At 64.0% G+C, this 55639-nt stretch carries 52 protein-coding genes, 1 tRNA gene, 1 other RNA gene and 2 pseudogenes (2 of these 56 only partly in view); 30 read left to right on the top strand and 26 right to left on the bottom strand.

The window, feature by feature from the left end; translation table 11 throughout:
• On the bottom strand, positions 1-743 hold the 5' portion of the coding sequence (locus FJ867_RS14005; protein WP_140817664.1) for an imelysin family protein. 547 nt of this gene lie to the left of the window's left edge; the window shows 743 of its 1290 coding nt (coding positions 1-743); it begins with the start codon at positions 741-743; its stop codon lies beyond the left edge, outside the window.
• 438 nt (positions 744-1181) lie between these two features.
• Here FJ867_RS14005 and FJ867_RS14000 point away from each other — a divergent pair, with 438 nt between their 5' ends.
• The 3 genes from FJ867_RS14000 to FJ867_RS13990 are packed head-to-tail and all read left to right on the top strand — an operon-like array spanning position 1182 to position 3034.
• Positions 1182-2435 carry an FAD-dependent oxidoreductase gene (locus FJ867_RS14000; RefSeq protein ID WP_140817662.1) on the top strand — a complete coding sequence of 418 codons (1254 nt, stop codon included), beginning with the start codon at positions 1182-1184 and terminating at the stop codon, positions 2433-2435.
• A 36-nt stretch (positions 2436-2471) separates the two neighbouring features.
• Positions 2472-2702: a type II toxin-antitoxin system ParD family antitoxin gene (locus tag FJ867_RS13995; RefSeq protein ID WP_140496834.1), complete on the top strand. Its 231-nt coding sequence runs from the start codon at positions 2472-2474 to the stop codon at positions 2700-2702.
• Between the two features lie 11 nt (positions 2703-2713).
• Entirely contained in the window at positions 2714-3034 is a 321-nt protein-coding gene (locus FJ867_RS13990) for a type II toxin-antitoxin system RelE/ParE family toxin (protein WP_181168364.1), read from the top strand.
• Positions 3035-3088: 54 nt separating this feature from the next.
• Here FJ867_RS13990 and FJ867_RS13985 read toward each other — a convergent pair whose 3' ends face one another.
• On the bottom strand, positions 3089-4366 hold the full coding sequence (locus FJ867_RS13985) for a 4-aminobutyrate--2-oxoglutarate transaminase (protein WP_140817659.1): 1278 nt from the start codon (positions 4364-4366) through the stop codon (positions 3089-3091).
• Positions 4367-4833: 467 nt separating this feature from the next.
• Here FJ867_RS13985 and FJ867_RS13980 point away from each other — a divergent pair, with 467 nt between their 5' ends.
• Genes FJ867_RS13980 through FJ867_RS13970 form a run of 3 tightly spaced genes read left to right on the top strand, consistent with a single transcriptional unit; the run spans position 4834 to position 10147 of the window.
• A complete protein-coding gene (locus tag FJ867_RS13980; protein WP_140817657.1) occupies positions 4834-5973 on the top strand; it encodes an efflux RND transporter periplasmic adaptor subunit in 1140 nt (379 codons plus the stop codon).
• Positions 5970-7049, top strand: coding sequence for an efflux RND transporter periplasmic adaptor subunit (locus FJ867_RS13975; RefSeq protein WP_140817655.1), 1080 nt, complete (start codon positions 5970-5972; stop codon positions 7047-7049). Before FJ867_RS13980 ends, FJ867_RS13975 begins: the two co-directional genes overlap by 4 nt.
• Positions 7046-10147, top strand: coding sequence for an efflux RND transporter permease subunit (locus tag FJ867_RS13970; RefSeq protein WP_140817653.1), 3102 nt, complete (start codon positions 7046-7048; stop codon positions 10145-10147). The genes FJ867_RS13975 and FJ867_RS13970 overlap by 4 nt, the downstream gene beginning before the upstream one ends.
• 36 nt (positions 10148-10183) lie before the next feature.
• Here FJ867_RS13970 and FJ867_RS13965 read toward each other — a convergent pair whose 3' ends face one another.
• From FJ867_RS13965 to ffs, 12 genes are all read right to left on the bottom strand, one after another.
• A complete protein-coding gene (locus FJ867_RS13965; RefSeq protein WP_140738435.1) occupies positions 10184-10930 on the bottom strand; it encodes an ABC transporter ATP-binding protein in 747 nt (248 codons plus the stop codon).
• Entirely contained in the window at positions 10927-11772 is an 846-nt protein-coding gene (locus FJ867_RS13960) for an ABC transporter ATP-binding protein (protein WP_140523825.1), read from the bottom strand. Before FJ867_RS13960 ends, FJ867_RS13965 begins: the two co-directional genes overlap by 4 nt.
• A complete protein-coding gene (gene nikC, locus FJ867_RS13955) occupies positions 11769-12695 on the bottom strand; it encodes a nickel transporter permease (RefSeq protein ID WP_140664002.1) in 927 nt (308 codons plus the stop codon). The genes FJ867_RS13960 and nikC overlap by 4 nt, the downstream gene beginning before the upstream one ends.
• Before the next feature lie 139 nt (positions 12696-12834).
• A complete protein-coding gene (locus tag FJ867_RS13950; RefSeq protein ID WP_140564874.1) occupies positions 12835-13902 on the bottom strand; it encodes an ABC transporter permease in 1068 nt (355 codons plus the stop codon).
• Between the two features lie 9 nt (positions 13903-13911).
• Positions 13912-15555, bottom strand: a complete 1644-nt coding sequence (locus tag FJ867_RS13945; RefSeq protein WP_140496855.1) for an ABC transporter substrate-binding protein — start codon at positions 15553-15555, stop codon at positions 13912-13914.
• A gap of 253 nt (positions 15556-15808) precedes the next feature.
• A complete protein-coding gene (locus FJ867_RS13940; RefSeq protein WP_140817651.1) occupies positions 15809-17086 on the bottom strand; it encodes a lytic murein transglycosylase in 1278 nt (425 codons plus the stop codon).
• Positions 17087-17283: 197 nt separating this feature from the next.
• Positions 17284-17889 carry a recombination mediator RecR gene (gene recR, locus FJ867_RS13930; RefSeq protein WP_140513120.1) on the bottom strand — a complete coding sequence of 202 codons (606 nt, stop codon included), beginning with the start codon at positions 17887-17889 and terminating at the stop codon, positions 17284-17286.
• A 98-nt stretch (positions 17890-17987) separates the two neighbouring features.
• On the bottom strand, positions 17988-18947 hold the full coding sequence (locus FJ867_RS13925; protein WP_140556744.1) for a cell wall hydrolase: 960 nt from the start codon (positions 18945-18947) through the stop codon (positions 17988-17990).
• Between the two features lie 196 nt (positions 18948-19143).
• A complete protein-coding gene (locus FJ867_RS13920) occupies positions 19144-19551 on the bottom strand; it encodes a hypothetical protein (protein ID WP_140496863.1) in 408 nt (135 codons plus the stop codon).
• Between the two features lie 71 nt (positions 19552-19622).
• Positions 19623-19946, bottom strand: a complete 324-nt coding sequence (locus FJ867_RS13915) for a YbaB/EbfC family nucleoid-associated protein (protein WP_140817649.1) — start codon at positions 19944-19946, stop codon at positions 19623-19625.
• 30 nt (positions 19947-19976) lie between these two features.
• Positions 19977-21809, bottom strand: a complete 1833-nt coding sequence (locus FJ867_RS13910; RefSeq protein ID WP_140559691.1) for a DNA polymerase III subunit gamma/tau — start codon at positions 21807-21809, stop codon at positions 19977-19979.
• Between the two features lie 105 nt (positions 21810-21914).
• An RNA gene (gene ffs / locus FJ867_RS13905) (signal recognition particle sRNA small type) lies at positions 21915-22011 on the bottom strand.
• A 145-nt stretch (positions 22012-22156) separates the two neighbouring features.
• On the opposite strand from ffs, the gene FJ867_RS13900 reads away from it, so the two are divergent.
• Genes FJ867_RS13900 through FJ867_RS13890 form a run of 3 tightly spaced genes read left to right on the top strand, consistent with a single transcriptional unit; the run spans position 22157 to position 23888 of the window.
• Positions 22157-22576, top strand: a complete 420-nt coding sequence (locus FJ867_RS13900) for an HIT family protein (protein WP_140556749.1) — start codon at positions 22157-22159, stop codon at positions 22574-22576.
• Positions 22577-22627: 51 nt separating this feature from the next.
• Entirely contained in the window at positions 22628-23569 is a 942-nt protein-coding gene (gene nudC / locus FJ867_RS13895; RefSeq protein WP_140817647.1) for an NAD(+) diphosphatase, read from the top strand.
• Positions 23570-23588: 19 nt separating this feature from the next.
• Positions 23589-23888 carry a Dabb family protein gene (locus FJ867_RS13890; RefSeq protein WP_140496873.1) on the top strand — a complete coding sequence of 100 codons (300 nt, stop codon included), beginning with the start codon at positions 23589-23591 and terminating at the stop codon, positions 23886-23888.
• A 1-nt stretch (position 23889) separates the two neighbouring features.
• Here the strand turns inward: FJ867_RS13890 and FJ867_RS13885 are convergent, their stop codons facing one another.
• On the bottom strand, positions 23890-24753 hold the full coding sequence (locus FJ867_RS13885; protein WP_140817645.1) for a prephenate dehydratase: 864 nt from the start codon (positions 24751-24753) through the stop codon (positions 23890-23892).
• 35 nt (positions 24754-24788) lie between these two features.
• Positions 24789-25517, bottom strand: coding sequence for a 3-deoxy-manno-octulosonate cytidylyltransferase (locus FJ867_RS13880; protein ID WP_140556751.1), 729 nt, complete (start codon positions 25515-25517; stop codon positions 24789-24791).
• Positions 25518-25708: 191 nt separating this feature from the next.
• Here FJ867_RS13880 and FJ867_RS13875 point away from each other — a divergent pair, with 191 nt between their 5' ends.
• From FJ867_RS13875 to FJ867_RS13845, 7 genes are all read left to right on the top strand, one after another.
• Entirely contained in the window at positions 25709-26410 is a 702-nt protein-coding gene (locus FJ867_RS13875) for a cytochrome c family protein (protein WP_140496880.1), read from the top strand.
• A 165-nt stretch (positions 26411-26575) separates the two neighbouring features.
• Positions 26576-28453, top strand: a complete 1878-nt coding sequence (locus FJ867_RS13870) for an extracellular solute-binding protein (protein WP_140564885.1) — start codon at positions 26576-26578, stop codon at positions 28451-28453.
• Positions 28453-30321, top strand: coding sequence for an extracellular solute-binding protein (locus tag FJ867_RS13865; RefSeq protein ID WP_140523801.1), 1869 nt, complete (start codon positions 28453-28455; stop codon positions 30319-30321). The genes FJ867_RS13870 and FJ867_RS13865 overlap by 1 nt, the downstream gene beginning before the upstream one ends.
• Before the next feature lie 168 nt (positions 30322-30489).
• Entirely contained in the window at positions 30490-31584 is a 1095-nt protein-coding gene (locus tag FJ867_RS13860) for a microcin C ABC transporter permease YejB (protein ID WP_140496886.1), read from the top strand.
• A complete protein-coding gene (locus tag FJ867_RS13855) occupies positions 31584-32729 on the top strand; it encodes an ABC transporter permease (RefSeq protein WP_140556756.1) in 1146 nt (381 codons plus the stop codon). The genes FJ867_RS13860 and FJ867_RS13855 overlap by 1 nt, the downstream gene beginning before the upstream one ends.
• Positions 32726-34357 carry an ABC transporter ATP-binding protein gene (locus FJ867_RS13850; RefSeq protein ID WP_140685050.1) on the top strand — a complete coding sequence of 544 codons (1632 nt, stop codon included), beginning with the start codon at positions 32726-32728 and terminating at the stop codon, positions 34355-34357. The genes FJ867_RS13855 and FJ867_RS13850 overlap by 4 nt, the downstream gene beginning before the upstream one ends.
• 86 nt (positions 34358-34443) lie before the next feature.
• On the top strand, positions 34444-35385 hold the full coding sequence (locus tag FJ867_RS13845) for a glyoxylate/hydroxypyruvate reductase A (protein WP_140496893.1): 942 nt from the start codon (positions 34444-34446) through the stop codon (positions 35383-35385).
• A gap of 43 nt (positions 35386-35428) precedes the next feature.
• Here FJ867_RS13845 and FJ867_RS13840 read toward each other — a convergent pair whose 3' ends face one another.
• A complete protein-coding gene (locus FJ867_RS13840; RefSeq protein WP_140817643.1) occupies positions 35429-35788 on the bottom strand; it encodes a hypothetical protein in 360 nt (119 codons plus the stop codon).
• A 186-nt stretch (positions 35789-35974) separates the two neighbouring features.
• Here FJ867_RS13840 and FJ867_RS13835 point away from each other — a divergent pair, with 186 nt between their 5' ends.
• Entirely contained in the window at positions 35975-36985 is a 1011-nt protein-coding gene (locus tag FJ867_RS13835) for a ligase-associated DNA damage response exonuclease (RefSeq protein WP_140523790.1), read from the top strand.
• A 4-nt stretch (positions 36986-36989) separates the two neighbouring features.
• Positions 36990-38591 (top strand): cisplatin damage response ATP-dependent DNA ligase, encoded by a 1602-nt coding sequence (locus FJ867_RS13830; protein ID WP_140817641.1) that lies wholly within the window; start codon positions 36990-36992, stop codon positions 38589-38591.
• 24 nt (positions 38592-38615) lie between these two features.
• Here the strand turns inward: FJ867_RS13830 and FJ867_RS13825 are convergent, their stop codons facing one another.
• On the bottom strand, positions 38616-39767 hold the full coding sequence (locus FJ867_RS13825) for a hypothetical protein (protein ID WP_140496901.1): 1152 nt from the start codon (positions 39765-39767) through the stop codon (positions 38616-38618).
• A gap of 363 nt (positions 39768-40130) precedes the next feature.
• Here FJ867_RS13825 and FJ867_RS13820 point away from each other — a divergent pair.
• Positions 40131-40206, top strand: a tRNA-Thr gene (locus FJ867_RS13820).
• A 27-nt stretch (positions 40207-40233) separates the two neighbouring features.
• On the opposite strand, the gene FJ867_RS13815 is transcribed toward FJ867_RS13820, so the two are convergent.
• Positions 40234-40932 carry a hypothetical protein gene (locus tag FJ867_RS13815; protein WP_140523785.1) on the bottom strand — a complete coding sequence of 233 codons (699 nt, stop codon included), beginning with the start codon at positions 40930-40932 and terminating at the stop codon, positions 40234-40236.
• The gene (locus FJ867_RS13810; protein ID WP_140496937.1) at positions 40929-41675 is read right to left on the bottom strand and encodes a hypothetical protein; all 747 of its coding nucleotides are present in this window, start codon (positions 41673-41675) and stop codon (positions 40929-40931) included. Before FJ867_RS13810 ends, FJ867_RS13815 begins: the two co-directional genes overlap by 4 nt.
• A 105-nt stretch (positions 41676-41780) precedes the next feature.
• Here FJ867_RS13810 and FJ867_RS28965 point away from each other — a divergent pair.
• Positions 41781-41916: pseudogene (locus tag FJ867_RS28965) on the top strand (IS630 family transposase); the annotation flags it as partial.
• 10 nt (positions 41917-41926) lie between these two features.
• Here FJ867_RS28965 and FJ867_RS13805 read toward each other — a convergent pair.
• A complete protein-coding gene (locus FJ867_RS13805) occupies positions 41927-42748 on the bottom strand; it encodes a membrane-anchored protein (protein ID WP_246675043.1) in 822 nt (273 codons plus the stop codon).
• A 543-nt stretch (positions 42749-43291) separates the two neighbouring features.
• Between FJ867_RS13805 and FJ867_RS13800 the strand changes: the two genes are divergently transcribed.
• The 9 genes and pseudogenes from FJ867_RS13800 (at position 43292) to FJ867_RS13765 (ending at position 48483) form a co-directional block, all read left to right on the top strand.
• On the top strand, positions 43292-43480 hold the full coding sequence (locus tag FJ867_RS13800; RefSeq protein WP_140496939.1) for a DUF2158 domain-containing protein: 189 nt from the start codon (positions 43292-43294) through the stop codon (positions 43478-43480).
• A gap of 304 nt (positions 43481-43784) precedes the next feature.
• Positions 43785-44228: an EF-hand domain-containing protein gene (locus FJ867_RS13795; RefSeq protein ID WP_140670834.1), complete on the top strand. Its 444-nt coding sequence runs from the start codon at positions 43785-43787 to the stop codon at positions 44226-44228.
• A gap of 44 nt (positions 44229-44272) precedes the next feature.
• Entirely contained in the window at positions 44273-44815 is a 543-nt protein-coding gene (locus tag FJ867_RS13790) for an RNA polymerase sigma factor (protein WP_140817639.1), read from the top strand.
• Complete coding sequence (locus FJ867_RS28755) at positions 44808-44954, top strand: hypothetical protein (RefSeq protein ID WP_181165287.1); 147 nt, start codon at positions 44808-44810, stop codon at positions 44952-44954. Before FJ867_RS13790 ends, FJ867_RS28755 begins: the two co-directional genes overlap by 8 nt.
• On the top strand, positions 44947-45396 hold the full coding sequence (locus FJ867_RS13785) for a hypothetical protein (RefSeq protein ID WP_140629966.1): 450 nt from the start codon (positions 44947-44949) through the stop codon (positions 45394-45396). The genes FJ867_RS28755 and FJ867_RS13785 overlap by 8 nt, the downstream gene beginning before the upstream one ends.
• A complete protein-coding gene (locus FJ867_RS13780; protein WP_140817637.1) occupies positions 45393-45842 on the top strand; it encodes a periplasmic heavy metal sensor in 450 nt (149 codons plus the stop codon). Before FJ867_RS13785 ends, FJ867_RS13780 begins: the two co-directional genes overlap by 4 nt.
• Before the next feature lie 107 nt (positions 45843-45949).
• Positions 45950-46246 carry a hypothetical protein gene (locus tag FJ867_RS13775; protein WP_140496949.1) on the top strand — a complete coding sequence of 99 codons (297 nt, stop codon included), beginning with the start codon at positions 45950-45952 and terminating at the stop codon, positions 46244-46246.
• A gap of 169 nt (positions 46247-46415) precedes the next feature.
• Positions 46416-46649 (top strand): annotated as a pseudogene (locus FJ867_RS13770) (hypothetical protein); the annotation flags it as partial.
• A gap of 94 nt (positions 46650-46743) precedes the next feature.
• Positions 46744-48483 (top strand): sulfatase-like hydrolase/transferase, encoded by a 1740-nt coding sequence (locus tag FJ867_RS13765; protein WP_246675042.1) that lies wholly within the window; start codon positions 46744-46746, stop codon positions 48481-48483.
• A gap of 15 nt (positions 48484-48498) precedes the next feature.
• Here the strand turns inward: FJ867_RS13765 and FJ867_RS13760 are convergent, their stop codons facing one another.
• The 5 genes from FJ867_RS13760 to FJ867_RS13740 form a co-directional block, all read right to left on the bottom strand.
• Positions 48499-50082 carry an indolepyruvate oxidoreductase subunit beta family protein gene (locus FJ867_RS13760; RefSeq protein WP_140564895.1) on the bottom strand — a complete coding sequence of 528 codons (1584 nt, stop codon included), beginning with the start codon at positions 50080-50082 and terminating at the stop codon, positions 48499-48501.
• The gene (locus FJ867_RS13755; protein ID WP_140513082.1) at positions 50075-52228 is read right to left on the bottom strand and encodes an indolepyruvate ferredoxin oxidoreductase subunit alpha; all 2154 of its coding nucleotides are present in this window, start codon (positions 52226-52228) and stop codon (positions 50075-50077) included. The genes FJ867_RS13760 and FJ867_RS13755 overlap by 8 nt, the downstream gene beginning before the upstream one ends.
• 45 nt (positions 52229-52273) lie before the next feature.
• Positions 52274-52756 carry a MarR family transcriptional regulator gene (locus tag FJ867_RS13750; RefSeq protein ID WP_140550152.1) on the bottom strand — a complete coding sequence of 161 codons (483 nt, stop codon included), beginning with the start codon at positions 52754-52756 and terminating at the stop codon, positions 52274-52276.
• The gene (locus FJ867_RS13745) at positions 52756-54327 is read right to left on the bottom strand and encodes an NAD(P)/FAD-dependent oxidoreductase (RefSeq protein WP_140728849.1); all 1572 of its coding nucleotides are present in this window, start codon (positions 54325-54327) and stop codon (positions 52756-52758) included. Before FJ867_RS13745 ends, FJ867_RS13750 begins: the two co-directional genes overlap by 1 nt.
• 305 nt (positions 54328-54632) lie before the next feature.
• On the bottom strand, positions 54633-55424 hold the full coding sequence (locus tag FJ867_RS13740) for a cyclase family protein (protein WP_140496959.1): 792 nt from the start codon (positions 55422-55424) through the stop codon (positions 54633-54635).
• 118 nt (positions 55425-55542) lie between these two features.
• Between FJ867_RS13740 and FJ867_RS13735 the strand changes: the two genes are divergently transcribed.
• Positions 55543-55639, top strand: the 5' end (the start) of a protein-coding gene (locus FJ867_RS13735; RefSeq protein ID WP_140670826.1) for an NAD(P)/FAD-dependent oxidoreductase. It continues 1478 nt past the right edge of the window; only the first 97 of its 1575 coding nucleotides appear in the window; the start codon lies at positions 55543-55545; its stop codon lies off the right edge, out of view.

Genomic DNA, 55639 nt, shown 5'->3' with positions numbered 1-55639 from the left:
GCAGCGCCGCCTTCCTTCCAGTCGCCGACCATCTCCTGGAGGTCGGACACCAAAAGCGTGCTGGCTGACTTCAGATATTCCGCGCGGCGGTCGCAATTGCCGCCGGTGCAGTTCTTGAGATCATAGTCGGTGTAGGGGCGCTCGCCGGCGCCCGGTCCGGTGCCGTGCAGGTCCTGGCCCCAGAGCAGGAACTCGATGGCATGGTAGCCGGTGGCGACATTGGCCTCCACGCCGCCCGCCTCCTGCAGCGTGCCGGCGAGGAATTCCGGCGAAAGCTTCGAGGCGTCGGCCTTCTTGCCGTTGATCTCGATCTCCTTGTTGGCGATCACATTGGCCGTATAGAGCGAATTCGCGTCGGATTCTGTGCCGTAGCTCTTGGCGACATAATCGATCAGGCCTTCGTCCAGCGGCCAGGAATTCAGCTTGCCTTCCCAGTCGTCGACGATCTTGTTGCCGAAGCGGTAGACCTCGGTCTGCTGGTAGGGAACGCGCGATGCCTTCCAGGCCTCGCGGGCGGCATTGAGCGTCTCGGCCGAAGGCTTGGCCAACAAGGTATCGACCGCCTTGTCGAGCGCCTGCGCGGTGGTCAGCGAATCCTCGTATTTGGCAAGCGCGATGTCGGCATAGGTCTTGATGACCGCCTTGGGATCGCTCTCGGCCTTGGCCGGCAGCACGAACACCGCCGCCGTCAGCAGCGCCGTGGCACTGATCGCCGCAAGCCTGCTGCCATGTCGTGCCGTCATTATCACTCTCCAGTTTTTCGGGAATTTTGTGAACGGCGCGCGCGACAACCGGCGCCAGGCCATGTGCAGGCCGTCATTCGCGGGGCACGCCGCGCTGTCGCGCGGATCGAAGAAGAAAGACACCAAAATGCCTCCAATCGAAAGGGTTCAAGGCCCAGACATCAAAGGGATGCGCCGATGCGCGAGGCCCCATAAAGCTTCAGGACCGATGGAAGTCAACGAAAATCGACAGGAAAACTCAATCGAAACAACAGTTTAGAATTATTCTAAACTGCGATAGTCAACTTTAGCCGCCTGCACCGTGTGCCGACTTCATCGCCGAACTGTCCGATTGACAGCCGCCGTTCCGGGTGCGACCCGCAAATGGCCTCTTGCGGCGGCGCCAGACAATTGCCACGTGGCGAGACATCCTAAAATCAAGCTTGGGATCGGAATGCGATGAAGAACGGCGTGGTCATTGTCGGTGCGGGACATGCGGGCGTGCAGGCGGCGGCAAGCCTGCGCGAGGACGGCTACGACGGGCTGATGATCCTCGTCGGCGACGAGAACGAACTGCCCTATCACAAGCCGCCGCTGTCGAAGACCTTCATCAAGGATGCCGAGGCCAAGCCGCAACCCTTGCGTGGCGAGGCATTTTACACTGGCAACGCCGTCGACTACCGGCCGGGCGTTCGGATCGACCGCATCAATGCCGGCAGTCGCCGTTTGGAGATATCAGGCGGCGGCGAACTTGCCTTCGATCATCTGATCCTCGCCACCGGCTCGCGCCCGCGCCTGCTGCCGCTGCCCGGCGCGGATCTGTCCGGTGTAGTGTCGCTGCGCTCGCTTTCCGATGCGCGGCTGATCCGGGACTTGAGCGCACGGAGCGAAGACGTCGTCATCCTCGGCGGCGGCTTCATCGGGCTGGAGATCGCGGCGACGCTGCGCGCGGCCGGCCGCACCGTAACGGTCGTGGAAGCGGTCGACCGGCTGCTTGGCCGCGCCGTGGCGCCGATCGTGGCGAGCCATGTCCGCCAACGGCTGGAAGCGACCGGCGTGCACATTCTCACTGGCACCACGATCGCAAGGCTCGAAGGCGAAAACGGCCATGTCACGGCAGCGATCACCTCGTCTGGCGAAAGGCTGCCGGCGCGCATGGTCGTCGTCGGCATTGGCGCCTTGCCCAACGTCGAACTGGCCGGGGAAGCCGGCCTCACCATCGCCAACGGCATTCGCGTCGACCACCAGATGCGCAGCTCGGTGCCGGAAATCCTCGCCATCGGCGACGCCGCCTCCTATCGACACTGGTTCACCGGCGGCGACGTGCGGCTGGAATCGGTACAGAACGCTACCGACCAGGCGCGGCTTGCCGCGCGCACCATAACGGGCCATGCCGACGCCTATTCGGCCGTGCCCTGGTTCTGGTCCGACATCGGCGACATGAAGCTGCAGATGGTCGGTCTGACATCCGGCGGCGACAGCCATGTCGTGCTGGGCGATCTCGCCGACAACAAGTTCTCGATCTACCATTATGCCGCAGACAGGCTGCTCGGCATCGAATCGGTCAACCGCCCCGGCGACCACATGCTCGGCCGCAAGATGCTCGGCGCCGGCTTCTCGCCGAGGCGGCAGACGGTGGCAGCGGGGCCGGACGGATTGAAAGCGGCGCTGGCCGCGTTCCAGAACAAAGAGTCAGCCGAGGCTAGTGCCTAAGATTGCCAATTTTTGCCATAGGCTATAAAATGCCTGATGAGCACCATGAACATCTCCCTGCCGGAAAGCTTGAAGCATTTTGTCGATCAGCAAGTGACCGATCGCGGCTATGGCACGAGCAGCGAGTATGTGCGTGAATTGATCCGCCGCGATCAGGATCGTCAGCTTCTGCGCGGTTTGCTCCTTGAGGGCGCATCGTCCGCCCCGGGCGCTCCGGTTGACGACGACTATTTCGCCGCGCTGCGGAAACGGGCGCAGGGCCAATAGAGTAAGTGCCCATAAAGGCGATCATTCCTCGAAAACTAGCCCTGCGGGATGTCGAGGATGCTGTCGATTACTATACGCGAGAAGCTGGTTCGCGCGCGGCATTGGGCTACATCGAGGAGCTTCAAAACGCCTACAAACTGCTAGCCAGCCGTCCGGCATCGGGCTCTCTGAGATATGGCTACGAAATTGGATTGCCTGGTCTGCGTAGCGTGCAAGTCAGTGGCTATCCATACCTGATTTTTTATCTTGAACAGACCGACCATATCGATGTTTGGCGGGTGCTGCACGCCAAGATGGACATTCCAGCCTGGTTACAGAATCCGAGCTCCTGACGGCACGTTCACCGGGCTCGGTGTAAGCCGTCAGGAGAAATGGGCGCCGGTCCTTCAGGCAGCGCGAACCTCGCGGATCGAGCTTTCCAGAATGTCGAGCGCCTCGGTCATGATGCCGTCCTGGATGGTGAGCGGCGCCAGGAAGCGGATGACGTTGCCGTGGACGCCGCAGGTGAGCAGGATCAGCCCCTTGTCGAGTGCCTTCAGCCTGACCGCATTGGCCATCTCCGCCGATGGCAAGCCCTTCCTGACGTCGTTGAACTCGACCGCGTTCATGAAACCGGGGCCACGGATGTCGACGATTTCCGGGACGTCGTCGCGGATCGATCCCAGACGCTGCTTCAGCCTGGCGCCGAGCGAGTTGGCGCGGTCGCACAGCTTCTCTTCCTCGATCACGTCAAGCACCGCGTGCGCGGCGGCAACGCCGATCGGGCTGCCGCCATAGGTGCCGCCCAGCCCGCCCGGGCCAGGCGCATCCATGATCTCGGCTCGGCCGGTGACCGCCGCCAGCGGAAAGCCGCCGGCCAGGCCCTTGGCCATGGTGGTGATGTCGGCGGTCACCTCATGATGCTCCATGGCAAACATCTTGCCGGTGCGGGCAAAGCCGGTCTGCACCTCGTCGGCAATGAGCAGGATGCCGTGCTGATCGCAGATCTTGCGCAGCGCGGTCATGAAATCGCGCGGCGCCTCGTAGAAACCGCCCTCGCCCTGCACCGGCTCGACGATGATGGCCGCGACCCTGGCCGGATCGACGTCGGCCTTGAACAGGCGATCGAGCGCGGCAAGCGAATCAGCCACCGACACGCCGTGCAGCGGCACCGGGAACGGGGCGTGGAAAACGTCGGCCGGCATGGCGCCGAAGCCGACCTTGTAGGGCACGACCTTGCCGGTCAGCGCCATGCCCATGAAGGTGCGGCCATGGAAGCCGCCGGCAAAGGCGACGACGGCCTGGCGGCCGGTTGCATTGCGGGCGATCTTGATGACGTTCTCGACCGCCTCCGCGCCGGTGGTGACGAAGATCGTCTTCTTCTCGAACTTGCCCGGAAGTATGCCGTTCAGCCGCTCGGCCAGCCGTACATAGCTCTCATAGGGCACCACCTGGTGGCAGGTGTGGGTGAAGCGGTCGAGCTGCGCCTTGACCGCCTCGATGACCTTGGGGTGGCGATGGCCGGTGTTGACGACGGCGATGCCGGAGGAGAAATCGATGTAGCGGCGGCCCTCGACATCCCAGATCTCCGAGTTCTCGGCCCGGTCGGCGTAAATCTGCGTGGTCATACCGACACCGCGCGAGATCGACTGGCTCTTGCGTTCGGAAATGGCTGAGTTCTTCATGATGTCCCTCATAGGGCCGGCGCCCGTTCTGCTTGATCAGATGTCTTCTGGGCTTATTTCATGCTTTCCTCAAGTCGGCACCGCCGGCAGGCGATTGGGCCTGAGGTATCGCGCCTGACCAGCCGGCGATATCCGTACCAGGGCAACGGACTGCGTTAACGGGTTCGGAGCCTTCGCGGCGCGCTGTTGAGGATCATTGAACGGAAAAACCCGCCTGTGCGGCGGGTCCCTGGCGCAACTCAGCACCATATCCAAATATCTATCATAGTTGCCTTCACCTCGTCAAGGAAAAAATTCCTATTACGAAAAGCTGCCCGGCCGGGACCGGCCGTCGTCAGGCCTTTGCAAACCCGAGTCGGATCACTGGTACGGGTACGAGTCCGGTTTCCTTTTTCGGGAGATCGACTATCGTGCCGGGATCCGCGAGGCATCGCGATCGGCGAGCGGCCCTGCGGCTGAGGGAGCCCATGAGCAGGAACGCGACATCGTCCGTCTCGCCGCCATCGGCCAAACCTTCCAATTTTTTGACTTTTTCCATCGGCGTAGCGCTTTTCACTTGCACGGCCGCCCTGCTTTTGGCCGGCTGCCAGAAACAGGAAGCGGCGGAAAAAAAGCTGCCGATCATGGTGCGCACCGAGACCGTGGCGATGGCCGACTATGCGCCGAGAACCGCGCTGACCGGGGTGATCGCGGCGCGTACGCTGAATAATCTGTCGTTCCGGGTCGGCGGCCGCGTCGCCGAACGGCTTGCCGATGTCGGCCAGCATGTCGACAAGGGCGCGGTGCTTGCCCGCATCGACCCGCAGGAGCAGGAATCCGATTTGCGCTCGGCGCAGGCCGATCTCGACGCGGCGCAAGCGCAGTTGACCCAGTCCGCCGCCGCCTTCGAGCGGCAAAAGACGCTGCTTGCCCAGGGTTACACCACCAGGCGCGACTATGACGCCGCCGATCAGGCATTGAAGGTGGCGCAAGGCAGCCTCGACGCGGCGCAGAGCGCGCTCGCCAATGCCAAGCAGAACCTGTCCTTCACCGAACTCAAGGCTGGCGCCGCGGGCGTCATCACCGCCCGCCAAGTCGAAACCGGCCAGGTGGTGCAGGCTGCGCAGACCGTCTTCACCGTCGCCGAGGACGGCGACCGCGACGCGGTGTTCAACGTCCAGGAGACGTTGGTCGCCAGGACGCCGACCTCGCCGGCGGTGACGATTACGCTTCTGTCCGACCCGCAGATCAGGGCAACGGGCAAGGTGCGCGAAATCTCCCCGGCGGTCGATCCGGCGTCGGGCTCGATCAGGGTCAAGGTCGGCATTGCCGATACGCCCGCCGGCATGCCGCTGGGCGCGGCCGTCATCGGCTCGGTCGGCGCCAAACCGGCCAAGGCGATCCTGCTGCCCTGGCAGGCATTGACGTCCAGCGCCGGCAAGCCGGCGGTCTGGATCGTCGATCCCTCGACCGGTACGGTGACGATGGCACCGGTCGAGGTGCTGGCTTTCAATTCCGGCACCGTCGTCATCGCCAGGGGATTGGAGGAGGGCCAAAGCGTCGTCACCGCGGGCGGACAGCTGCTCAGTGCGGGTCAGAAAATCGAGATATCGGGAGCGGGCCAATGAGCCGGCTGCCGCGCCTCCTGCTTGGCGTGATAGCGCTTGGCGCGCTCGCCGCCTGCTCGAAATCGGAGGAGAAGCCGCCGGAGATCATCCGGCCGGTGCTGTCGGTGGTGGTCGAGCCGCGCATCACGCAGGTCTTCGGCTTCGCCGGATCGGTCGAGCCGCAGGTCAGCGCCGATCTCGCCTTTCGCCTGCTCGGCCGGGTCGTGTCCCGCGACGTCAATGTCGGCGACATCGTCAGCAAGGGCACGACGATCGCGGCACTGGACCCGACCGCCTTGGAGCTGTCCGTCCAGGCGGCCAAGGCCGAGCTCTCCAATGCCGAGGCACAGTTTGCCAACGCCGCCGCCAGCGAGGAGCGCCAGCGCCAATTGCTTGCCACCGCCAACACCACGCAAGCCGTGTTCGATGCCGCGCAGCAGGCGAGGAAGGCGGCCGAGGCCAGTGTCGAGCGGGCCAAGGCCTCGCTGGCCAAATCGCAGGAGCAGCTCGGCTATGCCAGGCTGTTCTCGGATTTCGACGGCGTCGTCACGGTTGTCGGCGCCGAGGTCGGCCAGACGGTCTCCCCCGGCCAGACGGTCGTCACCGTGGCGCGCTCGGACCCGCGCGAAGCGGTGGTCGATATTCCAGACCAGTTGACCGGCGATCTCACGGCCGGCACGCCGTTCCAGGTCATCCTGCAATCGCTGCCGACGATCCGGACCGAGGCCAAGCTGCGCGAGATCGCGCCGCAGGCCGAGGGCTCGACGCGCACGCGGCGCGTGCGGCTGACGCTTACCGATCCGCCGCAGGCCTTCCGGCTCGGCTCGACCGTGACCGCAACGCGCATGACCACGGTGGAGCCGACGATCGAACTGCCGCTGTCGGCGCTCTTCCAGAGGAACGGCTCCGACAGGGTGTGGATCGTCGATGCGCAGACATCGAGCGTGAGCACGCGCGAGATCAAGGTTGCCTCCAGGAACGGCGGAACCTTCACGGTGGCTCAGGGACTGGAAGCGGGAATGCGCGTCGTCACCGCCGGCGTCCACAGCCTGACCGAAGGCCAGAAGGTCAAACTGCCCGCGGGAGGGGCCTCATGAAGGGCTTCAACCTCTCCGACTGGGCGCTCAACCACCGCTCGATGGTCTGGTATTTCATGCTGGTCTTCGTTGCGGCCGGCATCTTCTCCTACCTCAACCTCGGCCGCGAGGAAGACCCCGCCTTCACCATCAAGACCATGATCATCCAGGCCAATTGGCCCGGCGCTTCGGTCAAGGAGACGGTGCAGCAGGTGACCGACCGCATCGAGAAGAAGCTCGAGGAACTCGACAGCCTCGACTACACCAAATCCGTCACCACAGCCGGCCAGACCGTCATCTTCGTCAACCTGAAGGACACTACCAAGGCGCGCGACGTCGTGCCGAACTGGATTCAGGTGCGCAACATGGTCAACGATATCAAGGCGCAGTTCCCGCAAGGCGTCCAGGGACCGTTCTTCAACGACCGTTTCGGCGACGTCTATGGCAACATCTATGCCTTCACGTCGGACGGGCTGACGCCGCGCCAGCTGCGCGACTATGTCGAGGATGTCAGGACAAAAATCCTGACCGTGCCGAATGCCGGCAAGGTGGACCTGGTCGGTGCCCAGGACGAGGCGATCTACCTTGAATTCTCGACCCGCCAGATCGCGGCCCTCGGCCTCAACCAACAGGCGATCGTGGCAAGCCTGCAAGCGCAGAACGCGATCACGCCGTCGGGCGTCATCCAGTCCGGCCCGGAACGCATCAGCGTGCGGGTCGGCGGCCAGTTCACCTCCGAAGACAGCCTTCGCGCGATCAATCTTCGCGTCAACGACCGCTTCTTCCGGCTGAGCGACGTGGCGACGATCACGCGCGGCTATGCCGATCCGCCAACGGCACTGTTCCGCTTCAACGGCCAGGACGCGATCGGGCTTGCCATCGGCATGAAGCCCAACGCCAATCTGCTCAAATTCGGCGAGGCGCTGCATGAGGCGATGAACAAGGTGCTGGCAGACCTGCCGGTCGGCGTCGGCGTGCATCTGGTCGCCGACCAGCCGGTCATCGTCGAGGAAGCGGTCTCGGGCTTCACGCGCGCCTTGTTCGAGGCGGTGGCCATCGTGCTGGCCGTGTCCTTCATCAGTCTCGGCATGCGCGCAGGCTTCGTCGTCGCGCTGTCGATCCCGCTGGTGCTGGCCATCACCTTCACGGTCATGTCCTATCTCGGCATCTCGCTCCAGCGCATCTCGCTCGGTGCGCTGATCATCGCGCTCGGGCTTCTGGTCGACGACGCGATGATCGCGGTCGAGATGATGGTGGCGCGGCTGGAGGTCGGTGATAGCCTGCGCAAGGCGGCGACCTATGTCTACACATCGACCGCCTTCCCGATGCTGACCGGCACGCTGGTGACCGTCGCGGGCTTCATTCCGATCGGCCTCAACAACAGCGCCGCCGGCGAATACACCTTCACCCTGTTCGTCGTCATCGCCGTGTCGCTGCTGGTGTCGTGGATCGTGGCGGTGCTGTTCGCGCCGCTGCTCGGCGTCACCATCCTGCCGGCGGCGATGAAGACGAAGCATCACGACCAGCCGGGCCGCTTCACCTCGCTGTTCCGGCGTGCCCTTGTCGGCTCGGTGCGCCATCACTGGCTGACCATCATCGCCACGGTGCTGTTGTTTGCCGCCTCGATCGCCGGCTTCGGCCTGGTGCAGCAGCAGTTCTTCCCGCCATCGGACCGGCCGGAGCTGATCGTCGACTGGAACCTGCCGCAGAATTCCTCGATTGCCGACACGCGCGAGCAGATGGAGCGGTTCGAGCAGCGGGCGCTGGTCGGCAATCCCGACATCGACCATTTCTCGTCCTATATCGGCCAAGGCGCGGTGCGCTTCGTGCTCGCCTATGACGTGCAACCGGCCAATCCCTATTTCGGCCAGACGGTCATCGTCACCAAGAGCATCGAGGCGCGCAACCGGGTGAAGCCGGCGCTGGAAAAGCTGCTGCGCGAGGAATTCGTCGGTACCGACGCCTTCGTCAAGCTGCTCGAACTCGGACCGCCTGTCGGCCGCCCCGTGCAGTACCGCGTCGGCGGGCCCGACATCCAGACGGTGCGCTCGCTGGCGCAGCAATTCGCCGGCGTGATTTCAGCCAATCCCAAGCTCGCCGCGCCGACCTTCGACTGGAACGAGCCGCAGCGCGTGCTCAGGGTCGACGTGCTGCAGGACAAGGCGCGGCAGCTCGGCATCACCTCCTCCGACATCGCCAGCGCGCTCAACAGCACCGTCGGCGGCGCCACCATCACGCAAGTGCGCGACGCCACCTACCTGATCAACGTCGTGGCGCGCTCGCGCGAGGCCGAACGCGGCTCGATCGAGACTTTGCAGAACATGCAGCTGCCGACCAGCACCGGCGAGGCCATCCCGCTCGCGGCGGTGGCCAACTTCCGCTACGAGCTCGAACAACCGACGGTATGGCGGCGCGACCGCATCCCGACCATCACCGTGCGGGCCGGCCTGGTCGGCGACGTTCTGCCGGCAACAGTGGTCAACGAATTGAAGCCATCGGTCGATGGCTTCATCGCCAAGCTGCCGCCGGGCTATTCCGTCGAGACCGCCGGCTCCGTCGAGGAAAGCGCCAAGAGCCAGGGGCCGATCGCCGCCGTCGTGCCGCTGATGCTGTTTGTGATGGCAACCATCCTGATGGTCCAGCTGCAGAGCTTCCAGCGCCTGTTCCTGGTCGTTGCGGTGGCGCCGCTCGGGTTGATCGGCGTGGTGGCGGCCCTGGTGCCGAGCGGCGCGCCGCTCGGCTTCGTCGCCATCCTCGGCGTGCTTGCCCTGATCGGCATCCTGATCCGCAACTCGGTCATCCTGATCGTGCAGATCGAGGACCTTGTCGCGGAGGGCAAGGACCGTTGGGCCGCCGTTATCGAGGCGACCGAACACCGGATGCGGCCGATCGCGCTGACGGCCGCCGCCGCCAGCCTGGCGCTGATCCCGATCGCGCGCGAAGTGTTCTGGGGACCGATGGCCTACGCGATGATGGGTGGCATCATCGCGGGTACTGCGATCACGCTGCTGTTCCTGCCGGCGCTTTACGTGACGTGGTTCAGGATCAAGGAGCCGAAGCGAGGGCAGGAAAGCACTGCGCCGGCCGATGATGCCATCCCGGAAAGCGGCAGGGCCTGAAGACAAGGGGCGATCAGCGTCGCGTTGAAAGTTCAGCTACACTCTCACAAACCCGTCGCTGGCCCGCAAGAGATTGCGCGTGTAATCCTTCGTCACGCGGCGTTCGACCAGGTCATCCGCCGTCAAATTTTCCACCGCCTCGCCGCTTTGCATCACCATCAGGCGCTCGCACATATGGGTGATGATGGCGAGGTCGTGGCTGACCATCAGGAAGGTGAGCTTGCGCCGCCGGCGTACTTCCTCGAGCAGGTTGAGCACCTCGGCCTGCACCGAGGCATCGAGCGCCGAGGTCGGCTCGTCGAGCAGCAGGATCGACGGTTCGAGGATCAGCGCGCGCGCGATCGCCACGCGCTGGCGCTGGCCGCCCGACAATTGATGCGAGTAGCGGAAGCGGAAGCCGTTGCCGAGGCCGACCTCGTCGAGCGCCCGCTGGATGCGCTTTTCCCCGTCGCCAAAACCATGGATGGCGAGCGGCTCCTGCAGCAGGCGGTCGATGGTTTGGCGCGGGTGCAGCGAACCGTACGGATCCTGGAACACCATCTGCACTTCGCGGTAAAAGGCCTTGTCGCGGCGCGCGCCGAGCTTCTTGCCGTTGACCGCGATGCTGCCCGAAGCGACCGGCGCAAGGCCGGCGATCGCCCTGAGCAGCGTCGATTTGCCGGAGCCGGATTCACCGACCAGGCCGAAGGATTCGCCCGGCTGCACGTCCAGGCTGACGCCCTTCAGTGCGCGAAAGCGGTCGAAGATGACCTCCAGCCCGTCGACGGCAATTGCTGACGTCATGCCGCCCACTCCGGCTTGCGGTCGAGCACCGGCAGCGGGTGACGATCGGCGCCGATCTTGGGCATGCAGTTGAGCAGGCCGCGCGTGTAGGGATGCTGGGCGCGACCGAGTTCGGAGGCCTTGAGCTGCTCCACCACCTTGCCGGCATACATGACGATGACGCGGTCGCAAAAGGACGAGACCAGGCGCAGATCGTGCGAGATGAAGATCAGCCCCATGCCGCGCTCGCCGACCAGCCGGTCGAGAATGCCGAGCACGTCGAGTTGCACGGTGACGTCGAGCGCCGAGGTCGGTTCATCGGCTATCATCATTTCCGGCCCGGCGATCAGCATCATGGCGATCATGGCGCGCTGGCCCATGCCGCCGGAGACCTCGTGCGGATGCAGGTCGAAGACACGCCGGGGATCGCGGATCTGCACCGCCTCCAGCATGGCCAGCGCGCGCTCCCGCGCCTCGGCCTTGGAGACCTTCTCATGGGTGCGCAGCGTCTCGACGATCTGGCGGCCGATGCTCATCACCGGGTCGAGCGAATATTTCGGATCCTGCAGGATCATGGCGATGCGATTGCCCCGCAGCGCGCGGCGCTCGCGCGCCGAGACGCCGAGCAGGTCGATGCCGTCGAAGGCCAATTTATTGGCTGATATCCGCGCCTGTGGCGGCGTCAGCCCCATGATGGCACGGCCGGTCTGCGACTTGCCCGAGCCGCTCTCGCCGACAATGCCCAGCCTTTCGCGGCCGAGCGAGAAAGAGACGCCGCGCACGGCCTCGATCAGCCCGGTGCGCGTCGGGAAGGTGACGCGCAGATCGTCGACTTCGAGCAGAGTCTTGCTGTCAGCGTTCATTGGTCGCCGCTCCGGGGGTCGAGCGCGTCGCGCAGGCCGTCGCCAAGCAGGTTGAAGCCGAGGCTGACGATCAGGATGGCGAAGCCAGGCGCGCCGGCCACCCACCATTGGTCGAGCACGAAACGGCGGCCCGAAGCGATCATCGTGCCCCATTCGGGCAGCGGCGGCTGCGCGCCGAGCCCGAGGAAGCCGAGGCCGGCGGCGGTGAGGATGATGCCGGCCATGTCGAGCGTCACGCGGATGATCAGCGAGGAGATGCAGAGCGGCATGATGTGGCGCAGCACGATGCGGAAGGGCGAGGCGCCCATCAGTTCCACCGCCTTGATGTAATCGGAATTGCGCACGGTCAGCGTTTCGGCACGCGCGATGCGGGCATAGGGCGGCCAGGAGGTGATGGCGATGGCGAGCACCGCGTTCTCGATGCCGGGGCCGAGGGCCGCGACGAACGCCAGCGCCAGGATCAGCTTGGGGAAAGCGAGGAATATGTCGGTGATGCGCATCAGTATGGCGTCGGTCCAGCCGCCGGCATAGCCGGCGACGGTGCCGACCACGAGGCCGATGGGGGCGGCGATGATGGCGACCAGGATAACGACATAGAGCGTCCAGCGCGAACCGTAGAGAATGCGCGAGAGTATATCGCGGCCGAGATCGTCGGTGCCGAACCAGTGCTCAGCGCTTGGCGCCAGCAGGCGCGCATTTTTCAGATCGCCGAAAGTCGGCGAATAAGGCGCCAGCACCCCGGCAAGGGCGGCAATGACCAGCAGCGCGATGATGATGAGCAGGCCGAGAAAGGCCAGCCGATTGGCGGAGAAACGCCGCCACGCGACATAGGCGCGGCCGAGCCTTGCCTGCATGCGTGAGGCCGGTCGCTCCGATAGCAACCATTGGCGGCGGGAGAGGGGGGCGGCGTCGGAGGCGGTCATGACGATGCCTCTTGGCGCTGTCGACCCCCACTCCGGTCTGCTTCGCAGACCATCTCTTCCTCGTTCAACGGGGGAGAGGAAAGGTGGCCCGAAGGGCCGGGGTGGGCCGCAGCCGAGCCTGAAAGTGGGATTCCTCTGCTCATCTTACCTTGGTCCTCGGGTCGAGCACGCGGTAAAGCAGGTCGGACAGAAGATTGATGGCTATGAACACCGAGCCGATGACGATGGTGCCGCCGAGCACCGCGTTCATGTCGGCATTCTGCAGCGAATTGGTGATGTAGAGGCCGATGCCGGGCCAGGAGAAGACCGTCTCGGTCAACACCGAACCTTCGAGCAGCCCGGCATAGGAGAGCGCGATCACTGTCACCATCGGCACGGCGGCATTGCGCAATGCATGAGCCCAGATGATGCGGGTTTCCGACAGGCCCTTGGCGCGCGCGGCGACGATGTATTCCTGGGTGAGTTCGTTGAGCATGAAGGAGCGCGTCATGCGGCTGATATAGGCGAGCGAGAAATAGCCGAGCAGCGAGGCCGGCAGGATGATGTGGCGGAAGGCGTCCCAGAAGACATCCCACTGCCCCTGCATCGCCGAGTCGAGAAGGTAGAAGCCAGTGATCGGCGTGAAGGTGTATTCGTAGACGACGTCGAGCCGTGCCGGGAAAGCAACCCATTGCAGCTTGGCGTAGAACAGGACGAGCCCGAGCAGGCCAAGCCAGAAGATCGGCACGGAATAGCCGATCAGGCCGATGACGCGGACGACCTGGTCGATGAGGCTGCCGCGCCTGACGGCAGCCAGCACACCCAGCGGCACGCCGAACAGCGCGCCGATCAGTGTCCCCAACGTCGCCAGTTCCGTCGTTGCCGGAAGGGCGCGGCGGATGTCGGTCATGACCGGATTGGTGGTCAGCACCGAGGTGCCGAAATCACCATTGAGAGCATTTTTGACGTAAATATAGAACTGCTCGATCAGCGGCAGGTCGAGACCCATCTCGCGGCGCGTGCGCTCCACGACATTGGCCGGCGCCCGGTCGCCGAGCACGGCCAATACCGGGTCGATGGGGATGACGCGGCCGATGAAAAAGGTCACCGCGAGCAGACCGAGATAGGTCGTGATCGCGATCACCAGGAAGCGGCCGATCGATGAGAAAATGGTGACGGCGCGGGCGCTGCCGCGCCCTGCCGCCGCCTGATTTTCAGCTACGCTCATCCGCCGGCGCTATTCCTTGGAAACCGGCCCAACGAAATTGGTGTCGAAGCTCGGGCCGAGCGCGAAACCCTTGAGGTTCTTGCGCAACCCGGCGACTTCCAGCTGCTGATGGATGATGACGAAGGGACTGGTGTCGAGGATCTTCTGCTGCAGATCCTTGTACATGTCGGCGCGCTTGCCCGAATCCTTCTCCAGCAAAGCGGCTTCGGTTTGCTTGGTCAGGTCCGGAATATCCCAGGCGTTGCGCCAGGCCAGCGTCTTGGACTTGCCCTCATCCGAATTGTCCGGGTTCGAGGCAAAGGTCTGGGCATTGGAGTTCGGATCGAAATAGTCCTGGCCCCACTGACCGATATAGATGTCGTGGTTGCGGGCGCGGTACTTGGTCAACGTCTGCTTGCCGTCGCCGGGAATGATCTCAAGCTTGATACCGGCCTGGCCGAGCGTCTGCTGGATCGATTCCGCCATGCCGGTTGTCGGCTGGCCGGTGCGCACATCCATGGTCACGCTGAAGCCGTCGGGCAGGCCTGCCTTGGCCAGCAGTTCCTTGGCCTTGGCGACGTCGAGCTTGAACGGGTTCTTGTCCAGTTCTCCGAGCACGCCCTTGGGCAGGAAAGTCTGGTGGATTTCACCGATGCCCTTGAGGATGGTCGAGCTCAGCGCGTCATAGTCGACCAGATATTTGAAGGCCTGGCGGACTTCGGGCTTGGCGAGGTTCTGGTTCTTTTGGTTGAGGCTGATGTAGTAGACAGTGCCCTTCGGCGCACTGGTTGTGGTGAGGTCGGCGTTCTTGGCAATGGCGTCGAGGTCGTTCGGCTCAAGATTGCGGGCGACGTCGATGTCGCCGGCCTCAAGCGCCAGGCGCTGTGCCGAGCTTTCCTTCATGTTGCGGTAGATGACGCGAGCAAGCTTGGCCTTTTCGCCGTAGTAATTGTCGTTCCGTTCGAGCACGACGGCCTCGTTGGCGCGCCACTCACGCAGCTTGTAGACGCCCGAGCCGGCATAGCCAGTCTTCAGCCAGGCATTGCCGAAATCATTGTCCCATTTGTAGTCGGCGCTCGGCGTGACCGCCGCGACATGTTCCTTGACCAGCTTGGCGTCGACGACCGAGGCGACGGTGGCCGACAGGCAGTTCAACACGAAGCTCGGCGCATAGGCCTTGTCGACGATGAACTGGAAGGTGGTGTCATCGACCGCCTTGGCCTTTTCGGCGACATTGTCGCCGCTGATCCCGAACTGGTCGATGATGAAGGCCGGGCTCTTGTCCAGCTTGACGGCGCGTTCGAACGAATAGGCGACGTCGGCCGCGGTGATCGGGTTGCCCGAGGCGAATTTCAGGCCGGGCTTGAGCTTGAACGTGTAGGTCAGGCCATCGTCCGAGACGGTCCAGCTTTCGGCGAGGTCGCCCTTGACCTTGGAGGTGTCGCTGAGGTCGAGCCGGACCAGCAGGTCATAGGTGTTGCCGGTGACCTCGGCGGTCGACAGCTCGAATGCCTCGCCCGGATCCATGGAGATGATGTCATCGATGGCGAAGCCTTCGACCAGCGTGTCGGCTGGCGTGACCGCGCCAGCCGGCGCTCCCGCCAGAAGCAGCGCCGACATTGCGGCACCCGCAAGCAGAATGCGGGATCGTAGAGCAAGCTTTTCCATCATCATGGTGATTGTTCCCTGTTTTGTTGACCTGAGTTCCCGGCTCAGGGTTGCGGTGTTTTTCCAGGCCGACAAGGGCCCCCTTTGACCACTTACCGTCGTGGTTTTTGTCCAGTTGGTCAACAGCATATCCGGCGGCCTCGCGGCGGGCAACGAGCATTTATGCGTCGGCTCACTGGATCATAGTGGCAGGCGGGCGAGCCGGAGCATGCGAAGGCCAACAGAGGCCCGCATTCGAGAAAAAACCCTGACGTGGGAGTTACTTCAGAGCAGCGACCAGGCCGGCATCGGGGAAGCAGGTGGCGGGCTTGCCGTTCTTTTCCTGCCAGGCGCCGATCGAGCGGCGGGTCTTGAAGCCGGGCAGTCCGTCGGCACTGCCGACATCATAGCCCTTGGCCTCCAGCGCCCGCTGCAGGGCGGCGATGTCGGAGCGGTGGAGGTCACCGACCGCACCCCAGCTGCCGGAAAAATTCGCATCGCCATGGGCGATGCGGTCGGCGCCATGGCCGATGAAGAGGGCATAGAGGTCGCTGGTGTTGTATTGCTTCAGCACGTAGAAATTGGGCGTGGCGATGAAGGCTGGGCCGCTGCGGCCGGCCGGCATCAGCAGGAAGCCCTCGGCCTTCAGCTCGCTCGCCGGGAATGCCTTGCCGCCGACACGCTTGATGCCCATTGCGGCCCATTGCGAGATTGTCTTGCCCTGGTCGGGGCCTTCGAGCGAACAGGAGACGCTCTCGGGCACGGTCACCTCGAAGCCCCAGCCACGTCCCCTCACCCAGCCATAATGGACGAGATAGTTGGCGATCGAGGCGAGCACGTCAGGCGTCGAGCTCCAGATGTCGACACGCCCGTCGCCATCGAAATCCACCGCATGCTTGAGAAACGATGTCGGCATGAACTGCGGTTGGCCGAGCGCGCCGGCCCAGGACGATTTCATCGCATCCACCGGGGCCAATCCGCGCTGGACGATCTCGAGCGCCGCCAGCAGCTCGGTGCGGAAGAAGTCCTTCCTCGTCGACATGAACGCCTTGGTGCCCAGCACCTCGAAGGCGTCGTAAGGCATCTTCGCCGCGCCGAACCCTGTTTCGCGGCCCCAGATCGCCAAAAGGACCTCGCCCGGCACGCCATAGCGCTTTTCGATCGCGGCGAGTGTCCTGGCGTTGGCCGCCTCGCGCGTCCGCCCGCCCGATGTGACCGCGCGGATGGTCTTCTCGGCGAAATAGGCGCCGGGCGAGCCGAACTCGGCCTGATGCTGCTTCTGCGGCGTCTTCGGCTTCTCGCCGGGCATGACAAGATCGGGCAGCTTGAGATTGGGTTTGACGCCGTCGAAAGCGGCATCGAAGGTCTGCTTGGAAATGCGCTTTGCCTTGGCGTCAGGCCACAAATCGTTCCGCAGCCAGGCGCGGAACTGGTTGTCGACTTTGGCGGCCGGGGCGGGGGTGGAGAGGAACAGTGCAGCCAGTATCGCCAGGAAAAACGCAAAGCAGAACTTGCGGAGGCCGCGTTCCTTGGCGCCCCCCTCTGGCCTGCCGGCCATCTCCCCCTCAAGGGGGGAGATCGACTGTTGTCTCTGCCTTCGCCAAACACCGCCGTTGAAAAGGAGATGCCGGCTGCGAAATTGCCAATCTCCCCCCTTGAGGGGGAGATGTCCGGCAGGACAGAGGGGGGCGCCACGGAACGCCAACTTTTGAGGATGCGGGATCATCGTGACAAGCATCCTTCCCCGCAATCGCGTCAAAACGCCGTCCTGGAGCGCAGCGCTGCCGCCAGCGTGCCTTCGTCGAGATAATCGAGTTCGCCCCCGACCGGCACGCCGTGGGCCAGCCGCGTTATCTTCACCTCGAAACCGGACAATTGATCGGTCAGGTAATGGGCCGTGGTCTGGCCCTCCACCGTGGCATTGACGGCCAGGATGATCTCCTTGACCTCGCCGCCGGCGACGCGGTCGACCAATGAGCGGATGTTGAGCTGATCGGGGCCGATGCCGTCGAGCGGCGACAGCGTGCCGCCCAGCACGTGGTAGCGCACGTTCATCGCCGCCGCCCGCTCCAGCGCCCACAGATCAGAGACGTCCTCGACGACGATCAGCGTGCCGGCGTCACGGCGTGGATCGGTGCAGATCATGCAGGGGTCCGACGTGTCGACATTGCCGCAGGTCGAGCAGATGCGCACCTTGTCGGCCGCCTCGCCCATGGCGGCGGCGAGCGGCGACAGCAGTTGTTCCTTCTTCTTGATCAAATGCAGCGCGGCGCGCCTGGCCGAGCGGGGACCGAGCCCCGGCACTTTGGCCAGGAGCTGGATCAGGCGTTCGATCTCGGGACCCGCGATTCGCTTGGACATTGCCCTGATCTAGAGCAATTCCGCGAAAAGTGCGAAGCGGTTTTGCGTCCGGACCGCGTCTCCAACCAGCACCGGCAGGCCGTCAAGTGCGGCCCGCCTCAGTTGGTTTCGAGCGGACGGCTCTGGCTGACGATCATCGCGCCGATGGCATCGGTGTTCTCAGGCGTCGACTGGAATCCCATCGCCGCTTCCTGCGGCGCGCCCTGCACCGAGGAAATGACCTTCGTGTTCAAGGTCCCGCCAAAACGAGCGGCGTCCGGTTCCTCCATCGGCTCCTGCATCGCCACCATCGTCGGCTTTTCCTGGACGCGCGCAGACTTTGCGGCCGGCGCAGCCGATGCCGTCACGTAGGTCTGCTGGGCCGCCTTGCCGGAGCGCACCGGCTCCGCCGCGGCAGTCACGTAGGCCGCAGCGGTGCGATCGGATGTCTTGGCCGCCGGCTCGGCGAAAGCGACGCGAGTCGCGGCAACTCCGGGCAAGGCTGATGGCTGCTCGGCCGAGGCGACCGCGACCGTCGGCTCGTCCGGCAGCGGCTGCCAGTTGCGGCCGCGCTTCTCGTAGAACGCATTGCCGCCGGCGACCATGGTGTAATGCATGTTCTTGTAGGGGAAGCGCAGGCCCGCGGTGTGGAAATACATCGTGTTCTTGAGCTTGGCCTTGCGCTCGCCCTTGAGCACGGCGTCGGCGGCTTCCTCGACATCGGGCATGGCACGCGAATTCATCGGCCTGGTCATGACGCCGGGCGCGAACTGGCCGCGCTCGCCCACCACCGCGCAGATGGTGTCGCCATGCTTGCCGGAGCGCAGCCGGTTCATCACGACAGTGCCGACGGCGATCATGCCATCGCGGCTCGACCGGTTGGATTCGAAGAACATCGCCCTTTCCAGGCATTCCCTGTCCTTCGGCGTGTGGTAGCCGCGAGAGCTCAGGAAACTCGGCGTGATGGCGTCGGTCAGGCTGGACATGCCGTGTGACGCGGTCTGGCTGCAAGCGGCCAGGAACAGGGGAGACGTGACGACGCCGAGCAACAGCGGCGTCTTCCATCGCGTGGCAATCAACAGGTAACCCTCTCACTTCGATGCCCGCCCCCAGGCTGCGGCAAGAATGAGACACTTTCGGGCAAAATGATGGCTAAAACGTTATTGGTGAGATGCTGTTGCCAAACTGGCACAGTTACGTGGCAAGATCCGGGCTTCAAGCCTTTGTTTTATGCACGCCCTTGTCCAGGCTGAGACCGCTTTTGGACAACATGCATTATCGCCCGGCTGAAATCGCTGCCGGCCGTCCTGGCTCAATTTCTTCGAATTTCTCCGAGAACAGCCCGCGCTTCAGGAACAATGCTCGCGCATTGCGGGCGACCGGCGCGATCTTTCCCGGCCAGTCGCTGTCGATGAACTCGGACCTGGTGAAATCGGGGTTGGCCTCCCCGGCAGCCTCCAGGAAATCCGCGATCTCCAGCACGATGGCGCGTTCTTCCTTCGAGAGCGCCGAAGTGCCGGCTTCGATCGAGGGGCGATGCACGAAATCCTCGAACAGGTTGAAATAGCCCTTGATGCCGACGAGATCGACGCCGGCATCAGAATCGGCCAGGATTTCCAGGATCTCGTAGATCCTGTTGCGGATACGCTGCTCGATCAGCCTTTCGGACGGCTCTTCGGCCATGGCCAACTAGTCTTTGGCTTTATGCATGTCGTTATCCCCAAAACCGTCGCACACTCTTGGGCGACATGCATCTAGAACGGCAGTTTTATTCCCGGCGGAATCGGCAGGCCGGCGGTCAGCGCCTTGGTCTTTTCCTGCATGATCTGCTCGACCTTGGCCTTGGCGTCATTGTGAGCGGCCAGAAGCAGGTCTTCGAGGATCTCGACCTCATCCTCCTTGAACAGAGACGGGTCGATCTTCAGCGACTTCATCTCAAACTTGCCGGTCAACGTGACAATGACCAGGCCGCCGCCGGCCTGGCCGACGGCTTCGACCGTGGCGATCTCGTCCTGCATAGCCTGGAACTTGGCTTGCATTTCCTTCGCCTTGCCCATGAGGCCGAGAAGATCTTTCATGGTCCGATCCTTTGCAGAGTCGTGGTTTCGTCAGGGTTCGTCGTCGTCCGCCGGCGGCTCGACCGGCACTTCGGCTTCGACCGCGTCGGCTTCCGGCGCGTCGGGGATGCGCACGTCGATGATCCTGGCGCCGGGAAAACGCGCCAGGATGGCGGCGACCGTCGGATCGCTCTTGGCGTCGAGCAAAGCGTTCTCGCGCCTGGTCGATTCCATTTCGGCCAGCGTCTGGCCGCCCTCTTCCTTCGACAGCGACACCAGCCAGTTGCGACCGGTCCAAGCGCGCAGCTTGGTCGTCAAATCGTTGAGCAGCATTTTGGGCGCATCGTCGGTCAGGCTGACGTCGATGCGGCCGGGCTCGATGCGCACGAGGCGGATGCAGCGCTTGACCAGCACCTTGAAGGCGATGTCGCGCTGCGCGTCGGCAAGGGCGACAATATCGGCCAGCGATTTCAGCGGTATTGGCTGCGCCTCCGGCGCCGGCTGCACAGGCGCAATGAAGGCGGCCGGAGCGGGCGCGGCTTCCACCAGCCGCATGGTCTGCGCGCCGCCCGACCCGCCGGGCATGCGCGCCTGCGCCACTGCGCTGGCGCCGTTGCCACCCGGAGCGCCGCCATTACCGGGGCTCGCCGGCGCGCCGTTCGAACGCGGCGCGGCGCCCGGCGCCGGCAGGCCGTTCTCCAGCGATCTCAATGCCTCGTCCAGCGTCGGCAGGTCGGCCGCATGCGCCAGCCGGATCAGCACCATCTCGGCGGCACTTACAGGGCGGTTGGACGACTGCACCTCCGGGATGCCCTTGAGCAGCATCTGCCACGTCCGCGACAGCACCTTGATCGAGAGCGTCCGCGCGAAATCGGCGCCGCGCTCGCGCTCGTCCTGCGACAGCGCCGCGTCGTCGGCGGCGGCCGGAACGAAACGCAGCCGGGTGACGAGATGGTTGAATTCGGCAAGGTCTGTCAGCACGGCGGCCGGATCGGCGCCGGTGTCGTATTGCGCGCGCAATTCCGCCAGTGCCGCGGCAACGTCACCCTTCATGACATGTTCGAACAAATCGACGACGCGGGCGCGATCGGCGAGACCCAGCATCGCGCGCACGGCTTCGGCGCTGACCGCACCACCGCCATGCGCGATGGCCTGGTCGAAAATCGATTGAGCATCGCGCATCGACCCCTCGGCCGCGCGCGCGATCATCGCCAGCGCGTCGTCTTCCGCCTCGATGCCTTCCAGGCCCGCTATCCGGGCGAGATCAGCCTTCACCACAGCCGCATCGATGCGCCTCAGGTCAAAGCGCTGGCAGCGCGACAGCACGGTGATCGGCACCTTGCGGATTTCGGTGGTGGCGAAGATGAACTTGACGTGCGGCGGCGGCTCTTCCAGCGTCTTCAACAGGCCGTTGAAGGCCTGCGTCGACAGCATGTGCACTTCGTCGATGATGTAGACCTTGTAGCGGGCCGAGACCGGCGCGTAGCGCACCCGTTCGATGATGTCCCTGATGTCGTCGATGCCGGTGTGCGAGGCGGCATCCATCTCGATGACGTCGACATGGCGGCCTTCCATGATCGCCTGGCAGTGCTCGCCGAGCACGGCAAGGTCGACGGAAGGCTGGTCGATTGTTGCCGTTTTATAATTCAGGGCCCGCGCGAGAATGCGCGCCGTCGTGGTCTTGCCGACGCCGCGCACGCCGGTCAACATCCAGGCCTGGGCGATGCGGCCGGTGGCGAAAGCGTTGGTGAGCGTGCGCACCATCGGCTCCTGGCCGACCAGTTCGGAGAAATTCGCCGGACGGTACTTGCGCGCCAGCACGCGATAGGCGCCAGCCTTGCCTATCTCCAGGCTTTTTGGTCCCGAATTTCCGGCTTCGCTCATTCGCCCGCAAAACTCCAAATGGCCGCGCCAAAAGGCGGCCGATTCCTGCGCATAGTTTCGCCCGCGCTGCAATGCGTCGTCAACGTCGCGAGAAGGGCCGATGAGGTGGGAGGCTGGAACAATGACCCGTTCCGGGCTCGTTAGGGCTGCTTCCTTCCGGACCTGACCCGGTTGGCGAGTGGATCGTCCACCACCAACCTCCCGCCGTCCATATCGGCAATTCGGCGACGAAATGCAAGGGCGCAGGCAAATCGGCTGCACCAGCCACGAGATTCGCTTGCAGCCTCGATGCAGCCGCTCTAGCGTTCATGACTCTGAGGAAAACACCAAAAGCAAGGGAAACGCCGATGCTGCCGGGCCTGAAGGCCGGATTCACGCTGGATACCCGGCTGGAGGCGGACAGCGAGCAGTTGATGTGGCTTGGGCTGTGTGAACTGCGCGTGATGAACGACCGCCGCTGGCCATGGCTGCTTCTGGTGCCGCAGCGGCCGGGCGTGGAGGAAATCCACGACATGACGCCACTCGACCAGACAATGCTGACCTTCGAGACCAATATGGTGGCGCAGGCGCTGAAGAAGGTGACCGGCTGCACCAAGATCAACACCGGCGCGCTCGGCAACATCGTGCGCCAGCTGCACATCCACGTCATCGCCCGTTCGGAAGGCGATCCCGGCTGGCCCGGCCCGGTGTGGGGACACGGCCTGCGCGAGCCCTATCAGCGCTCCGAGCTGCGCCGGTTTGCCGAAACGATAAGGGCGGCGCTATAAGCCTTCCCGTGTCCATCCCGAACGTGTCCATCCCGAACGCCCAGAGTCCGCATGAGCTTTAGCCTGTTTGACGCGCCCTTGCGCGAGCCGAGCCAATTCGTCGGCTTCGCCGGCAACAGTATCGACCGACAATCCGAGGACCGCGCCGACGATTCGGTCGACAAAGCGCTCGCCGATCCTGGAACCAGGCTGCTTTTGATGCAGGGCGGCCGGCTCTACCTGAAGGTTCGTGACGGCAGCTTCGACCCCTGGTTCGGCGTCGCCGAAAGCCTGCCCTTCCAGACCTTGCCCGGCAGCGGCGTGCTGCTCGGATTCTCCGACCAGGGCCCGGTGCTGGCGGTGACCGCCGGCCTCGAGCCGGAACAGCTTCCCGAAACGGTCAAGGCCATCGACTACCGCTCGGTCTACATGCAAGGCCTGATCGACGAAGCGGCCGCCGGAGCGATGGCGCAGGGCGCCGCACTGCTCGCCTGGCACGCCAGCCATCGTTTCTGCAGCAAATGCGGGACCGAGTCACAAATGCGGGCCGGCGGCTACAAGCGCCATTGCCCGAATTGCGGCACCGAGCATTTTCCGCGCACGGATCCGGTGGCGATCATGCTGACGGCGACGCGCGAGAAATGCCTGCTCGGGCGCGGCCGGCATTTCGCGCCGGGCATGTACTCCGCCCTTGCCGGCTTCATCGAGCCGGGCGAGACGATCGAGGCGGCGGTGCGCCGCGAGACGCTGGAGGAGGCCGGCATCCGGCTCGGCCGCGTCGTCTACCACGCCAGCCAGCCCTGGCCATTCCCCTATTCGCTGATGATCGGCTGCTTCGGCGAGCCGCTCAATGAAGACATCCAGGCCGACCTCAACGAGTTGGAAGACTGCCGCTGGTTCTTGCGCGACGAGGTGCGCCTGATGCTGGCCAGGGAGCATCCGGGCAATCTGATCACGCCGCCGAAGGGAGCCATAGCGCATCACCTGATCCGCGCCTGGGTCGACAGCGAATAAGGGAAATCAGGAGAGGGAAATGATCCGCCATACCGTCGTGTTCACGCTGAAGCATCCGCCGCACTCGCTGGAGGAAAAAAGGTTCCTGGTCGACGCCAGGAAAATCCTCTCGGCGATCAGGGGCGTCACCCATTTCGAACAGCTGCGTCAGGTCAGCCCCAAGAACGACTACCAGTTCGGCTTCTCCATGGAATTCGCCGACCAGGCCGCCTATACCAGGTACAACGACCATCCCGACCACGTCGCCTTCGTGCGCGACCGCTGGATTCCTGAAGTCGAGACCTTCATGGAGATCGACTATGTGCCCCTTGGCTGGTAGCTCAATCCGCTACCTTCCACTGCTCGCGTGACTCACTCGCCGGATAGACGCCGAGGATCCGCACCTCGCGCGAGAAGAAGCGAAGCTCGTCCAGCGCCAGCTTGACCAGCGGATCGTCGGGGTGGCCCTCGATGTCGGCGTAGAACAGTGTCGCCGTGAAGGCGCCGAGTTGGTAGCTCTCGAGCTTGGTCATGTTGATGCCGTTGGTGGCGAAACCGCCCATCGCCTTGTAGAGCGCGGCCGGCACGTTGCGGACGCGGAAGATGAAGGTCGTCATCATCTTGGCGTCAGGCGACGGGCGTTCGGCCCACTGCTTGTTCTTGGTCAGGACGACGAAGCGCGTGACGTTGGAATCGGTGTCCTCGACATTCTCCTCGATGATGTCGAGGCCGTAGAGCGTGGCGGCCAATGCCGGGGACAGGGCCGCCATGGTGCGGTCCTTGACCTCGGAGACCATCTTGGCCGCGCCCGCCGTGTCGCCGGCGACAACCGCCTTCCAGCCATTTTTGCGGACGTATTTGCGGCACTGGCCGAGCGCATGGATGTGGCTGTGCACGGTTTTGATCTCGTCACGCCTCACACCTGGCAGCACCATCAGCTGGAAATGGATGGGCAGGAAATATTCGCCGATGATGTGCAGCCTCGATTCCGGCAGCAGATGGTGAATGTCGGCGACGCGCCCGGCGATGGTGTTCTCGATCGGGATCATGGCGAGATCGGCCTTGCCGGTTTCGACCGCGTTGAACGCATCCTCGAAGGTCGGGCACGGCAGCGGCTGCATCGAGGGATAGACGTTACGGCAGGCGGTGTCGGAATTGGCGCCGGGCTCGCCCTGGAAGGATATTCTGTTGGTCTTTTCAGGCATGGCCAATTCTCGTTGAAGGGGTGTCGGTTCGGCGCTCAGTTTGAAAGGATCGTCCTGGCCCGTTCCAGGTCTTGCGGCGTGTCGACGCCGAGCGGCAGCGACCGCACGATCTCGGCGTCGATGCGCATGCCGGCTTCCAGCGCCCGCAACTGCTCCAGCCGCTCGCGGCGTTCCAGCGGCGACGGCTTGAGCGCCACGAAGCGCTCGAGCGCCGAGCGGCGATAGGCATAGAGACCGACATGGTGATAGAGCGCGCCCTCGCCCCAGGGCGCGGTGGCCCGGGTGAAATAAAGCGCCCTCAGCCTGGTGGCCGACAATGGCGAGCCAACGATCTTGACGACGTTGGGATTGGTCTTTTCCTCGTCGCGCTCGATCTCGACGCCGAGCGTGGCGATGTCCACCGCCTTGTCCTCGAACGGCCTGAGCGAGGCCACGATGATCGCGGGATCGATGGTCGGCAGGTCACCCTGCACATTGACGATGGTTTCGACCTTGTTTGCCGGATCCAGCACCGTCAGGGCCTCGAATATCCGGTCCGAACCCGATTCGTGGTCCGAGCGCGTCATCACCGCCTCGAAACCATGCGCGCGCACCGCTTCCGCCACGCCTTGCGTGTCGGTCGCCACCACCACACGGCCAAGCCCGGCCTCGGCGGCGCGGCGCGCGACATGGACGATCATCGGGGCGCCGGCAATGTCGGCCAGCGGCTTGCCGGGGAGCCGGGTCGAGGCCATGCGGGCGGGGATCAGGATCAAGGTGGACATCGGTTTGGCGGGCGTTCGAAACGAGGAGGGGAAAGTGGCAAAAGGTCTCACTGGAAGCGCCCTTATAGGTGTTGCAACGCCGGAGCAAAAGACCTAGTTTCCGCGCGATTTGACCGGCTCTGGAGGGCAGGTCTCGATACCGACGGACGGAGTGGACGGATCGGTCCGCCGGAAAAGGGAGCAAGGGGCGTATGGATTCCAACGAAGTCAACAAGCTGCTCGCCGGATTGCTCGGAACCGTTTTCGTGGTGTTCTCGGTCGGCATCGTGTCGGACGCGCTGTTTGCCTCGCCCGCTCCGGAAAAGCCCGGCTTCGCCATCGAGGCCGCCGAGCCCGCCGAGGGCGGCCCCGCCGCTCCGGCAGCCGCCGAAAAGCCGATCGCGGATCTTCTGGCCAACGCAAGTGCCGAACAGGGCGCTGCCATCTTCAAGAAATGCCAGGCCTGCCACTCCGGCGAGAAGGGCGGCCCCAACAAGGTCGGCCCGGATTTGTGGGATCTCATCGACCGCCCGGTCGCCGAGCATGAGGGCTTCGCCTATTCGGCCGGCATGAAGGAGTTTTCCAAGGGCGGCACCGAGAAGTGGACCTACGACAACATCAACCACTTCATCACCTCGCCGAAAAAATTCGTGAAAGGCACGGCGATGGGCTTTGCCGGCCTGCCGAAGGAAGAAGACCGCGCCAACGTCATCGCCTATCTGCGCACGCTGTCGGACAATCCCAAGCCGCTGCCCGCGCCGGGCGCTGCCGCCGATGCATCCGCCCCCGCCAAGCCCGCCGAAGGGGCCGCACCGGCCAAGCCGGCCGAAGGCGCAGCTCCCGCCAAGCCGGCGGCGCCTGCGGCTCCCGCCGCACCAGCTCCGGCCGCCCCGGCACCGGCGCCTGCTCAATAAATCGGATATAGTCTCGACGACCTTGAAAAAGCCGGGTTCTGCCCGGCTTTTTCGTTAGGAAAACCGCCTCTACGGCGACAAAGCCGCGCATGGCGGTTTTCACGCGCGGCAAATCATCTAGATTGCCTTTCTGGATGATGGCACGCATCGCGAAGAGGACAGTGGATGACGCTTGGCCCAGTGCTTCTCAAATCGTTGCTGGCGGCGGCCCTGCTGGCCGCGGGGTTGCAGGCGGCCCTGGCCGATGAGTGGCGCACCACTTCATCGCTGATCGGCGAATCCAAATATGGCGACAATTTCCAGCACTACGACTACGTGAACCCCAACGCACCCAAAGGCGGCACGCTGAATTCGGTGGTACTGGGCACTTTCGACAGCTTCAATCCCTATATCGTGCAGGGTTCACCGGCCGCCGGCCTGGTCGGGTTCGGCGGCGGCCTGCTCTACGACACGCTGATGGAGCAGGCGACCGACGAAGGCAGTGTCAGCCATCCGCTGATCGCCGACGCCTACAAATACCCGGCCGACTTTTCCTCGGCGACTTACCGGCTCGACCCCCGCGCGAAATGGCATGACGGCCAGCCTATCACCGTCGACGACGTGATCTGGTCATTCCAGGTGCTGAAGGCGAACAGCCCGATGTACAGCCGCTATTTCGAGAATGTCACGGATGCCGTGGCCGTCTCGGATCGCGAAGTCGAGTTTCATTTCAGCCAGAAGGGCAACCGCGAGCTGCCTAAAATCCTGGGTGACCTCGCCGTGCTACCGAAACACTGGTGGGAAGGCACGGATGCCAACGGCAAGAAGCGCGACGTCACCAGGCCGACGCTGGAGCCGCCGCTCGGCTCCGCCGCCTACAAGATCGCCAGCTTCAAGCCTGGCTCGGAAATCGTCTGGCAGCGCGTGCCGGACTATTGGGGTGCCAAGCTGCCGGTGAAGGTCGGCCGCGAGAATTTCGACAGGCAGCGTTTCACTTACATTCTTGATGACAATGCCGCCTGGCAGGCCTTCACCAAGGGCGGACTTGACGACATCAAACCGGAAAACAGTTCGAAGCGCTGGAAGACATTCTATGATTTCCCGGCGGTCAAGGCCGGCGATGTCATCAAGCAGGAATTCAAAACCACCTCGCCAGAGCCGATGCAGGCTTTCATGCTCAACCAGAGGCGCCCGCTGTTCCAGGACCGCCTGGTGCGGGCCGCGCTGACCTATCCTTTCGACTTCGAGACGATGAACCGTACGCTGTTCTACGGGTTCAACACCCGCACCAGCAGCTATTTCCAGGGAACTGAACTGGCCTCCAGCGGCTTGCCGCAAGGCAAGGAGCTGGAAATTCTGGAACAGTATCGCGACAAGCTGCCGCCCGAGCTGTTCACCCAGGAATTCAAGCTGCCGGTCTACGATTCGCCGCAGGCCGAGCGGAAATACCTGAAGCAGGCAGTCGACCTCTTCGCCAAGGCTGGATGGGTGATCAAGGGCGGCAAGATGGTCAATGCCAAGACCGGCGAGCCGTTCAAGTTCGAGATACTCGGCTGGAACGACACCGACCAGGTCATCTCCAGCCCCTATATCGCCAATCTGCGCAAGATCGGCGTCGACGCCACGTTGCGCATCATCGACCAGACCCAGTACGTCAACCGCGTCAACAATTTCGACTACGATGTCATTATCGGGCAACTCGGCCAGTCGGAATCGCCTGGCAATGAGCAGCGCGACTTCTGGAGTTCCAGGGCAGCCGACCGACCGGGGTCGCGCAACTACGCCGGCATCAAGAACCCGGTCGTCGATGCCCTGGTCGACCGCATCATCTTCGCCACCGACCGCGACGATCTGGTTGCCGCCACCCATGCGCTCGACCGCGTGCTGCTGTGGAACTACTACGTCGTGCCGCAGTACTATCGAGCCGTGGTCTGGCTGGCTTACTGGAACAAATTCGGCATTCCCGCCAAACAGCCGAGCTATATCGGCGCCGACCAGAATTCCTGGTGGATCGATCCGGAGAAGGAAAAGGCGCTGGCGGCCAAATACAAGGGCAACAATTGATGGCGGTGCTGCCCCGTCGCGATTTCCTGGGCCTGGGCAGTGCCGCCGCTGTCGCCGCCCTGTTGCCCGGAAAAGCCTTTGCCAATATTGCGACCGGCACCAAACTGCACGGCCTGTCCGCCTACGGCGACCTCAAATACAAACCGGATTTCACGCATTTCGACTACGTCAATCCGGATGCACCCAAGGGCGGCCAGATGAATTTCGCGCCGCCGAACGCCACGCTCAACCAAAGCTTCCTGACCTTCAACACGTTGAATTCCCTGGTATTGAAAGGAGATGCGCCGCCGCGCACCGAACTCTGTTTCGATTCCTTGATGGCAAGCGCGCTCGACGAGCCGGATGCGGTCTACGGCCTGCTTGCCGAGTCCGTCACCTTGTCGCAAGACCGCAACGGCTTCCGCTTCGCGCTGCGACCGCAAGCGCGTTTCCACGACGGCTCGCCGCTAACCGCCGAAGACGTCGTCTTCGCGTTGAAGCTTTACAAAGAGCAAGGGCATCCGAACCTTTCCCAGGCGTTGCGGTATATGACCGACGCGGTCGCCGAGGATCCACTCACCCTCAACCTTACCTTCAACGGCGAACAGTCCGCGCAAAACATCCTCAGGATCGTGGCGATGCCGATCGTGTCCAAGGCCTTTTATGCGGTCAATGATTTCAATGCCTCGACGATGACGCCGCCGCTCGGCTCGGGACCATACAAAATGGGGCGAGTGGCCGCGGGACAGACAGTCGAATATGAGCGCGTGCCCGACTATTGGGGCCGCGACCTCCCGGTGAATCGCGGCCAGTATAATTTCGACCGTATCCGCATCGACTTCTATCTCGACCGGCAGGCGGCGTTCGAAGCCTTCAAGAAGGGTGACACGCATTTTCGCGAGGAGTTTACCGCGCGGGTCTGGGCGACCGGCTACGATTTTCCGGCGCTCAAGGACGGCAAGGTCGTCAAACGGGAATTTCCCGGCGAGAAGACGCCAGACATGCAGGGCGTCGCACTGAACCAGCGTCGTGCGCAATTCCGCGATGAGCGGGTGCGACGGGCGATCGCCCGGTGTTTCGATTTCGAATGGATGAAGCGGGCGTTGTTTTATGGCTCTTACGAGCGCTCTCAATCGAACTTCGAACGGTCGGATTACAAGGCCGAAGGCTTGCCCTCGCCTGAGGAACTGGTCCTGCTGGAGCCATTCCGGGCCGAGTTGCCACCGGAGGTTTTTGGCGAAGCCGTGACGCAGCCTCTGTCCGACGGGTCAGGCCATGATCGCAAGCTGCTGGGCGAGGCTTCGAGATTGCTCGCGCAAGCCGGCTGGAAGCGGGCGGGCAATTTCGTCGTCAACGACAAGGGCGAGCGGCTGCGGGTGGAAATGCTGACGGAGGATGACGGCATCGTTCGCATCTACACCCCATGGTCCGAGAATATGAAGGCGATCGGGATCGACGCTTCGATCCGGCAGGTCGATTCGGCGCAATATGAACAGCGGCAGAGCGATTTCGACTTCGATCTTACCGTGCTGCATTGGTCGATCGGGGCGACGCCGACTGATGACAGCCTGGAGATGCTCTATGATTCTCGAATGGCGAAAATCCCGGGGCAGCGCAACTACCCCGGAACAGAAAGCAAGGCCATCGACGCGTTGATCGTGGCAGCCGGCAAGGCGCGAAGCCGGTCCGAACTCGTCACCGCGCTCAGAGCGCTCGATCGGGTCTTGCGCGCGCGGCTGGACTGGATTCCAACATACTATCTGGCGAATCACCGCGTCGCCTATTGGGACATGTTCGGCTTCGTCGAGCAAAAGCCTGATTTCGGCTTTCCGGTCGAGACGCTGTGGTGGTTCGACAAGGGCAAGGCGGCAAAAATTGGCAAAGGCTGAATTTCTTGCGGGCGTAAGCACCGCCCCTCACCTGCCTGCCCGTCCTCCGCAGCAGCTGCGCCGTAGCTGCGGAGGGTGGACCGGCATCCTCTGCCCGTATAGTGACGGGGAAAGAGGCGCGTTCATCGACGGTTTCGCCAATCACATGCGTCGGGAGGGCACCATCTGATGGGCGCCTATATCCTGCGCCGCATCCTTTTGATGATTCCGACCCTGTTCGGCATCATGGCGATCTCGTTCGCCGTCATTCAGTTTGCCCCCGGCGGCCCGGTCGAGCAGGTCATCGCCAAGCTGACGAACCAGGGCGGCAGCGATCGTCTGGGCGGTGGCGGCGGCGATGCGGGCGGTGGTAATTTCGATGCCGCCGGCGACGTCGGTTCAAAATATCGCGGCGCGCAGGGGCTCGATCCGGAATTCATCAAGAAGCTGGAGAAGCAGTTCGGCTTCGACAAGCCGCCGCTCGAGCGCTTCGGCCTGATGCTGTGGAATTATATCCGGTTCGATTTCGGCGACAGTTATTTCCGCGACATTTCGGTGCTCAACCTGATCCTGGAAAAAATGCCGGTGTCGATCTCGATCGGGCTGTGGATCACGCTCCTGTCCTACCTGATCTCGATCCCGCTCGGCATCCGCAAGGCGGTGAAGGACGGCAGCCCCTTCGACATCTGGACCAGCGGCGTCGTCATCGTCGGCTATGCCATTCCGGGTTTCCTGTTCGGCATCATGCTGATGGTGCTGTTTGCCGGTGGTTCGTTCTGGGACTGGTTCCCGCTGCGCGGCATCGTCTCGGACAATTGGGACCAGTTGTCATGGCCGGCCAAGATCGGGGACTATCTCTGGCACATGACCTTGCCGCTGACGGCGCTGGTGCTGTCGGCCTTCGCCACGACGACGCTGCTGACCAAGAATTCCTTCCTGGAGGAAATCCGCAAGCAATATGTGGTGACCGCCCGCGCCAAGGGCCTCTCGGAACGGCAGGTGCTCTATGGCCATGTCTTCCGCAACGCCATGCTGATCGTCATCGCCGGTTTTCCCGGCGCCTTCATCTCGGCCTTCTTCACCGGTTCGCTGCTGATCGAAAACATCTTCTCGCTCGATGGGCTCGGCCTGCTCGGCTTCCGGTCGGTGGTCGAACGCGACTATCCCGTGGTGTTCGCCAACCTCTACATCTTCTCGCTTCTCGGCCTGTTCGTCGGATTGCTGTCCGACCTCATCTACACCTGGGTCGATCCGCGCATCGATTTCGAGCGGAGAGACGTTTGATGTCGGAGGCAAGTGTTACCGCCGGGGTCGTGCCGGAGCGGATGCCGCGGCCGTTTCTGTCGCCGCTCAACAAGCGCCGCCTGGAGAACTTCAAGGCCAACCGGCGCGGCTACTGGTCGCTGTGGATCTTCCTTGTCCTGTTCGTGCTGTCGCTGTTCGCCGAATTCATCGCCAACGACAAGCCGATCATCGCCTCCTACAAGGGCGAGATCCTGTTTCCGGTGCTGGTCGCCTATCCCGAAGAGAAGTTCGGCGGCTTCTATGCCGTCACCGACTATCGCGACCCGGTGATCCAGGACGAGATCAACGCCAATGGCTGGATGATCTGGCCGCCAATCCGCTATTCCTACCAGACCGTCAACAATGCCATTCCCGAAGCAGCCCCGGCCAAGCCGTCCTGGCAGTATGACGCCAAGACGCGCTGCAACCAGTACCCGCAGGGGGCTGCTGATCCGGCCTGCAGCGTCGGTAACTGGAACTGGCTGGGCACCGACGACCAGGCGCGCGACGTGCTGGCGCGGGTCATTTACGGTTTCCGCATCTCGGTGCTGTTCGGACTGATCCTGACCGCCGGCTCGGCTCTGATCGGCGTCGCGGCCGGCGCCCTACAGGGCTATTTCGGCGGCTGGACGGACCTGCTGTTCCAGCGCTTCATCGAGATATGGTCGGCTATTCCCGTGCTCTATCTCCTGCTTATCGTCGCCGCCATATTGCCGCCGGGCTTCTTCATCCTGCTCGGGCTGATGCTGCTGTTTTCCTGGGTGGCGTTGGTCGGCGTGGTGCGGGCCGAATTCCTGCGCGCGCGCAATTTCGAGTACGTCAACGCGGCGCGCGCGCTCGGCGTGCGCAACCGCACCATCATGTTCCGGCACCTGTTGCCCAACGCCATGGTGGCGACACTGACCTTCCTGCCGTTCCTGCTCTCAGGCTCGATCTCGACGCTGACCTCGCTAGACTATCTCGGTTTCGGCCTGCCGCCGGGCTCGGCCTCGCTCGGCGAATTGCTCAAGCAGGCGCAGCGCAATCTCAACGCGCCGTGGCTCGGCATTTCCGGCTTCGTCGTCATCTCGCTGATGCTGTCGCTGTTGGTCTTCGTCGGCGAGGCGACACGCGACGCCTTCGATCCGCGCAAGACGTTCCGATGAGCGACGCCCCCTTGCTCTCGGTCCAGGACCTCAGCGTCGCTTTTGCGCAAGGCGGACAGCAGTCGCTGGCCGTCGATCACATCTCCTTCGACATCGCCAAGGGCGAGACGGTGGCGCTGGTCGGCGAATCCGGCTCCGGCAAATCGGTCTCGGCGCTGTCCGTGCTGAAGCTCTTGCCCTATCCCAGCGCCAGCCACCCCTCGGGCAGGATCCTGTTCCAGGGCGCCGACCTGCTCGCCATGAACGAGAAGCAACTGCGACGGGTGCGCGGCAACAAGATCACCATGATCTTCCAGGAGCCGATGACCTCGCTCAATCCGCTGCACACGATCGAGCAGCAGATCGTCGAAATCCTGAAGCTGCACCAGGGCATGGCCGACCGCCCGGCCAAGGCGCGCACGCTGGCCCTGCTCAACGAGGTCGGCATTCGCGATCCGCAGAAACGGCTCGACGCCTATCCGCACCAGCTGTCCGGCGGCCAGCGCCAACGCGTCATGATCGCCATGGCGCTGGCCAACGAGCCGGAACTCCTGATCGCCGACGAGCCGACGACGGCGCTCGACGTCACCGTGCAGGCGCAGATCCTCGAGCTGCTGGCCGGCTTGAAAAGCCGCAAGGGCATGTCGATGCTGTTCATCACCCATGATCTCGGCATCGTGCGCAAGATCGCCGACCGGGTGTGCGTGATGACCAAGGGCAAGATCGTCGAGATGGGGCCTACCAAGGACATCTTCGCCAATCCGCAGCACGCCTATACGCGCCATCTCCTGGCGGCCGAGCCCAAGGGCAAGCCACCCGCGGCCAACAGCGCCGCCGCACCCGTGATGACCGGCAAGGACATCAAAGTCTGGTTTCCGATCAAGCAGGGCTTCTTCCGACGCACCGTCGACCATGTGAAGGCGGTCGACGGCATCGATGTCACCGTGCGGGCCGGCCAGACGCTGGGCGTGGTTGGAGAGTCCGGGTCGGGCAAGACCACGCTCGGCCTGGCGCTGGCGCGGATGATCTCGTCGAGCGGAACCATCCAGTTCAACGGGCGCGACATCAACCAGCTCTCGTTCAACGCCATGCGCCCGCTCAGGCGCGAATTGCAGATCGTCTTCCAGGATCCTTTCGGCTCGCTGAGCCCCCGCATGTCCATCGCCGAGATCATCGAAGAAGGCTTGAAGATCCACGAGCCGAAGCTGTCGCTCGACGAGCGCGACGACAAGGTGGTCGACGTGCTGAAGGAAGTCGGGCTCGACCCGGCGACGCGCAACCGCTATCCGCACGAATTCTCCGGCGGCCAGCGCCAGCGCGTCGCCATTGCTCGCGCCATGGTGCTCAACCCGCGTTTCGTCATGCTGGACGAGCCGACCTCGGCGCTCGACATGAGCGTGCAGGCGCAGGTCGTCGACCTCCTGCGCAGCCTGCAGGCCAAGCATGACCTCGCCTATCTCTTCATCAGCCACGACCTCAAGGTCATCCGGGCCCTGGCCAACGATGTCATCGTCATGCGCAATGGCCAGATCGTCGAAGCCGGTCCTTCCGAACAGATTTTTGAAAAGCCGCAAACCGACTATACTCGGGCGCTGATCTCGGCCGCCTTCAAGATAGAAACCGCCCCGACGGGGGTCGTCAGCGAGTGACTCCTTCCTTCGCAATTCCGGACGGAAAGCCGCCTTGCGCCTTTCCCGCAATTGCTCCAAACCGAACAACAGGACAAAATCCATAAATGGAAAAAGGCAAAATCCTGCTTGCCGTCACCGGCTTTCACCCGCAGCGCTGGCGCGAACTGCTGTCCGCAGAGCGCGAGGTGGTGCTCGAGCCGGACGGCGCCAGCGATCCTTCGATCACCTATGCGGTGGTGTGGAAACAGCGGCCGAACCTGTTGGGGTCGCTGCCCAATCTGCGCGCCATCTTCTCGATCGGCGCCGGTGTCGACCACATCTTCTCCGATCCCAGCCTGCCGGACGTGCCGATCGTCAAGGTCGTCGCCGGCAACCTGGCCCAGCACATGACCGAATATGTCGTCTGGCGGGTGCTCGATCATCACCGCCAGGGCCTGCTGTACCGGTCGCAGCAGCCGAAGAAGATATGGCGCGAGCCGGCGCAGCGCACCGCTGAAGATATCTCTGTCGGCATCATGGGGCTCGGCAGTCTCGGCCGCGCGGCGGCGTCGGCGCTGCTGTCGCTCGGCTTCGCGGTCAATGGCTGGTCGCGCACGGACCGGCCGATGGAAGGTGTCGCGACCTATTGCGGCGAGGCCGGGCTTATCCCGTTCCTCAATGCCACAGACATACTGGTCGTGCTGCTGCCGCTGACGCCGGATACCAAGGGTATCATCAATTACGGCGTGCTGAAGGAATTGCGCAAGCGCAACGGTCTTGGCGGCTCGGTGCTGATCAATGCCGGTCGCGGCCGCCTGCAGAAGGATGCCGACATCGTGCGCGCGCTGGACGACGGCACGCTGAAGGAAGCGAGCCTCGACGTGTTCGAGGTCGAACCGCTGCCGAAGACCAGCCCGCTATGGGCCCATCCGAAAGTGTTCGTGACGCCGCATGCCGCGGCCACGTCCGATCCCGTCCACCTGGCGCCGATCATGCTGCGCCAGATGGACGCCTTCGAGCGGGGCGAAAAGCTGGAGAACCTGGTGGACCGCAAAGCGGGATATTAGGCCGCTGGCATGTGGTCATCGGGATCGCCTTAGGCGACCTGCGTCAGCCGGGCAGAGCGAACTTCTTCTGCTTGTCCGGCTTGCCGCAATCGCGGCGCTCGATAGACCGGTTCATGGCGTCGATCTCGCCGCTTGCCTTGTCGGCATCGCGCTTGGTCTTGGAGCGGATATCCGGAATGAACGGGCCGAAGCCCATCGCGGGGTTGGAGAATGTCGGCTTGGCCTGCTGGGACAGATTGTATTGCCGAGCCAGGCCGTTGCGTTGCGCCAGCAACTGGCCGCAAGGCACGCTGTCATATTGCAGTGAAGACTGGACGTTTTCGTCCTGGCGCTCGGACATGGAGTTGCCGACACAGCCCGCCATAACGAGGCAAGAGGCCAAGGCCATCATGTTCCAGCGCATGGAAAATCCCTCCGTACGACACTGCCCCGACATAATCCGGCATGCGATTGGGGCTTTTTCGCAGCAGAGGCACCCACAGGCCTCAGACCGCGTCGCCTGACTGCTGCCCGGCGCTTGGCTGTAGGCCGAGTCAGCAGTCTCTTGCAACAGGCTTCCCGCGCCCGAATTAGCCACTATCTTGGAACAATGCGCGCCAGCGACCTGCTCCATCCCCGGCCCGAGGGCCTTTACTGCCCGCCGGGCGACTTCTTCATCGACCCGGTGCGGCCGGTCAACCGGGCGCTGATCACGCACGGCCATTCCGACCACGCACGCTCCGGCCACGGGTCGGTGCTGGCGACGCAGCAGACGCTGGACATCATGGAGCTTCGCTATGGCGAGGGTTTTGCAGGCACGACACAGACGGCAGGACTGGGCGAGCGAATTGCCCTCAACGGCGTCGACATCAGCTTTCATCCGGCCGGCCATGTGCTGGGCTCGGCGCAGATCGCGGTCGTGCATCAGGGCATGCGCATCGTCGCCTCCGGCGACTACAAGCGGCAGCAGGACGCGACATGCCTGCCGTTCGAGCCAATCGCGTGCGATGTGTTCATCACCGAGGCAACCTTCGGCCTGCCGGTGTTTCGCCACCCGCCGGACGAGGAGGAGATCGCGCGGCTCCTGAAATCGGCGGCGCAGTTCCCCGAACGCTCGCATCTCATCGGAGCCTATGCGCTGGGCAAGGCGCAACGGGTGATGCGTCTGTTGCGCGACGCCGGCTACGACAGGCCGATCTATATCCACGGCGCGCTGGCCAAGCTCAGCGACTACTACCAGAGCCAGGGCATCGATCTCGGTACGCTGGAGCCGGCGACAGTGGAGAGCGCCAGCAAGGATGATTTCACCGGCGCCATCGTCGTCGGTCCGCCGGCCGCCTTCGCCGATCGCTGGGCGAGGCGCTTTCCCGATCCGATCTCCTGCTTCGCCTCGGGCTGGATGCGCATCCGCCAGCGCGCCAAGCAGGGCGGCGTCGAGCTGCCGCTGATCATTTCGGATCATGCCGACTGGGACGAACTGACCGCCACGATCAAGGAGACCGGCGCAGAGGAAATCTGGGTGACACACGGCCGCGAGGAGGCGCTGGTGCGCTGGTGCGAACTCGAAGGCATCGCGGCGCGGCCACTGCATCTGGTGGGGTATGAGGACGAGGGCGATTGATGGCATGAATCGCTTCGCCGAACTGCTCGACCGCCTTGTGCTGACGCCGTCGCGCAACGGCAAGCTGACGCTGCTGACCGATTATTTCCGCAGCGTCGAGGATCCTGATCGCGGGCTGGCGCTGGCTGCCATCACCGGCGACCTCAACATCGCCGCGATCAAGCCGGCGATGCTGCGCACCCTGGTGACCGAACGCATGGATCCGGTGCTGTTCGGCTATTCCTACGACTATGTCGGCGATCTCGCCGAGACCGTGTCGCTGGTCTGGCCGCAGACGCCCGGAACCATACCGAACCGCGAGCCGACGCTCGGCGAGGTGGTCGCGAAGCTGCAGGCGGCGAGCCGCTCCGACGGGCCGAAAGTGCTGGCAAACCTGCTCGACAGTGCCGGCATCTCGGCCCGCTTCGCCATCATCAAGCTGGTCACCGGCGGGTTGCGCATCGGCGTGTCGGCGCGGCTGGCCAAGCAGGCGCTGGCGGATTTCGGCAAGGTCGACGTCGCCGAGATCGAGGAACTCTGGCACGGGCTGTCGCCGCCGTACACAGCCTTGTTCGCATGGCTGGAAGGCAAGGCCGCAAAGCCCGAGAGGGCCGCGCGGGCACTGTTCCGGCCGGTGATGCTGTCCAACCCGGTCGGCGACGGCGATCTCGACAGGCTCGACCCCGCCGATTACGCGGCCGAGTGGAAATGGGACGGCATCCGCGTCCAGGCGGTGTCGGAAGGCGGCATCCGTCGGCTCTATTCGCGCACCGGCGACGATGTCTCCGGCGCCTTTCCCGACCTCGCCGAGGCGATGGTTTTCTCGGCCACGCTCGACGGGGAATTGCTGGTCGGCGATCCCCGGGAAGCGACAGGGACATTCTCGGATCTCCAGCAGCGGTTGAACCGCAAGACGGTGTCACTGAAGATGCAGCAGCAATATCCGGCTTTCATGCGTTGCTACGACCTTTTGCAGGTCGGCGCGGAGGATTTGCGGGGATTGCCCTTCCGGGAGCGGCGCGTCCGCCTCGAAAACTTCGTGAAAACGCTCGACCCGAGCCGCTTCGATCTTTCGCCATTCGTCGCGTTCTCGGACTGGCAGGCGCTGGAGGAACTGCGCCGGGCGCCGCCGCACCCGATCATCGAAGGCGTGATGCTGAAGCGCTGGGATTCGCCCTATGTCGCCGGCCGGCCGAAGGGGCCCTGGTTCAAATGGAAACGTGACCCGCACACGGTGGACGCCGTGCTCATGTACGCCCAGCGCGGCCACGGCAAGCGCTCGAGCTTCTACTCCGATTACACGTTCGGCGTCTGGTCCGGAGCGGAAGGCGAGGAGGAACTGGTGCCGGTCGGCAAGGCCTATTTCGGCTTCACCGACGAGGAATTGAGGCAGATCGACAAATATGTCCGCGACAACACGATCGAGCGTTTCGGGCCTGTGCGCTCGGTGCGCGCCGACCGTGACAACGGGCTGGTGCTGGAAGTCGCCTTCGAAGGGCTCAACCGTTCGACGCGTCACAAATCCGGCGTTGCCATGCGCTTTCCCCGCATCTCGCGGCTGCGCTGGGACAAGCCCGCCAACGAGGCCGACCGCATCGAGACGCTGCAGGCGCTGCTCGATCGTTGATCGCACCCTCTCCGGTGCCGGCGCTCAAGGCTCGACGGAGACGCGGATCTCGTAAATGTTGACCGCCTTGCCCTGCTTGTCGAAATCGGAGTTGATGGCGATCGTTCCGGCCGAGCCGGGCCGCTTGTCGGGGAATTTCACGTCGAAGAGATATTCGTTGCGCTGCTGGCCGACCGCATAGCGTTTGCGGCCGCAATCACCAAGCTCGCCGAAATTGCAGTCGACCGAGATCTGCGTGTCCTTGCCGTCCTCGGCGCGGGCGACGATATCGAACACGGCGTGCTTGCCGGCGAGCTTCTCCAGCACGCCTTGCCCGACATCGAAGCTGATCGCCGAACCGGAAGCGCCGGACTGGATGCGCAGGAATGGCCCGGAATCGTCCTTCATCGTTTCCGCCTTGGCGTCCGACGGAGCGCTGACATGCGCCGGGTCGGTGGGCGAAAACACGTTGATCCAGTTGCGCGCCTGATCGGCAGCGCCGGGCTTTTCCGGCCCGGTCTCGCCATCCGCCGGCGTGAAATCGTCGTCCTCGACGGTCGGCGGCGCTTCGGGCGGCGCGGTGTCGAGCTGAGCCTGGGTCTTGAAGACGCCGGTCTGCATGGCGAAAAACAGGCCGATGCCGACCGCGGCGAGCAGCGTCACGGTGAGGAAGATGGCGGTCAGCGGCAGGCGCCGGCCCCTGATGCGCCTCTCGTCGCGATCGGGCGCCACTTCAGCCGTGGCTTCGGACGAAGCGGGAGCCGACATGTCGATGGACGGCACGCCGGAAAGGGTCGCGTCGGGCATGATGTCTGGAACGACCGGCAAGACGCGCGAGCGCGGGGCATCGGCAGCCGGCTGTGCAGGCTCGTCGACGGAAACTGCGGGCGGCGCCGCGCTCTCGCCGGTTGCGGCGGGTGCAGCCGGGCTCGCCGGAAGCTCGACCGCCGGTGCATCGGACTCAGCCTGGGGAGCGACATCCGGCACCGCCGGCAGGAATTCGGATTCGATTTCGGTGATCTTGGCCTGTATCGCCTTGCGGCGCTTGATGGCGACTTCCACCGTCACGCCGGGATTGGCCTGGAGCGCGCGGTCGAGCGCGGCGAAAGCCGAGCGATAGACCTTTTCGCGGTATGCGCGGTCCTCGGCATTGCCTCTTTCGAGGGCGTTCCGGATCGCTTTTTCGATTGCGTCCAAGCGAGATCCCTCTGTGCGTTGCCCAAACCTCGCCATGATCGTTAGCCGCAGCCGACCAATCAATCAACGGGCGAGCGTCCGCATTCTGCCTCGTTGGAGTGTCCAAAGTCCATCTTGGCGGTATTCCGGCAACGAAATCAACATGCTTCATTGATCTTTGCCGGCAGGGAGGCACGGGGCCAGGCGCAATGTCCCGGCCGATCGGTAAGGGCGTGGCAGCCGGCTTTGTCGGCGATGCGTCGGGGCGGAACGACGCGCAACACGAATTGCCGGGCCGCATCCTGAATTCGCGATCGCCCATCTTGAATTCGCCGTCGGTTGAGTCTATCACCCAGCCCATCTTGGAGGCCTAACGCTTCCCGGGCCGCTTTAGCTCAGTTGGTAGAGCACATCATTCGTAATGATGGGGTCGCGTGTTCGAGTCACGCAAGCGGCACCACTTCCCCAGCCACTGCTGCCGTTGCCATCATGGCATCTGCCCCTGCCACAAGGGTAATCCACTTTCGGCAGCGAAGTCTTTGTCCTCCGCGTAGATCGGTTCGCCTCTTCTCACCACCCGCCGAAGCAGGGCCGCATCTTCGTTGGCGTGATATCGAAAGGCGTTTCGGGTGTCGTATCCGTGCCCGGCCTGGGACAGGGAAAACCCGCTGACGACGACAGGGGCAAAGCCGGCGAAACGCGCCAGTATGATCGCGAAGGCTCCAGTGGAGATCTTCCGGTGCCAGCCGCGGAACATATGATATTTGCCGCTAAGCTGCCAGACGACGTTGGCAAGCTGCCATTTGGTAAGCGCCTGCAAGGTCTCATAATGATAGTCGAAGGTGCGACAACCGGCTTTCAGCTTGTCCTCGACATCAGGCCAAACCGGGATGATCAGGTGCTTTGCCTGCCGTCCTCTCAACAAATCACGCTTGTAGAAATCCTGTTCGCTGGCGTCGACAAAAATGCCGCGGCGGATCACGGCAATATCGGGAACGGGGAGGCCGACGGTTTCCGCCAAAAGCTGGGAAGCATTGACGGTCACAAGTGCCCAATCGGCATCATGTCCCTGCGGGAGGCGAAAATTCGGCGCCGAGCCCATCACCAAGGCGGGACCCGTGGCCCTGGGCAGGCGAAGAATTGGCTTTGAGAAGGCTGGCAAGAGATCCGAAAGCGGAGTTTTCATCCGGGAATCTGAACCGCCTGTTCCTCAAACGCGCGCAGGATGCTCTCTTCCCGGCTCCACAATTCGTCCCATTGCGTGGTGCCGGACCAACCCGCAAACCAAGGGCCGCCGAGCGTATAATGCGCCAGCGAGACATCGGCGGGATCGAGTTCGGAAGCCGAAGCCCCGACGAGGTAGTTCCACGCCAGGGGCAATTCGCCGATCTCATGGTCCTCAAGCCATTTGAAGGCGTGGAGGTCACGTCCGGGCCACGTATTGAGCATCTCCTTGGTCAGCCGCTTGTTGGCGGGATGATCCAGATTCCATAAAACGACCGACGACCAGTTCTTGCGGCGATAGAACGTCTGCGTTTGTCCGTCCATCTTGACCGCTTCGGATTCGCGTTGCTGGTGCTTGACCGCCATGATCGCGTAGGAAGGATCGAGCAGATCGAGCAGTTTGACCGGATCCTTCAGAAACAGGACGTCGCAATCGCAGAACATGGCCCAGCCGCTTTGCCCCATGAACGGAACGGCAAAGCGCGATATGGCAAACTCGGTCGCCATCGGCGCCTCGGAAATCGGGCACCAGAGCTTACCGTCACGTACTTCCATCGGCCGCGTCATGATTCCTTGGGCTACAAGGTCCTTGAGCACGAGCGGCTGTATCTGCAACGGGGTGCTTGTCCGCCGATAGGCGCTCCATCGCGCCACGTCCAGAACTCGGGATTCGCGCGGATCATAGCCAATGTAGATTGGTATCATGTGGCAGTTCTGTAATCTGATGTGAATTTAGACGAATCTAGCATGGCAGCACTGCACGCGGAAGACCAGAAGCACATTCGCAATGCCGTGTGTCCGGGTTGCCACGAGCGTTTCATCTCTGAAGGTATCGATGGTGTTTTTGCGCGACAAGAGCCAAGCAACCGGCATCGCGCCTCTTCACGACGGACCTGTCGAGCGGGTCGTCGCACTCACATTTGAGACAGCTCACCAGCAAGCCACATCGACCGTTGTTATTGGACCTCACATCTCCCGGCCTGGCCCGTCCAGAGTGGCAGACCGAGCGAGTCCGCCACGTGCGGATCGCTCGTATAAAGGGGGAAACCGAGCGCCAACAGCGCCAGCAGGGTGGCACGGTCGGAACCGACGTGCATCCGGTCGATGTTCAGTTTGTTGTACACATGGCCGTGCGAACCTGGGTCAATACCCGTGATGATCACGGCCGGCGCGCCGTTATGCAAGGCGTAAAGGACCGCCGTGATCCCGGTCGAGAACTTCTCCTCCAGATGCATCTCGAAATTGGGCACACCCATCACTGCTTCGTAGAGCGCCATGCGCTGGTGACGGGTCATCGTGCGCAGGTCGCGACAGCGGTAGTTGAAGGCCGCGATGTTGCAGCGCAATTCCTCCATCGTGCGGTGTGCACGCACAATCCAGAGCAGATCGGTCTCCTGGCCGGTCAAGACGGCGCGCACGGCCACAGCGTTGGGCTTGGTCGCGTCAAGTTGGTTGACGTAAAGAAATGTCGCGTCAGGAGTACCCATCCCCCAGCGGGCAGTCACGGTCTGCGAGCCATTCACGGTAAAGAGTGTGAAAGCATCGCGCTGAAAACCCACCGGCGGGTTCGAGACCGGCGCGGAGCCCACGACGAGGACCGGCTTTGTAAGCGGCACAGGGTGCCGTGGCGCCTGGGGGTGCAGCAGGCGATATAACAGTTTCCGCTTAACCACGAGAAGCGGGTGATCGAACAAGCGCTTGCGCAGCGGCTTCTGTGCATCGGGATTCGCTGCGCTATGCTCTGCAATCTCCAGAGCGATCCCCTTGGCCTTCGCCAAACCGGCCTCCTCTCAATGCTTTCCCGGGCATGTACTCCCCCCTGCCAGCCGGCGTTGATCAGCGGCTTGATCGTTGGGGCAGGCAGCAACCATAACGTGACGAATCATTTCCTCCGGCGCTCTGATGGGAACCCTTCGCTTTTCCCCAAGCGCTTCAAGCCTCTCTCACTCAATGTCGCAACTCTACTGTATTCGGCACGAGACTGCATGCGGGTTGCTGTTGTTTGTTGCTTCTGATCACGGTTCGATAGAACTCCGTCCGAAACTCATGGTGCCAGATCGGCAGCATCGCCGAAGCGATAGCCGCGCTCAATACTCAGCAGAGGATCAATCTCCACCAGCCGAACAGGAATTTCAACATCCAATTTCGACAACAAACGGCAAGACACATTGCTGCAACTGCGACCGAATCTGCAACTGCGACCGAGACCCGACCTCAAAACGCCGCCTGGCACTGTGGATCGCGATGCTGGCCGAATGCATCCGCCATTGTCGAGACCGAGGTTTGATGTGAAACTCCCGGCGTCAGCATGGGAGGTCAAAATGCCCAACAGTTTCAAGACCGGAGACGTCGTCAAGCTGAAGTCCGGAGGCCCGAAGATGACGATAAGCGACGGTGCCGCCTCCGGCACATATATGTGCCATTGGTTCAACCGCGAGGGCGATGTGTGGACCCCGCAGCATGCCGGCTTCAAGCCGGACCAGCTGGTGGTGGCGGACCAATCGACATAGAGCGGTTCACCGTTTCGCGGAAACGGCGAAACGCTCTATCTCTTTGTTTTTACGCAATTCCATAGGGAAAGCGCTACGCGCTTTTCCCGGGAAACCGTACACACTTTTCTTGGAATTGCTCTAGTTCCTGCCCTTCGGCTGAAGGGTTCGAACATGGCGCAAGCAGCGCCCGATCGGGCGCGTTGTTGCGGCATGCGCCTGCCGGCACAAAAGTCACCGACGGATTTCTACCGCCGCTGCGTTTAACGGAAGAAGCGTCGCCACGGCACAATGCCATGGCAGCGCGCCAACCGGAGACGCCAGCATGATACGCCGTTCGATCCTTGCCGCTGCCTTGAGCCTGCTGACCGCCACGGCGTTCGCCCAGACGGCGACACAGCCTCCGGCCGCGACGTCCCCTTCTGCACCGCCCCCCGCTGCCGCGCCAGCCACGTCAAAGACCAGGCCCGACATCACGCTGGCCAAGTTCCAGAAGCGGCGTGAGAAGGCGATCATGGCCGCCGACACGGATGGCGACGGCAAGATCAGCCTGCTGGAATGGGAGGCCCTCCAGGCAAAGCGCGGCACCAAGGGCGACCCGACACAGTCCTTCGCGCGCGCCGACTCGAACCATGACGGCTTCATCGACCGCGCCGAGCTCGATGCGTTCTTCGCCCAGCGCTTCGCCAGGCTGGACAAGAATGGCGACGGCGTTCTGAGCGTCGACGAAATGCCGGGCCACAAAACCGCTCCCAAGCCGGAGCAATGAACGGGGGTAATGGCACGCGATGACCATCAGGGGTGCGCCAGCCGATGAGCGCGGATCCGGACGAGGATCTGGTTCGTCGTATCGGCGCCGGCGATCCGGCGGCCGTGCAAACGCTGGTCGCGCGCAAACTGCCGCGTATCCTGGCGCTTGCCGTGCGCATGCTGGGCGACGCGGCGGAAGCCGAGGATGTCGCGCAGGAGACCTTCGTCCGACTCTGGCGCCATGCCTCGGGCTGGCGGCGCGGCAATGCCCGCTTCGACACCTGGATCCACCGGGTGACGCTGAACCTCTGCTACGACCGGCTGCGCCGCCGCCGCGAATGGGTGACAGACGATCTGCCGGAGGTGATGGACCCGGCGCCGCTTCCGGATGCCCAGCCGCGGGAAGACGCGCAGCGCGTCGAACAGGCCCTGCAAGCCATCGCCCCGCGCCAGCGCGAAGCCATCATCCTGGTCTACTATCAGGACATGTCGAACATCGAGGCGGCCACGACCCTGGAGATCAGCGTCGATGCCCTGGAGAGCCTGCTTTCGCGCGGCCGCAGGGCGTTGCAGGCGATCCTGGCCAGGGACGGTGTCCATGAATGAAAACCGCGCCGCCATGAAGGCGCAGCGTTCGCGCCTTGCCGACACCGCCTGGCGGCCGGCTCCGATGATCGCCGCGCCGTGCGGGCACGCGATGCCAGCGGGCAAGGGGCCAACAGGCAAGGGAAAGACCGATGTCTGACCGATCCAGGGACGCACCGACGATGGATGCCGAACGCTTTGCCGTGCTGGCGGCAGCCTATGGCGGCGACTTGCGGCGATGGCCACAGGCCGAACGCGCGGCGGGCAGCATCCTTGCCGCAAGCGACGCGGGCGCGGCTATTCTGAGGAATGCCGGCAAGCTCGACGCCCTGCTCGACAGCTATCGCGTCGAGGCGCCCGGCAAGGCGCTGCACGGCGGCATAGTGAGGGCTGCCGACCGGCATCTTGCCCAACGCTCGCGCCAGCGTTTGTGGTGGCTGGGACTGGGACTTGCCGGCATCGGCCTGGCCGGCGCGGTTGCCGGATCGGCTTTGGTGATCGTCGCCACGCCTGAGGTTCAGCCCGATCAGTATGTGCTGGACGCCAATGCGACGGCGTTCGGCGATGCCGGTCCCGACGACACCATCGAGGAAAACCTATGAGCACGGGCCGCAAGCTCCTCATCGCGTCCGTGGCGCTGAACGTCTTCCTGGCCGGCGCCCTTGCCGGCGGGGCCGTCCGGCTGAGAAGTGGCAAGGCGGGCCAGGGCTATTCGCTGGAAGCGGCCGGAGGCCGGCTTCCGGACCAGGAACGCAGGATCTTCCGCAAGGCGTTGCGTGAGGTCCGGCGCGAATCCCGCCAGGTCATTCTCGACGGCCAGCAGGCCAGGCGCGAGGCCGCCGACCTGCTGCGGCAGCCCACCCTCGACACTGCAGCCCTGACAGCCGCGCTCGAGCGGGCCCGCAACGCCGACGTCACCATGCGCATGCGGCTGGAGCAGCGCATTGTCGAGTTTGCCGCGGCAAGTTCGGCAGAGGATCGCGGCGTTCTGGCTGAGGGGCTGACAAGACGCGCCGGGCTGCCGCCGGCGCCAAAAAAATCGCCATAAGCACCGACGGAATGCGCCGAAGCCGCCGTTTAAGGCAAGAAGGGCACACCTGCCGGACCGCTTGGTGCGAACAGGTTTTCAACTTCGAGACTATTTGGAGTATCGTCATGAACCGTCTGACACAATACGCGGCGGCCGCCGCGCTTGCCTTGACCGGAACGGCCGCGACCGTTGCGGCGGCATCCGCCACGCCGATGCTGGCCCAGCCAAGCGCCCCGGCGCTGATCGAGCATGTGGCATGGGGTTGCGGCCCCGGCTGGCATCCCAACCACTGGGGGCGCTGCGTGCCCAATCGGGGGGTTGTGTATCCGCGTTATTACCGGCCCGGCCCGGTCTTCCACGTCTGGCACCCCCATCCTGTCTGGCACCCACATCGGGTCTGGCACCGCTGGCGTCACTGGTAAGCGTGCGCGGGGGCCAGCCGCTTCACCGGCCTGGCCCCCTCGACCGCAGCAACCGATCCGACCTGAGCGCATCGCGCCGAAAACGGGTTCATGCGCCGCGCTGGGCCTGAACAAGGAGCTGACGTGGCTATCCCGGCCAAAGGCTCCATGCCGCCGGACGCCGCCCTGGTCGGTGGTGCTGCTCGCCGGCGGCGCGATCAAGGGGGGCCGCATCATAGCCGACTGGCCGGGCCTGAAGCCGGGCCAGCTCTACGACCAGCGCGATCTGGCGCCGACCAGCGATGTCAGGGCGGTGCTGAAAGGCCTGCTCGCCGACCAGTTCGGGCTTTCGGCGGCCGTGCTCGGCGACAAGGTGTTCCCGGAGTCCGCGGCGATGAAGCCGATGCGCGATCTGGTCGTCTGAATTCCGGTTGCAGATGGCGATTAAGGTTAAATTTACTATGGAATTGTTCGAAAGCTGCAAATGACACAAAGCTCCCCCAAAGGAACGCAAAGACATGTTCGTGGGGAAAGCCATATCTCGACCTCAAGGGCCTTTGCGGGCCCTCTGCCATCCGCTGGCGTTGGTGCTGATCAGCCTTGCGGGCGTTTTTGGTGCCGGCCGAGCCGAGCATGAATGGCTGTCGGTGCCGTTCTCGCTGACATTGGTGGCGGCGCTCGCGGGAGCGGTGTTCCTGACATCGGGGCGCCTCGCCTTTTCCGTCTATCTCGCCTGGATGGCCGTTGCCCTGGTGACGCTGATCTCGGCGGTCAAGTTCCGGATGAAGGGGTTCTCGCTGCACTTCTACGACACGATCTTCGTGTCCACGGATCCGGGAGTGTATCGCTTCCTGCTCGGCTCCTATCTCCACCTCATCCTGCCTGTCGCTGCGGCGTTGGTGCTTGGCATCGCCGCAGTGATCCTGATCTTTCGCGCCGACCGGAAGCTTGGCTGGCCCGCATCGGCGCGCGCCCTGCTTCTGGCCGTCCTCGTCACGCTGGTGCCGCTGACCTTTCCCGCCGAGGCTTCGAAGGACCGGTACTTCTACTATATGCAGGGCCGGCACATGTCGGCCTTCTTCATCTCACTGATGGATCTGCGCAACCTGGTCGTCGAGCCGGCGTTCGAGCAGCGGCTGCAGGCCGTCGCGCCACAGCCACCCTTCGCCGACACGGTCGACTGCGGCGACCGGGCAGCGCTTCCCGATATTTTCTTCGTGTTGAGCGAAAGCCAGTCCGATCCAAGCTATTTTCCGCAGATCGCCAGCGGCGCGGGATTCCTGCAGCGATTTGCACCTGCCGCCGGCGAGCCCCGCCCGATGCAGGTCGAGACGTTCGGCGGCGGCACCTGGATCAGCAATTTGTCCTTGATGACCGGGGTTTCGGCCACCGATTTCGGCTGGCGAAGTCCCTATCTGACGATCACGCTACAGGACAAGGTCGCCGGCGCGTTGCCGGAGTTGCTGGCGCGCTGCGGCTATCGAACGGCCGTCATGACGCCGATGGACTTTACCTTCGTCAACGAGGGGCCTTTCTTGAAGTCGATCGGGTTCGAGAACGTCCTCGACATCAAGGATATCGCCGCGCCCTTCTACCATCTGCGCGACCGTTTCTATTATCACGCGGCGGAGGCATTCATCGCCAGGCACCGCCGGGAAGACGGCCGGCCACTGTTCCTCGAAATCCAGACCATGTTTCCGCACTCGCCCTATGAGGGGCGGATGGAGCCGGGATTGAAGATGGAAGGCGAGCCTTTCGCGGACGATTTCCAGGCCGGCGAATATCTGCGCCGCATGGCGATCGCGCGCGGCGACCTTCAGGATTTTCTCAAGCAGCGGGAAGCGGAGGCCGGCAGGCGCGGCGCCGTGGTGCTCGAATTCGGCGACCACCAGTCCTCGGCAACCAAACCGTTTGTCGATGCGACCGCAGGCAGTGACGCGCTGGCCAAGCTTGACTCGCTCGCCTATCGCACCTTCTACACCCTCACGACCTTCCATCATCCACTGCGTCACCCGATGCCCGATATGGCGTCGCTCGATATTGCCTTTCTCAGCGCAAGCCTGCTCGATGCCGCCGGCCTGCCGATGTCACCCGTCATGTCCGATCTGGTGCGGTTGCGTGACCATTGCGGCGGCAGGTTCCATGGCTGTGCTGACCGGGCCGAGGTGGATGCACATCTGCGCCGCCGCGCCGATTCAGGACTGCTGCATCTTTTCCCGCAAGCTGCGCCGCTTCATTCACAAGTCGAAACACGGTGACGGCGCGACGCGGCCTCAGTGTGTCGGCCCGGCCCCCAGCGTCGCCACCGTCTTGAGAGCGCCGTCGAGCATGTCGCCCTTCTCGTCCTTCAGCGCCGCCTCGCGCAACCGCCTGATCCAGTCAGCGGCGTCGGCGCGCCCCTTGAGCAGGTCGAGCGCCGACAGCACGCGGTCGAACTTCGACTGGGCACGGACATGGGTGTCGCTGTAGCCCTTGATCAGCCGGCGGCAGTTCAGGATCTCGACGGCCAACGCATAGTCCTCACGCGCATGGCCCAGCGCCAGCGCGTACCAGCTCTCCAGATGCGCGGCTTCCACCTTGTGGCGCAGCAGGCGGCGGCGCCAGCGGCGCAGGCCGCCGATGAACCACAGAGCGGTGAAACCGGCAAAACTATCGGTACGGATGCGCCGGCCGCGATTGATGCGACGGTCAAGGAAGGCGGCGAGCTTCGGCCGGTTCTCGATGTAGCTGCCCAGCCCCGCCGGCAGCGTGCCGCAGAACTCCTCGATGCGCGGATGGAAATACTCGGTCACCTGCAGGACCGAGCCATCCCTGACGCCGACCTCCTTGCGCACGCGCCTGTCGCGGGTCGAGCGCGTCTTCAGGTCGGCGACGCGGATCATGTCGTCGTAGCATAGGGCGTTCGCCAAATGCTTGGCGGCGGCGATCGAGAGGGCATAGGCTCGATCAGGCCCGTCCAGCACGACGGCTTTGTCCAGGCGGTCGAGATATTCGCGTCCGTAGGCAATGTCCTGATAGTCCACGACCTTTCGCAGACCGCGCAGCGCCATGTCGCGCACCGCCACGGGCATCACGTCGATGCGGGCGGCCAGGGCCTGCCAGCCTCTCAGGAGGTCTTGCGGGCCACTCACCTGTCCAGCGGCCAGGGCGGAGCCGACGACAGCCGCTTCCGCCGGCTTTGGCGCAGCCGATGATGCCGTGCCGCGCGCGCGATCATAGGCGGCGGCGAAGGCGGCGAGGCTGGCCTTGACGCCGCGGCCACCGGCGCCGATCGCCTCCTGGTAGCTTTCGCGCGTGAACGGCAGAGCGTCGGAGCCGGCCAGCGCGCCAAGCAGACTGGCCGAGATCATCGAGCCGCTGTCGGCGGCGATCTTTTCCATATCGAAAGCGATGAAGCGCTTCGATGCGGCTTCAGCCGTCGCGTGCACCTTCGACGACGACGCCCTGCCGTCGCCGGGCTCGATCTTTTCCGACACGGCGGCGATGCGGTGCGAAGAGGTGATCAACGTCGTGCGGTCGGGAGTGACAAAGCCGCGGATGATGGCGCGGCCGGCTTCCATCAGCTCGGCGGCAATCAATATGTCGACGTCGCCTTGCGAGGGCGACAGCGCGAAGACCGGCAGGCGGCCGGTGTCACGGGCCATCTCGACATAGTAGATGGTGGCGCCGGTGCGCTGGGCGACGCCGGCCACCGAGGTCGATTGCGCCACGTAACCGTTGCGCTCGGCGACGTCGGTGATCCAATCGGCAAGCACGCCGCCGCCCTGGCCGCCGACGGCAAGCACCGCAAGCTTGATAACGCGTTCGTCGTCGGCGGCGCCTGTCTTCGGGCGTAATGAGGCGTTGTGATCAAGCATCGGCGAACACCAGACGGCGGCCTTCGCGGCGACGCTGCAAAAGACCGATGACGGCGCGCCGGGCGCTCTCGAGGAAACGGTCCCAGCGGCTCGGATTGTGCACGACATCGGCGCGATAGAAGGACGGGCACAGCACCGCCGCATCGGCGACTTCGCCGCAATTGCCGCAGCCGACGCAGTTCTGGTCGATGCTTGCCACCGGATCGTCGCGCAGCGGATCGTCGAGCGACTTCACCGACAGCGACGGACAGCCGGACAGCCGCATGCAGGCATGGTCGCCGGTGCAGATGTCCTCGTCGACGCCGAACTTCGGCTTGACGACGCGCGTTCCACCCTTGATCGCATTGTCGACCAGGGGCTTTTCGCGGCGCTGGCGGTTGAGCATGCATTCCGACGAGGCGACGATGACCTTCGGGCCTTTCTCGTCCGTGGTCAGCGCCTCGCGCAGAGTGTCCTGCATCTTGCCGACATCGTAGGTGCGGTCGACATGGCGCAGCCACTTGACGCCCATGCCTTTCACGGCCTCGGTGATGGGATGCTTCGTCGACTTGGTCTTGTTGCCGGCGCGGGACGACAGGATGTCCTGCCCTCCCGTCGCGGCCGAGTAGAAATTGTCGACGATGACGATGACCCCGTCGTTCTTGTTGAACACCGCATTGCCGATCGAGGAGGTCAGGCCATTGTGCCAGAAGCCGCCATCGCCGACGAAGGAGATCGAGCGGCGCTTGGCGTCGGGCGAATTGAAGGCCGAGGCCGAGGCCGGGCCGAGCCCGTAGCCCATTGTGGTGGCGCCGAGTTCGAAGGGCGGCATGATCGAGAACAGGTGGCAGCCGATGTCGGACGCGATGTGGTGCTTGCCGAGTTCCTGTTCGACCAGTTTTGTCGCGGCAAAGATCGGCCGCTCCGGGCAGCCGATGCAGAAACCGGGCGGTCGACCTGGAACGACATTGATCAGGTCCGCCGTGTCGACGCCGTCGCCGACCTTGTTGGGAGCCCGCACTTCGCCGGGCAGAAGATGCGGCGCCTCGGTGCGCAGGAAGGCGCCGATGCCGTCGAGCATGACCTGGCCGGTATATTCGCCGGCCATCGGCAGGTGCTCCTTGCCGACCAGGCGGGTGCCACGCCCGGCCTTGTGCAGCATGGCGGCAAAGGCCTGTTCGATGTAGTTGGGCTGGCCTTCCTCGACGACCAGCACCGCCTGCTTGCCTTCGCAGAAGGACAGAAACTCGTCGTCGATCAACGGATACACGGCATTGAGCACGTAGAGCGGCACGTCGGTCTCGCCATAGGTGTCGGCAAGGCCGAGCCGCTGCAAAGCGCGGATGACGGAATTGTACATGCCGCCCTGCATGACGATGCCGACGGAGCCGTGATCGGAACCGAAGATCTCGTTGATCTTGCGGCTCTTGATGAAATCCACCGCCGCCGGCCAGCGCTTCGCGACCTTCTCCTTCTCGTGCAGGAAGGAAGCGGGCGGCAGCACGATGCGGCCGGTGTCGCGGCGGGGCGCCTCCAGCGCATCGGCCACCGTCATCGGCGGCCGCTTGTTGTCTTTGGCGGTGAAATGACCGTGGACATGGCAGCAGCGGATGCGCACCTGCAGCATGACAGGCGTGTTGGAGGCCTCGGACAACTCGAAGCCGTCTTCCACGGCCTTGACGATCGAGGGCAGGTTCGGGCGCGGGTCGAGCAGCCAGACCTGGCTCTTCATGGCGAAGGCATGGCTGCGCTCCTGCATGATCGAGGAGCCCTCGCCATAGTCCTCGCCGACGATGATCAACGCACCGCCGGTGACGCCGCCGGAGGCGAGGTTGGCGAGCGCGTCGGAGGCGACGTTGGTGCCGACCGTCGACTTGAAGGTCGCCGCGCCGCGGATCGGATAATGCACCGAGGCCGCCAGCATGGCGGTGGCGGTGGCTTCCGAGGCGCTCGCCTCGAAATGCACGCCGAGTTCGCCCAGAATGTCCTGTGCATCGGCCAGCACGTCCATGAGATGGCTGATCGGCGCACCCTGGTAGCCGCCGACATAGCCGACGCCGCATTGCAGCAGCGCCTTGGTGATGGCGAGGATGCCTTCGCCGGCAAATTCCTCGCCCGCGCCGAGCCTCAGCTTTTCGACTTCCTTGGCAAAAGACCGTTCGGCCATTTTTGGCCTCCTTCCGTTGCCGCCCGGCAGCGGCGGCGCGTACGTCTAGATGTCGTGCTTGCGAATGTTCTTCAGCATCTTTTGCAGCGTGGCGATCAGCGCTGCGTATTCGGCGTCGTCGACGTCGTCGAACATGGCCTCGAAGGCGTCATGCATGGCCGGCCAGGCGCGGGTGAACTCGGCACGGCCCTCGTCGGTCAGGAACACATGGCGGATGCGGCTGTCGCTAACCCCCTGCTCGCGCCGCACAAGCCCCTGCCCCTCAAGCGTGTCGAGCGTGCGGCTCAAGGTGGACTGCTCGATCACCGTGTAGACCGAGAGGTCGTTGACGGTGACGCCGTCGGTGACCGACAGCACCGCGAGCGCCCGCACCTGCGAAATGGTCAGGCCCTGCTTGCGGAAATCGTCGCGCAAGGTGGCGTTGTAGCGGCCCATGATGCGGTTCATCAGATAGGGCGCGAATTGCTGCAGGCCGATCTGGCCCAAGGTCGAAATGCGCTGGCGCTTTTCCGCGATTTTCTGCTCCATCACAGTCTCCCCGCCAGGAGAAAGCCGGAGCCGCCGCCGAGGCCCGCGCCCGGATGGGTCGAGGCGCCGATATGGTAGAGGTTCTTGATGCCGGTCTGGTGATTGCGGCTGGTCTTGAACGGCCGCCACAGGAAGGACTGGTCGACGGTCGAGGACCCGCCATAGGGGTCGCCGCCGACCAGATTGATGTTCATCGCTTCGAGATCAGCAGGCGAATAGGCGCGGCGCGCGATGACGCTGTCCTTGAAGCCATCGATATGACTGGCAAGGATCGCTTCGGCGCGATCGGCATAGGCCTCGCGCAGCGCGTCGGTCCATTGCCCGTCCGCCGGCGCCTGCAGCTTGCCGGCGGCATCACCCTTGATGTGACGGGGCGCCTCGGGCAGTTGCAGCCACAGGATCGCCTTGCCTTGCGGGCAACGCGAGGGATCGAGCGCGTGCGGCTGGCCGACGCAGATGGTCGGCACTTCGGGCAGCATGCCCCGCACCGCCTCGTTGCAGGCCTTCGATACCCCGTCCAACCCAGGCGTCAGATGCAGCAGCGCCACCTTGTCCAACCCCTGGCCTCGCCATGAAGGCGGCTTGTCGAGGGCATAGTGGATCTGGAAATTGCCTTTGCCGTAGCGGTATTTTTGCGTCGCTTCGACGTCGGTTTTGGGGCCGTCACTGCCGAGCAGCCGACCGTAAAGCTGCGTTGGCGTGACCGAGCAGATGACGCTCTTCTTCGCATGGACGGTTTCGCCCGAGGCCAGCCGCACGCCGGTGGCGCGACCTTCGGTCAGGATGATCGAAGCAACGTCGGCCTCGGTGGAGATGACCCCGCCGCGCTCTTTGACAAGCGCCTCGAAGGCCGACAGCAGGTTCTTCGCCCCGCCCTTGACGATCGGCGCGCCCGCAGCCTCCAGCGCGAAGGCGATGACCTTGGCGATCTGGCCGGAGAAAGCATCTTCCGGCCCAAGTCCGGCATGCAGGACCCACGGTGCCCACAGCGCGCGTATGGTTTCGGACCGATAGGTGCTTTCCAGCCATCCGCGCGCCGGCACCAACGCATCGCCGAGAAAGGCGGCCAGCCCGCGCGGGCTCCGCCGCCAGGCATCACCGGCGAGCAGCTTCGCCGTCGGGTAGGTCCACAGGCTGCCGCCGAGCAGGCCGAACAGCAGCCCGGCATTGCGCTCGATGCCGCCGACATCCTCGGCGTGCTGGTCGCCGTCGCCTGCGGCGATCGCATTGAAGGCGGCGATGTTGGCGGCGCGGTCGGTGCTGAGCACGGCATGGCTGCCGTCGGGCCGCAGCACCCCCGTCGGGGTGGCCGCGTGACAGAACTCCAGGCCATGCCGGGCCAAGTCCTTGCCCAGCGCCGCGTAAGCCGGCGAGGTAATGAACAGCACGAATGTCGTCGCCATCACATCATGGATGAAACCGGGCGCGGTGATTTCCTCGGTGCGCATGCAGCCGCCAATGCGGTCGCTGCGCTCCAGCACCAGCACCTTGGCGCCCTTGCCGCCGAGCATCGCCGCGCACACCAGCGCGTTGATGCCGCTGCCGACGATGATGTGGTCGGGGGCGTTCATGGGTGGCTGCCCCCGGCCGGCCGAAGGTAGGGTTCAAACACGCGATGTCGAGTTCCGTCGCGCCCCCCTCTGTCCTGCCGGACATCTCCCCCACAAGCGGGGAGATCGAATGTCGTCTCGGATTTCGCCAATCTCCAGCGCTGAAGGAATGAGCGGGGCGCGGAAGCAGCCAATCTCCCCCCTCGTGGGGGAGATGTCCGGCAGGACAGAGGGGGGCGCCGTAGAGCGCCAGCGTTGCCCTTCTCCCACCTCGTCACTGCATCATCGCCCGCGCGCATGATCTTCTCCCGAAGATCCACTTCGCCCTATTTGCCCGGCACCAGCGCCAGGGCGCGGATCGGGCTGCCGGTGCCGTGCTCGATCTTGAGCGGCGCGGCGATCAGGATGGCGCCCTTCGGCGGCAACTGGTCGAGGTTGCACAGGCTGGCCAGACCATAGCGGTTGGCCTTGTGCATCAGCGTGTGGGCCGGGAATGGCGGCTCCATGCCGCCGGCCTTGCCGGCATCGGTGCCGATCGTCTCCGAGCCCCAGCCCTTGATGTCCTTGCTGATCAGGAACTGGATTGCTTCCGCCGTCGGGCCGGGCGTGTGTGGGCCGGTCTCGTTGGCGTTGAGGAATTCGGCTTCCGAGCCGTTGCGCTTGTACCAGTCGGTGCGCATCACCACCCATTCGCCGGCGTTGATGGCGCCATGCTTGGCTTCCCACGCCTTGATGTGATCGACGGTGAGCAGGAAATCATGGTCTGCGGCGGCTTCCTTGGAGCAGTCGATGACATTGACCGGACCAATAAAGTTCTGCGCCGGAATGGTGTCGGTGGCGCCATCCGGATAATCCTTGCCGCTGATCCAGTGCTGCGGCGCGTCGAAATGCGTGCCCGAGTGTTCGCCGAGCTTCAGCCAGTTCCAGGCCCACCAGGGACCATTCTTGTCGTAACGAGAGATGTTATGGATCTCGACCTTCGGCGTGTCGACGGCAAGTTCCGGCGGCAGCTTGATCAGCGGCGTGTCAGGACCGAGCGGCGCCGACAGGTCGACCACCTTGATGGCGCCTGAAAGAAGCTGGCCGGCGACTTCGCCGAGGAGTTGTTGCGTGTCCATGGTCTCTGTTCCCTCTTGTCTGATGTGCTGAAGGCTCGTCTCGGCCCTTAATATCCTACTAGACGAAAACATATGCATCTGCAATTATCTTTAAGCATAAAGGAAATGGGTGCGGGGCGTGAGCGAGTTCGACGCCATCTTTGTCGGGGCGGGCCACAACAGTCTGGCTTGCGCCACGCATCTGGCACTCAAAGGCTGGAGAACCGGGGTTTTTG

The organism is Mesorhizobium sp. B2-5-3 (genome assembly GCF_006441005.1).
Classification (GTDB): domain Bacteria; phylum Pseudomonadota; class Alphaproteobacteria; order Rhizobiales; family Rhizobiaceae; genus Mesorhizobium.
The sequence above is the reverse complement of the archived record's forward strand: the minus strand, read 5'-3'. Positions and strand labels throughout refer to the sequence as shown.

What these genes read in the sequence shown, in the direction of transcription:
- FJ867_RS13985 (WP_140817659.1), bottom strand. Translation starts at nt 4,366, where the DNA reads ATGAAGAACTCAGCCATTTCCGAACGCAAGAGCCAGTCGATCTCGCGC.
- FJ867_RS13890 (WP_140496873.1), top strand. Translation starts at nt 23,589, where the DNA reads ATGATCCGCCATACCGTCGTGTTCACGCTGAAGCATCCGCCGCACTCG.
- FJ867_RS13915 (WP_140817649.1), bottom strand. Translation starts at nt 19,946, where the DNA reads ATGAAAGATCTTCTCGGCCTCATGGGCAAGGCGAAGGAAATGCAAGCC.
- FJ867_RS13950 (WP_140564874.1), bottom strand. Translation starts at nt 13,902, where the DNA reads ATGAGCGTAGCTGAAAATCAGGCGGCGGCAGGGCGCGGCAGCGCCCGC.
- FJ867_RS13855 (WP_140556756.1), top strand. Translation starts at nt 31,584, where the DNA reads ATGTCGGAGGCAAGTGTTACCGCCGGGGTCGTGCCGGAGCGGATGCCG.
- FJ867_RS13900 (WP_140556749.1), top strand. Translation starts at nt 22,157, where the DNA reads ATGCTGCCGGGCCTGAAGGCCGGATTCACGCTGGATACCCGGCTGGAG.
- FJ867_RS13875 (WP_140496880.1), top strand. Translation starts at nt 25,709, where the DNA reads ATGGATTCCAACGAAGTCAACAAGCTGCTCGCCGGATTGCTCGGAACC.
- FJ867_RS13750 (WP_140550152.1), bottom strand. Translation starts at nt 52,756, where the DNA reads ATGGAGCAGAAAATCGCGGAAAAGCGCCAGCGCATTTCGACCTTGGGC.
- FJ867_RS13835 (WP_140523790.1), top strand. Translation starts at nt 35,975, where the DNA reads ATGCGCGCCAGCGACCTGCTCCATCCCCGGCCCGAGGGCCTTTACTGC.
- recR (WP_140513120.1), bottom strand. Translation starts at nt 17,889, where the DNA reads ATGTCCAAGCGAATCGCGGGTCCCGAGATCGAACGCCTGATCCAGCTC.
- FJ867_RS13760 (WP_140564895.1), bottom strand. Translation starts at nt 50,082, where the DNA reads ATGCTTGATCACAACGCCTCATTACGCCCGAAGACAGGCGCCGCCGAC.
- FJ867_RS13755 (WP_140513082.1), bottom strand. Translation starts at nt 52,228, where the DNA reads ATGGCCGAACGGTCTTTTGCCAAGGAAGTCGAAAAGCTGAGGCTCGGC.
- FJ867_RS13765 (WP_246675042.1), top strand. Translation starts at nt 46,744, where the DNA reads ATGTTCGTGGGGAAAGCCATATCTCGACCTCAAGGGCCTTTGCGGGCC.
- FJ867_RS13910 (WP_140559691.1), bottom strand. Translation starts at nt 21,809, where the DNA reads ATGAGCGAAGCCGGAAATTCGGGACCAAAAAGCCTGGAGATAGGCAAG.
- FJ867_RS13975 (WP_140817655.1), top strand. Translation starts at nt 5,970, where the DNA reads ATGAGCCGGCTGCCGCGCCTCCTGCTTGGCGTGATAGCGCTTGGCGCG.
- FJ867_RS13920 (WP_140496863.1), bottom strand. Translation starts at nt 19,551, where the DNA reads ATGGCCGAAGAGCCGTCCGAAAGGCTGATCGAGCAGCGTATCCGCAAC.
- FJ867_RS13795 (WP_140670834.1), top strand. Translation starts at nt 43,785, where the DNA reads ATGATACGCCGTTCGATCCTTGCCGCTGCCTTGAGCCTGCTGACCGCC.
- FJ867_RS13945 (WP_140496855.1), bottom strand. Translation starts at nt 15,555, where the DNA reads ATGATGATGGAAAAGCTTGCTCTACGATCCCGCATTCTGCTTGCGGGT.
- FJ867_RS13995 (WP_140496834.1), top strand. Translation starts at nt 2,472, where the DNA reads ATGAGCACCATGAACATCTCCCTGCCGGAAAGCTTGAAGCATTTTGTC.
- FJ867_RS13845 (WP_140496893.1), top strand. Translation starts at nt 34,444, where the DNA reads ATGGAAAAAGGCAAAATCCTGCTTGCCGTCACCGGCTTTCACCCGCAG.
- FJ867_RS13965 (WP_140738435.1), bottom strand. Translation starts at nt 10,930, where the DNA reads ATGACGTCAGCAATTGCCGTCGACGGGCTGGAGGTCATCTTCGACCGC.
- nikC (WP_140664002.1), bottom strand. Translation starts at nt 12,695, where the DNA reads ATGACCGCCTCCGACGCCGCCCCCCTCTCCCGCCGCCAATGGTTGCTA.
- FJ867_RS13830 (WP_140817641.1), top strand. Translation starts at nt 36,990, where the DNA reads ATGAATCGCTTCGCCGAACTGCTCGACCGCCTTGTGCTGACGCCGTCG.
- FJ867_RS28755 (WP_181165287.1), top strand. Translation starts at nt 44,808, where the DNA reads ATGAATGAAAACCGCGCCGCCATGAAGGCGCAGCGTTCGCGCCTTGCC.
- FJ867_RS13865 (WP_140523801.1), top strand. Translation starts at nt 28,453, where the DNA reads ATGGCGGTGCTGCCCCGTCGCGATTTCCTGGGCCTGGGCAGTGCCGCC.
- nudC (WP_140817647.1), top strand. Translation starts at nt 22,628, where the DNA reads ATGAGCTTTAGCCTGTTTGACGCGCCCTTGCGCGAGCCGAGCCAATTC.
- FJ867_RS13885 (WP_140817645.1), bottom strand. Translation starts at nt 24,753, where the DNA reads ATGCCTGAAAAGACCAACAGAATATCCTTCCAGGGCGAGCCCGGCGCC.
- FJ867_RS13790 (WP_140817639.1), top strand. Translation starts at nt 44,273, where the DNA reads ATGAGCGCGGATCCGGACGAGGATCTGGTTCGTCGTATCGGCGCCGGC.
- FJ867_RS13940 (WP_140817651.1), bottom strand. Translation starts at nt 17,086, where the DNA reads ATGGCCGGCAGGCCAGAGGGGGGCGCCAAGGAACGCGGCCTCCGCAAG.
- FJ867_RS14000 (WP_140817662.1), top strand. Translation starts at nt 1,182, where the DNA reads ATGAAGAACGGCGTGGTCATTGTCGGTGCGGGACATGCGGGCGTGCAG.
- FJ867_RS13860 (WP_140496886.1), top strand. Translation starts at nt 30,490, where the DNA reads ATGGGCGCCTATATCCTGCGCCGCATCCTTTTGATGATTCCGACCCTG.
- FJ867_RS13880 (WP_140556751.1), bottom strand. Translation starts at nt 25,517, where the DNA reads ATGTCCACCTTGATCCTGATCCCCGCCCGCATGGCCTCGACCCGGCTC.
- FJ867_RS13745 (WP_140728849.1), bottom strand. Translation starts at nt 54,327, where the DNA reads ATGAACGCCCCCGACCACATCATCGTCGGCAGCGGCATCAACGCGCTG.
- FJ867_RS13960 (WP_140523825.1), bottom strand. Translation starts at nt 11,772, where the DNA reads ATGAACGCTGACAGCAAGACTCTGCTCGAAGTCGACGATCTGCGCGTC.
- FJ867_RS13980 (WP_140817657.1), top strand. Translation starts at nt 4,834, where the DNA reads ATGAGCAGGAACGCGACATCGTCCGTCTCGCCGCCATCGGCCAAACCT.
- FJ867_RS13800 (WP_140496939.1), top strand. Translation starts at nt 43,292, where the DNA reads ATGCCCAACAGTTTCAAGACCGGAGACGTCGTCAAGCTGAAGTCCGGA.
- FJ867_RS13810 (WP_140496937.1), bottom strand. Translation starts at nt 41,675, where the DNA reads ATGATACCAATCTACATTGGCTATGATCCGCGCGAATCCCGAGTTCTG.
- FJ867_RS13970 (WP_140817653.1), top strand. Translation starts at nt 7,046, where the DNA reads ATGAAGGGCTTCAACCTCTCCGACTGGGCGCTCAACCACCGCTCGATG.
- FJ867_RS13775 (WP_140496949.1), top strand. Translation starts at nt 45,950, where the DNA reads ATGAACCGTCTGACACAATACGCGGCGGCCGCCGCGCTTGCCTTGACC.
- FJ867_RS13785 (WP_140629966.1), top strand. Translation starts at nt 44,947, where the DNA reads ATGTCTGACCGATCCAGGGACGCACCGACGATGGATGCCGAACGCTTT.
- FJ867_RS13870 (WP_140564885.1), top strand. Translation starts at nt 26,576, where the DNA reads ATGACGCTTGGCCCAGTGCTTCTCAAATCGTTGCTGGCGGCGGCCCTG.
- FJ867_RS13740 (WP_140496959.1), bottom strand. Translation starts at nt 55,424, where the DNA reads ATGGACACGCAACAACTCCTCGGCGAAGTCGCCGGCCAGCTTCTTTCA.
- FJ867_RS13815 (WP_140523785.1), bottom strand. Translation starts at nt 40,932, where the DNA reads ATGAAAACTCCGCTTTCGGATCTCTTGCCAGCCTTCTCAAAGCCAATT.
- FJ867_RS13780 (WP_140817637.1), top strand. Translation starts at nt 45,393, where the DNA reads ATGAGCACGGGCCGCAAGCTCCTCATCGCGTCCGTGGCGCTGAACGTC.
- FJ867_RS13850 (WP_140685050.1), top strand. Translation starts at nt 32,726, where the DNA reads ATGAGCGACGCCCCCTTGCTCTCGGTCCAGGACCTCAGCGTCGCTTTT.
- FJ867_RS13840 (WP_140817643.1), bottom strand. Translation starts at nt 35,788, where the DNA reads ATGCGCTGGAACATGATGGCCTTGGCCTCTTGCCTCGTTATGGCGGGC.